Annotated in this window: 50 protein-coding genes and 3 pseudogenes (1 of these 53 running past the window's edge); 28 read left to right on the forward strand and 25 right to left on the reverse strand. The window is 67.7% G+C overall.

The features are described 5' to 3' along the window. Positions 1-168 precede the first annotated feature (168 nt). Complete coding sequence (locus IMZ29_RS11470) at positions 169-1173, reverse strand: LLM class flavin-dependent oxidoreductase (protein WP_216183845.1); 1005 nt, start codon at positions 1171-1173, stop codon at positions 169-171. Positions 1174-1270: 97 nt separating this feature from the next. Between IMZ29_RS11470 and rsmD the strand changes: the two genes are divergently transcribed. The 3 genes from rsmD to IMZ29_RS11485 all read left to right on the forward strand — a co-directional run bounded on the left by rsmD (position 1271) and on the right by IMZ29_RS11485 (position 2810). Continuing rightward, positions 1271-1858: a 16S rRNA (guanine(966)-N(2))-methyltransferase RsmD gene (rsmD, locus tag IMZ29_RS11475; protein ID WP_216184003.1), complete on the forward strand. Its 588-nt coding sequence runs from the start codon at positions 1271-1273 to the stop codon at positions 1856-1858. Positions 1859-1996: 138 nt separating this feature from the next. After that, positions 1997-2500, forward strand: a complete 504-nt coding sequence (gene coaD / locus IMZ29_RS11480; protein ID WP_216183847.1) for a pantetheine-phosphate adenylyltransferase — start codon at positions 1997-1999, stop codon at positions 2498-2500. Positions 2501-2561: 61 nt separating this feature from the next. Then, the gene (locus IMZ29_RS11485) at positions 2562-2810 is read left to right on the forward strand and encodes a YfhL family 4Fe-4S dicluster ferredoxin (RefSeq protein ID WP_216183849.1); all 249 of its coding nucleotides are present in this window, start codon (positions 2562-2564) and stop codon (positions 2808-2810) included. On the opposite strand, the gene IMZ29_RS11490 is transcribed toward IMZ29_RS11485, so the two are convergent. Further along, positions 2782-3270, reverse strand: coding sequence for a MarR family winged helix-turn-helix transcriptional regulator (locus IMZ29_RS11490; protein ID WP_216183851.1), 489 nt, complete (start codon positions 3268-3270; stop codon positions 2782-2784). The genes IMZ29_RS11485 and IMZ29_RS11490 overlap by 29 nt on opposite strands. An 89-nt stretch (positions 3271-3359) precedes the next feature. Here IMZ29_RS11490 and IMZ29_RS11495 point away from each other — a divergent pair, with 89 nt between their 5' ends. The 3 genes from IMZ29_RS11495 to IMZ29_RS11505 are packed head-to-tail and all read left to right on the forward strand — an operon-like array spanning position 3360 to position 6456. Beyond that, positions 3360-4367 (forward strand): Bug family tripartite tricarboxylate transporter substrate binding protein, encoded by a 1008-nt coding sequence (locus IMZ29_RS11495; protein ID WP_216183853.1) that lies wholly within the window; start codon positions 3360-3362, stop codon positions 4365-4367. Then, the gene (locus tag IMZ29_RS11500) at positions 4364-5617 is read left to right on the forward strand and encodes a CaiB/BaiF CoA transferase family protein (RefSeq protein ID WP_216183855.1); all 1254 of its coding nucleotides are present in this window, start codon (positions 4364-4366) and stop codon (positions 5615-5617) included. Before IMZ29_RS11495 ends, IMZ29_RS11500 begins: the two co-directional genes overlap by 4 nt. Then, positions 5608-6456, forward strand: a complete 849-nt coding sequence (locus IMZ29_RS11505; protein ID WP_216183856.1) for an HpcH/HpaI aldolase/citrate lyase family protein — start codon at positions 5608-5610, stop codon at positions 6454-6456. Before IMZ29_RS11500 ends, IMZ29_RS11505 begins: the two co-directional genes overlap by 10 nt. Before the next feature lie 13 nt (positions 6457-6469). Here the strand turns inward: IMZ29_RS11505 and IMZ29_RS11510 are convergent, their stop codons facing one another. After that, positions 6470-7756: a DUF445 domain-containing protein gene (locus IMZ29_RS11510; protein WP_216183858.1), complete on the reverse strand. Its 1287-nt coding sequence runs from the start codon at positions 7754-7756 to the stop codon at positions 6470-6472. A 131-nt stretch (positions 7757-7887) separates the two neighbouring features. On the opposite strand from IMZ29_RS11510, the gene IMZ29_RS11515 reads away from it, so the two are divergent. Then, on the forward strand, positions 7888-8184 hold the full coding sequence (locus IMZ29_RS11515; RefSeq protein WP_216183860.1) for a hypothetical protein: 297 nt from the start codon (positions 7888-7890) through the stop codon (positions 8182-8184). A gap of 175 nt (positions 8185-8359) precedes the next feature. Then, complete coding sequence (locus tag IMZ29_RS11520; RefSeq protein WP_216183862.1) at positions 8360-9436, forward strand: Rpn family recombination-promoting nuclease/putative transposase; 1077 nt, start codon at positions 8360-8362, stop codon at positions 9434-9436. Between the two features lie 37 nt (positions 9437-9473). Here IMZ29_RS11520 and exaC read toward each other — a convergent pair whose 3' ends face one another. Next, positions 9474-11000, reverse strand: coding sequence for an acetaldehyde dehydrogenase ExaC (exaC, locus tag IMZ29_RS11525; protein ID WP_216183864.1), 1527 nt, complete (start codon positions 10998-11000; stop codon positions 9474-9476). Between the two features lie 212 nt (positions 11001-11212). On the opposite strand from exaC, the gene IMZ29_RS22775 reads away from it, so the two are divergent. The 6 genes and pseudogenes from IMZ29_RS22775 to IMZ29_RS11545 all read left to right on the forward strand — a co-directional run bounded on the left by IMZ29_RS22775 (position 11213) and on the right by IMZ29_RS11545 (position 16692). Further along, on the forward strand, positions 11213-11872 hold the full coding sequence (locus IMZ29_RS22775; protein WP_253207056.1) for a GAF domain-containing protein: 660 nt from the start codon (positions 11213-11215) through the stop codon (positions 11870-11872). 335 nt (positions 11873-12207) lie between these two features. Further along, positions 12208-12578, forward strand: a pseudogene (locus IMZ29_RS22780) (sigma 54-interacting transcriptional regulator); the annotation flags it as partial. A gap of 3 nt (positions 12579-12581) precedes the next feature. Beyond that, a complete protein-coding gene (locus tag IMZ29_RS22785; protein WP_253207062.1) occupies positions 12582-13115 on the forward strand; it encodes an AAA-type ATPase lid domain-containing protein in 534 nt (177 codons plus the stop codon). Between the two features lie 141 nt (positions 13116-13256). Next, a complete protein-coding gene (locus IMZ29_RS11535) occupies positions 13257-14360 on the forward strand; it encodes an AraC family transcriptional regulator (protein WP_216183866.1) in 1104 nt (367 codons plus the stop codon). 148 nt (positions 14361-14508) lie between these two features. Continuing rightward, on the forward strand, positions 14509-15672 hold the full coding sequence (locus IMZ29_RS11540) for an acyl-CoA dehydrogenase family protein (RefSeq protein ID WP_216183868.1): 1164 nt from the start codon (positions 14509-14511) through the stop codon (positions 15670-15672). 39 nt (positions 15673-15711) lie between these two features. Beyond that, complete coding sequence (locus tag IMZ29_RS11545) at positions 15712-16692, forward strand: Bug family tripartite tricarboxylate transporter substrate binding protein (protein ID WP_216183871.1); 981 nt, start codon at positions 15712-15714, stop codon at positions 16690-16692. On the opposite strand, the gene IMZ29_RS11550 is transcribed toward IMZ29_RS11545, so the two are convergent. Next, positions 16685-17374, reverse strand: a complete 690-nt coding sequence (locus tag IMZ29_RS11550) for a hypothetical protein (protein WP_216183873.1) — start codon at positions 17372-17374, stop codon at positions 16685-16687. The two genes, IMZ29_RS11545 and IMZ29_RS11550, sit on opposite strands and share 8 nt — an antisense overlap. Positions 17375-17546: 172 nt before the next feature. Here IMZ29_RS11550 and IMZ29_RS11555 point away from each other — a divergent pair, with 172 nt between their 5' ends. The 5 genes from IMZ29_RS11555 (at position 17547) to IMZ29_RS11575 (ending at position 23409) form a co-directional block, all read left to right on the forward strand. After that, positions 17547-18761 (forward strand): CaiB/BaiF CoA transferase family protein, encoded by a 1215-nt coding sequence (locus IMZ29_RS11555; RefSeq protein WP_216183876.1) that lies wholly within the window; start codon positions 17547-17549, stop codon positions 18759-18761. Between the two features lie 170 nt (positions 18762-18931). Continuing rightward, complete coding sequence (locus tag IMZ29_RS11560; protein ID WP_216183878.1) at positions 18932-19699, forward strand: enoyl-CoA hydratase/isomerase family protein; 768 nt, start codon at positions 18932-18934, stop codon at positions 19697-19699. Between the two features lie 24 nt (positions 19700-19723). Further along, on the forward strand, positions 19724-21526 hold the full coding sequence (locus IMZ29_RS11565; RefSeq protein WP_216183880.1) for an acyclic terpene utilization AtuA family protein: 1803 nt from the start codon (positions 19724-19726) through the stop codon (positions 21524-21526). Beyond that, on the forward strand, positions 21523-22320 hold the full coding sequence (locus tag IMZ29_RS11570; protein WP_216183882.1) for a GntR family transcriptional regulator: 798 nt from the start codon (positions 21523-21525) through the stop codon (positions 22318-22320). Before IMZ29_RS11565 ends, IMZ29_RS11570 begins: the two co-directional genes overlap by 4 nt. A 72-nt stretch (positions 22321-22392) precedes the next feature. Continuing rightward, positions 22393-23409 carry a Bug family tripartite tricarboxylate transporter substrate binding protein gene (locus IMZ29_RS11575; RefSeq protein WP_216183884.1) on the forward strand — a complete coding sequence of 339 codons (1017 nt, stop codon included), beginning with the start codon at positions 22393-22395 and terminating at the stop codon, positions 23407-23409. 12 nt (positions 23410-23421) lie between these two features. Here the strand turns inward: IMZ29_RS11575 and IMZ29_RS11580 are convergent, their stop codons facing one another. The 5 genes from IMZ29_RS11580 to IMZ29_RS11600 all read right to left on the reverse strand — a co-directional run bounded on the left by IMZ29_RS11580 (position 23422) and on the right by IMZ29_RS11600 (position 30980). Next, the gene (locus IMZ29_RS11580; RefSeq protein WP_216183886.1) at positions 23422-24582 is read right to left on the reverse strand and encodes a pyridoxal phosphate-dependent aminotransferase; all 1161 of its coding nucleotides are present in this window, start codon (positions 24580-24582) and stop codon (positions 23422-23424) included. Between the two features lie 62 nt (positions 24583-24644). Beyond that, positions 24645-26723: a UvrD-helicase domain-containing protein gene (locus IMZ29_RS11585; RefSeq protein WP_216183888.1), complete on the reverse strand. Its 2079-nt coding sequence runs from the start codon at positions 26721-26723 to the stop codon at positions 24645-24647. Then, a complete protein-coding gene (locus IMZ29_RS11590; RefSeq protein ID WP_216183890.1) occupies positions 26723-28795 on the reverse strand; it encodes a primosomal protein N' in 2073 nt (690 codons plus the stop codon). The genes IMZ29_RS11585 and IMZ29_RS11590 overlap by 1 nt, the downstream gene beginning before the upstream one ends. 298 nt (positions 28796-29093) lie before the next feature. Further along, positions 29094-30173 carry a uroporphyrinogen decarboxylase gene (gene hemE / locus IMZ29_RS11595; RefSeq protein ID WP_216183892.1) on the reverse strand — a complete coding sequence of 360 codons (1080 nt, stop codon included), beginning with the start codon at positions 30171-30173 and terminating at the stop codon, positions 29094-29096. A 33-nt stretch (positions 30174-30206) separates the two neighbouring features. Further along, positions 30207-30980 (reverse strand): hypothetical protein, encoded by a 774-nt coding sequence (locus IMZ29_RS11600; protein WP_216183894.1) that lies wholly within the window; start codon positions 30978-30980, stop codon positions 30207-30209. Between the two features lie 181 nt (positions 30981-31161). Between IMZ29_RS11600 and IMZ29_RS11605 the strand changes: the two genes are divergently transcribed. From IMZ29_RS11605 to IMZ29_RS11630, 6 genes are read left to right on the forward strand one after another with little or no spacing between them, the layout of a single operon-like run. Beyond that, positions 31162-32043 (forward strand): decaprenyl-phosphate phosphoribosyltransferase, encoded by an 882-nt coding sequence (locus IMZ29_RS11605; RefSeq protein WP_216183895.1) that lies wholly within the window; start codon positions 31162-31164, stop codon positions 32041-32043. 44 nt (positions 32044-32087) lie between these two features. Beyond that, a complete protein-coding gene (locus IMZ29_RS11610) occupies positions 32088-32507 on the forward strand; it encodes a divergent PAP2 family protein (RefSeq protein ID WP_216183897.1) in 420 nt (139 codons plus the stop codon). Beyond that, the gene (locus IMZ29_RS11615) at positions 32504-32947 is read left to right on the forward strand and encodes a GtrA family protein (protein ID WP_216183899.1); all 444 of its coding nucleotides are present in this window, start codon (positions 32504-32506) and stop codon (positions 32945-32947) included. Before IMZ29_RS11610 ends, IMZ29_RS11615 begins: the two co-directional genes overlap by 4 nt. Beyond that, entirely contained in the window at positions 32941-34242 is a 1302-nt protein-coding gene (locus IMZ29_RS11620; RefSeq protein ID WP_216183900.1) for an FAD-binding oxidoreductase, read from the forward strand. The genes IMZ29_RS11615 and IMZ29_RS11620 overlap by 7 nt, the downstream gene beginning before the upstream one ends. A gap of 32 nt (positions 34243-34274) precedes the next feature. Next, positions 34275-36218 carry a hypothetical protein gene (locus IMZ29_RS11625; RefSeq protein ID WP_216183902.1) on the forward strand — a complete coding sequence of 648 codons (1944 nt, stop codon included), beginning with the start codon at positions 34275-34277 and terminating at the stop codon, positions 36216-36218. 27 nt (positions 36219-36245) lie between these two features. Continuing rightward, positions 36246-36983, forward strand: a complete 738-nt coding sequence (locus IMZ29_RS11630) for an SDR family oxidoreductase (RefSeq protein ID WP_216183904.1) — start codon at positions 36246-36248, stop codon at positions 36981-36983. A 44-nt stretch (positions 36984-37027) separates the two neighbouring features. Here the strand turns inward: IMZ29_RS11630 and IMZ29_RS11635 are convergent, their stop codons facing one another. From IMZ29_RS11635 to IMZ29_RS11655, 5 genes are all read right to left on the reverse strand, one after another. Beyond that, the gene (locus IMZ29_RS11635; protein ID WP_216183906.1) at positions 37028-39376 is read right to left on the reverse strand and encodes an FdhF/YdeP family oxidoreductase; all 2349 of its coding nucleotides are present in this window, start codon (positions 39374-39376) and stop codon (positions 37028-37030) included. A gap of 66 nt (positions 39377-39442) precedes the next feature. Further along, a complete protein-coding gene (locus tag IMZ29_RS11640) occupies positions 39443-41530 on the reverse strand; it encodes an alpha/beta hydrolase domain-containing protein (RefSeq protein ID WP_216183908.1) in 2088 nt (695 codons plus the stop codon). Positions 41531-41685: 155 nt separating this feature from the next. Next, positions 41686-42654: a Bug family tripartite tricarboxylate transporter substrate binding protein gene (locus IMZ29_RS11645; RefSeq protein ID WP_216183910.1), complete on the reverse strand. Its 969-nt coding sequence runs from the start codon at positions 42652-42654 to the stop codon at positions 41686-41688. A gap of 52 nt (positions 42655-42706) precedes the next feature. Continuing rightward, a complete protein-coding gene (locus tag IMZ29_RS11650) occupies positions 42707-43084 on the reverse strand; it encodes an AtuA-related protein (RefSeq protein ID WP_216183912.1) in 378 nt (125 codons plus the stop codon). Beyond that, on the reverse strand, positions 43081-44463 hold the full coding sequence (locus IMZ29_RS11655; protein ID WP_216183914.1) for an acyclic terpene utilization AtuA family protein: 1383 nt from the start codon (positions 44461-44463) through the stop codon (positions 43081-43083). The genes IMZ29_RS11650 and IMZ29_RS11655 overlap by 4 nt, the downstream gene beginning before the upstream one ends. 69 nt (positions 44464-44532) lie before the next feature. Here IMZ29_RS11655 and IMZ29_RS11660 point away from each other — a divergent pair, with 69 nt between their 5' ends. After that, on the forward strand, positions 44533-45426 hold the full coding sequence (locus IMZ29_RS11660; RefSeq protein ID WP_216183916.1) for a LysR family transcriptional regulator: 894 nt from the start codon (positions 44533-44535) through the stop codon (positions 45424-45426). A gap of 3 nt (positions 45427-45429) precedes the next feature. Here the strand turns inward: IMZ29_RS11660 and IMZ29_RS11665 are convergent, their stop codons facing one another. Then, positions 45430-46020 (reverse strand): helix-turn-helix domain-containing protein, encoded by a 591-nt coding sequence (locus IMZ29_RS11665; RefSeq protein WP_216183917.1) that lies wholly within the window; start codon positions 46018-46020, stop codon positions 45430-45432. Between the two features lie 125 nt (positions 46021-46145). Between IMZ29_RS11665 and IMZ29_RS11670 the strand changes: the two genes are divergently transcribed. Both IMZ29_RS11670 and IMZ29_RS11675 read left to right on the forward strand, forming a co-directional pair. Beyond that, a complete protein-coding gene (locus IMZ29_RS11670; RefSeq protein WP_216183919.1) occupies positions 46146-46919 on the forward strand; it encodes an aldolase in 774 nt (257 codons plus the stop codon). 34 nt (positions 46920-46953) lie between these two features. After that, positions 46954-48038: pseudogene (locus tag IMZ29_RS11675) on the forward strand (TRAP transporter substrate-binding protein). Between the two features lie 33 nt (positions 48039-48071). Here the strand turns inward: IMZ29_RS11675 and IMZ29_RS11680 are convergent. From IMZ29_RS11680 to atpB, 9 genes and pseudogenes are all read right to left on the reverse strand, one after another. Continuing rightward, positions 48072-48446, reverse strand: a complete 375-nt coding sequence (locus IMZ29_RS11680; RefSeq protein WP_216183921.1) for a S8 family serine peptidase — start codon at positions 48444-48446, stop codon at positions 48072-48074. Between the two features lie 193 nt (positions 48447-48639). Further along, positions 48640-49053 carry a F0F1 ATP synthase subunit epsilon gene (locus IMZ29_RS11685; protein WP_216183923.1) on the reverse strand — a complete coding sequence of 138 codons (414 nt, stop codon included), beginning with the start codon at positions 49051-49053 and terminating at the stop codon, positions 48640-48642. A gap of 103 nt (positions 49054-49156) precedes the next feature. Next, positions 49157-50578, reverse strand: a complete 1422-nt coding sequence (atpD, locus tag IMZ29_RS11690) for a F0F1 ATP synthase subunit beta (RefSeq protein WP_216183925.1) — start codon at positions 50576-50578, stop codon at positions 49157-49159. Between the two features lie 80 nt (positions 50579-50658). Continuing rightward, entirely contained in the window at positions 50659-51537 is an 879-nt protein-coding gene (atpG, locus tag IMZ29_RS11695) for a F0F1 ATP synthase subunit gamma (RefSeq protein ID WP_216183927.1), read from the reverse strand. Positions 51538-51587: 50 nt separating this feature from the next. Further along, positions 51588-53128, reverse strand: a pseudogene (atpA, locus tag IMZ29_RS11700) (F0F1 ATP synthase subunit alpha). Between the two features lie 35 nt (positions 53129-53163). Continuing rightward, positions 53164-53706, reverse strand: coding sequence for a F0F1 ATP synthase subunit delta (locus IMZ29_RS11705; RefSeq protein ID WP_216183929.1), 543 nt, complete (start codon positions 53704-53706; stop codon positions 53164-53166). A gap of 17 nt (positions 53707-53723) precedes the next feature. Next, the gene (locus IMZ29_RS11710) at positions 53724-54194 is read right to left on the reverse strand and encodes a F0F1 ATP synthase subunit B (protein ID WP_216183931.1); all 471 of its coding nucleotides are present in this window, start codon (positions 54192-54194) and stop codon (positions 53724-53726) included. 99 nt (positions 54195-54293) lie between these two features. Continuing rightward, positions 54294-54536, reverse strand: coding sequence for a F0F1 ATP synthase subunit C (gene atpE / locus IMZ29_RS11715; protein ID WP_216183933.1), 243 nt, complete (start codon positions 54534-54536; stop codon positions 54294-54296). Positions 54537-54725: 189 nt separating this feature from the next. Beyond that, positions 54726-55517: the 3' portion of a F0F1 ATP synthase subunit A gene (gene atpB, locus IMZ29_RS11720; protein WP_216183935.1), read on the reverse strand. 72 nt of this gene lie beyond the right edge of the window; only the last 792 of its 864 coding nucleotides appear in the window; its start codon lies beyond the right edge, outside the window; it ends in the stop codon at positions 54726-54728.

Raw genomic sequence — 55517 nt, forward strand, 5'->3', positions numbered from 1 at the left:
GGCAGGCGGGGTGGGCTCGACGTGCCGGCCCCAGCCGCCGGCGTCGGGCACCGCGGGTGGCGCGGGCTCGACGGGCTTGGTTTCGGGCGGGGGTGTCGGCTGCTTCTTGCGGAAAAACTTGAACATGGCGAGGAGGGATGACCCAGGGATGGCCCGATGATAGACGGTTTAGCCGCCCTCGCCCGCCCAGAGGTCCGCCAGCATGTCGTAGGATCGCAGTCGGAGGTCCGGGTCAAAGACACTCGTCACCGCCATGATCTCCTGCGCGCCGGTGCGCTCGGCCGCCTCGAGCAGGCCCGCACGCACGGTCTCGGGGTTGCCGATGATGGCCGCGCCCAGCATGCGATTGACCGCAGCCGCCTCGCCCGGTCCGAAGTCGATATGCTCGACGGGCGGGGGAATCTGACCAGCGGGATTGCCACGCGCCAGGTTCAGGACCTGCAGCTGTTGCGTGGTCGACAGGAGCTGCGCTTCCTCATCCGTGGGCGCGACAATCACCTGCAGGGCCAGGATCGCGTAGGGTTTGTCGAGCACACCGCGGCGGAACGACTGCCGATAGAGCTGCAACGCCGCATCGATGTTGGCCGGCGAGAAATGACCGGCGAACGCGAAGGGCAGGCCCAGGTGCCCCGCCAGCTGGGCGCTGTAGCCGCTGGAGCCGAGCAGCCAGATCGGCACCGCCATGCCCTCGCCAGGCACCGCGCGCACCCGCCAGCCCGGCATGTCCGGCCCGGGTCGGAAGTAGCCACGCAACTCTTCGAGCAGCGGCACGAAGTCATCGTCCGCGGCCGTGTTCGCGCGCCGCAGGGCACGCATGGTCGCCTGATCGGTGCCCGGCGCCCGCCCGAGGCCCAGGTCGATCCGGTCGGGATACAGCGACGCGAGCGTGCCGAATTGCTCGGCAATCACGAGCGGCGCATGATTCGGCAGCATGATGCCCCCGGAACCCACGCGGATGCGCTCGGTAGCGCCGGCGACGTGCCCGATCAGCACGGCCGTCGCGGCGCTGGCAATGCCCGGCATGGCGTGGTGCTCGGCCAGCCAGTAGCGCGTGTAGCCGCGAGCATCGGCCAGGCGCGCGAGCGCTGTCGTCTGGGCGAACGCCTCCGCGGGCGTGCCACCCTGGACGATGGGGGCGAGATCGAGGACGGAAAGCGGAAGAGGAAAGGCCATGCACACAGGATGAGGGCGGCGTGGCGTTTCTCAACCCAGGCGGCCGGGTTACGATGCGCGCGTTGCCCGTTGCCCCTTCCCGACGCCGGAGTCCACCATCAAGAAGAAGCCCCCGCCCCAACAGGTCCGCATCATCGGCGGCGAGTATCGCCGCACGCCGCTCGCCGTCCTGGAAGCGCCCGGTCTGCGGCCTACGCCGGATCGCGTGCGCGAGACCTTGTTCAACTGGCTTGCCCACCTCTGGGGCCAGGACTTCACTGGGCGTCGCGTGCTGGATCTGTTCGCTGGCACGGGCGCGCTCGGCATGGAGGCCGCCTCGCGGGGCGTCGCGCACGCCACGCTGGTGGAAAGCCATGCAGCCGCCGTGCAGGGGCTGCGCGCGACGGTCACGCGCCTGAAGGCCGCGCACGTGGACGTCATCCAAGCCGACGCCCTGGCTTACCTGGGCACCGCGCCCGGCGGCTGGGATCTGGTGCTGCTCGACCCGCCGTTCGGCCAGGAGTGGCTTGCCCGTCTATGGCCGCGCCTGCCCAGGCTCCTTGCCCCAGGCAGTCTGGTCTACGTGGAAGACGACCAGCCGGTGGAGCCACCTGCGGATTTTGCGATGCTGCGTGCCGCGCGCGCTGGCGCCGTGCATTACCATGTACTGCAATACCGGCCCGGTGACGCGTCATCGCCAACCTGAGACGCTCGCCGGCGTCATCGCATTTGCTGCGATGCAAAATCCGGTAAATAATTCGGCCAGGAGACGCGGCACCAGACGCCGCATACCACCCGCCGCAGGCGGCACCGCTTCCCGGTGCTGCGCACAAGGAGAAGCTCGATGATTGTTGCCGTGTATCCCGGCACGTTCGACCCGCTCACACGGGGCCATGAGGATCTGGTCCGCCGTGCTGCCACGTTGTTCGACAAGGTGGTCGTGGGCGTGGCCCACAGCCAGGCCAAGAAGCCTTTCTTCACGGTGGCCGAGCGGCTGGACATCGCACGTGAAGTGCTGGGCCACTACCCCAACGTCGCGGTCGAAAGCTTCGGCGGCCTGCTCAAGGATTTCGTGCGTGCGCAAAATGCCCGCGTCATCCTGCGCGGCCTGCGCGCCGTCTCCGATTTCGAATACGAGTTCCAGATGGCGGGCATGAACCGATATCTGCTGCCCGATGTCGAAACCCTGTTCCTCACGCCGTCCGACCAGTACCAGTTCATCTCGGGCACGATCGTGCGCGAAATCGCCCTCATGGGCGGTGACGTCGGCAAGTTCGTATTCCCCTCGGTGGAGCGCTGGCTGCAGTCGAAAGTCCAGCAGATGGGCGGACCGCTGAAAGGGGATTGATCCCTACCGCGCGCGAGGCCGCCTACCCGGCGTGCCAGCGCGCACACTTCAGGCTGTTGCCATGGCTTTGCTCATTACCGATGAGTGCATCAACTGCGACGTTTGCGAGCCCGAGTGTCCGAACGACGCCATTTCCATGGGCGCGGAATACTACGAGATCGCCGCGTCACGTTGCACCGAGTGCGTCGGCCACCACGACGAGCCCCAATGCAAGGTCGTCTGTCCGGTCGAGTGCATCCTCGTCAATCCGGACGTCGTCGAAACGCGCCAAGAGCTCTTCATCAAGTTCGAGCGTCTGACCCGCGGCTAGCCTTGGCCTGCGCCAGCAGCGCATCGGCAGCTTCGGTGAGCTGGCCCAGCGCCCGCTCGAACACCACATAGTCTGCATCGCTCAGTGCCGCGCGCAGGAATGCCTGGCGCGATTCGGAACCTGCCAGCCCCTCACTCACCATCTCGCGCCCCGCGGCCGTCAGCGACAGCACGATGCGGCGGCGATCGCGCGCATCGCCTGCGTGGTGAATCAGTCCACGCGGCTCAAGCTCCTGGACCACACGGCTCACCTGGCTCTTGTCCAGGTTCGAGAACTGCACGATCTCGCTCGCCGTCACCGCGCCCAACCGATTCAGGCTCACCAACACCCGCCATTGCCGACTGCTCAGCCCCATCTCGACGCTCACGGCGCTCTCGACTGCGCGGGCCAGCCGTTGGGACAGCAGGGAGACCCGGAACGTAATCAGGGCTTCGGTAGGCGTGTAGACGGGCTGGGTCATGGCTTATAAGTTGCTAAAACAACTGTTGCTAGTTCAACAAATTCGGTAAACTCATTGCTATCAGACCACACAAACGTCCGGAGACAATCATGCGCGCCCTTTCCTTCATGAAGCGGGTAGGCTTAACCGGACGTCGTCACGTCCTCTCGGCTGCCGCGGCCACGCTGCTTGTCCTGCCGATGAGCACGGTGTTGGCAGCCGCCGGTTCGGGCCAACCGGTGACGATCGTCCTGGGCCAGGGTCCTGGCTCCGGCAGTGATGTGCTGATGCGCCTGCTCTCGGGTCCGCTTGCCGAGGCGCTCGGCCAGCCCGTCGTCATCGAGAATCGCACCGGGGGCGGCGGCATCGTCGCGCACGAGTCCATCCTGCGTGATCCGCTGGACGGCCACCACTTCATCTACAGTTCGACAGCCAGTCTCTTCGTCGTGCCCCACATCAATTCGGCTGCCAAGTACCGCTACACGGACTTCCTGCCGGTCGCCCCGGTCAATGAGTCGCCGTTCGCCGTGCTGGTGCCCAACCAGCCTCAGTCGCCACGCACACTCGCAGAACTCGTTGTGCGACTGGGCTCGGGACAGGCGGCCTATGCGTCTGCCGGCACCGGGACCATGACGCACCTGGGCAGCGAACTGCTGCTGCAACAGGCCCGGGTCGACGCCACGCACGTTCCCTACCGGGGCAGCGGGCAGGCGCTGACGGATCTCGCCGGCGGCCAAGTGGCCTTCGCGACGGATTCCCTGACCGCGGCCCTGCCCTTCATTCAGGGCGGGCAGCTGCGCGCGCTGGCAGTCAGCGCGCCCGCCCGGCTGCCGGCCGTGGCCGACGTGCCGACCATGGCCGAAGCCGGCTTCCCGGCGCTGAAGGTGGCGGTGATCGGCGGACTGTTCGCTCCCCGCCAGATCCCGCCCGCCGCTGCCCAACGCATGGCCGCCGCCGTGGACAGCGTCCTGCGCCGGCCCGACATCCAGCAGCGCCTTCTGGACATGAATGCCAAGGCGCTACTCATGTCACCCACCGCATTCGCCGAGCGCCTGGCGCAGGAGGCCGCCGTCTGGGAGCCCATCGCACGGTCGATCGACACCACCGGCAAGGAATGAGCGTGGCCGATCTTCCGATGCAGGCCTTCACGCCAGACGCCACGGGCGCCCTGTCTGGCGTGCGGGTGATCGACATGAGTCGCCTCGTGGCTGGCAACATGCTGTCGCTCCAGCTGGCGGACTTCGGGGCGGACGTCGTGAAGATCGAGCCTGCCGGCAAAGGCGACACGTTGCGCCACTGGACGGAACCCGTGCCGGGCGAGCCCGCCGGATTTGACGGTTGGTGGCAGGCCTACGGACGCAACAAGCGCAGTCTGGCGATGAACCTGCGCAGCGCGCAAGCCCAGGCCATCCTGCGGCTGCTGATCCGCTCGGCCGATGTGCTGATCGAGAGTTTTCGTCCCGGCACGCTCGAGGCCATGGGGCTGGATCCTGCCGATCTGCTGGCCGATACCCCCGGACTCGTCATCGTGCGCCTGTCCGGGTGGGGGCAAAGCGGACCCTATCGGGAACTGCCCGGTTTCGGCAGCCTGATCGAGGGGTTCTCGGGGTATGCAGCGCGCCATGCGGATGCCGACGGCAAGCCCGTCCTGCCGAACCTGGCGCTCGCCGACATGATCACGGGCCTGTCGGGCTCGTTCGCGGTGCTCGCCGCCTTGCGCGCCGTCAGTCATGGCGCCGGCCGCGGTCAGGTCATCGATCTGTCGCTGCTTGAGCCCATGCTGAGCGTGATGGGGCCGCAGGTGACCCTGGCCGCACGACGCGGCAGGCACGCTCCCCAGCCCTCTGCCAAGATTGCCTCGCCACGTGGGGTGTACCGCTGCCGCGACGGGGGCTGGGTAGCACTTTCGGGCTCGACGGACACCATGGCACGGCGGGTGTTCGACGCCCTGGGCCGCCCAAGCCTCGCCGAGGACCCACGCTTTTCCACGCACACCGCACGCCTCGCGCACGATGCCGAACTCGACGCCCTGCTCCAGGACGCGATCGGGGCGCTCGATCGCGCCGACTGCCTGGCCCGGTTTCGTGCGGCAGGCGTGACTGTCGGCCCCGTGAACGATGCCCACGACCTGCTGGAGGACACCCACGTGCAGGCACGCGGCGTCTTCGTGCAAACGCCCGTTCCCGGCCGAGACGAGCCGTTGATCACCCACGCCATCACCCCGCGACTGTCCGGTACGCCCGGACAGTGGCGCCGGCCCGCCCCCCGATGCGGCGAGCACAGTGAGGAGATCCTGGCCGAACTCGGCTTGTCGGCCTCGCGCATCGAGGCCTTGCTCGCCGAAGGACACATTGCCACATGTCCATGACCTTGCCGCGCAGTCTGCTCTTCGTGCCCGCCACTGGCCGGGGCTTCATCGACAAGGCTCACTTGCGCGGGGCAGACGCGATCGTGCTCGACCTGGAGGACGCCATTGCGCCCGAGCACAAGCCCGCGGCGCGCGCGGCGATCACACCGGCGGTGCGGGTGCTCGCGCGTCACGGCATGACCGTGTTCGTCCGGGTCAATGCCGAGGCACAGACCTGGGCCGCGGACCTGGCCAGCCTGCCGTCGGACGGCGTGCATGGCGTCATGCTGCCCAAGGCGGAGACGGCCGCGCAGGTGGCCCGATTTGCCGAGGCGTTGGCGGCGCACGAGACCGGCGCTGGCTGGCGCACGACGCTGCTTCTCGCGGCTGTCATCGAGACCCCGCTCGGCGTCCTCCACGCAGCCGAGATCGCAGCAAGCACACCGCGGTTGAGCGCACTCGGGTTTGGCATGGAAGATTTTTCGGCGTGCCTGGGCGTGGTGCCCACGCCCGACACCCTGCGCGGCCCGGCCCAGTGGGTGGCATTGGCGGCTCGGGCGCATGGGTTGGGTTGCTGGGGCCTGGGCGACACCATCGCAGCCGTCACCGAGCTGGACCGGTTGCGCACGGCCGTCGACCAGGCACGAGCCCTGGGCTTTACCGGCAGCATTGCGGTGCACCCCGGGCAGTTGCCCATCATCAACGCGGGCTTTGGTCCGTCGCTTGCCGACAAGGCCTGGGCTCACCGCGTGGTGGCCGCGGCGGCCGAGGCGCGCGCGCGCGGCGAGGGCGTCATCCAGGTCGACGGCCAGATGGTGGATGCGCCAATCCTGCGCAGAGCCCAGGATTGGCTGCGTTGACGCAACGTGCGGCTCAGCCCGTGAAGAGCAGTACTGCGGCATGCAGGATCACGCCGATGATGCCGCCCACGAGCGTGCCGTTGAAGCGGATGTACTGCAGATCCCGGCCCACGCTCAGCTCCAGTTCCTCGACTAGCTGACGTTCGTCCCAGGCCTTGACGGTCTGGGCGATGTGCTCGGTGACCCCGGCACGCAGCCGCCCCGCGAGGCTTTGCGCGCCATCCAGCACGTGCCGGTTGATGGCCTCGCGCAACGCCGGGTCTTCGCCCAGGGCCCGCCCCATGGCCAGCAGGCTGCGCTCCACGTGCCCACCCAGCGCCGAGTCCTCGCGGGCGAGATCGCGCGCCAGCGCGTCGCGCACTTCGGTCCATACCTGTTGCAGATAGCGGGCGAGGTCGGGATGATCGAGCAGTCGTGCCTTGATCGCTGACACCTGCTCGGCGAGCGCCGGGTCAGAGCGCAGCCGTTCCAGGTAATCCTGCAGCCAGGCGGCGTAATCGGCGCGCACCGGGTGGGTCGGGTCGGCCAGCATGGACTGCAGTTCGCTCATGAGTGCCTTGGCAAGCCGCTCGGCCAGCTTGTCGCCCAGACGATCGACGGATTTCACCCGATCGATCGCACCCACCATGCGCGGCCATTCACGACGCGCGTACGCCACCATGACATCCGACACGCGGGCCTTGACGGCTTCGTTGTCCAGCGCGCGGGCCAGCTGCTGCAGGCCTTGGTCGAGCAACGCCTGATGGCGGCCATCCCGGGTGAGGAGGGCAAGCACCTCACCGGCCGTGCGGGCGGCATCCCAGCCCTGCAGACGGGCCACCACGAAGCGCTGCAAGGCGTCGCGCACCGCGCGTTCGTCCACGAGACGCAAGGCCTCCAGGACCCAGCTGCGCGCCATGTCCGCCGCGCGGCGGGCCTGCCGCGGCTCGGCCAGCCACGCACCGAGCCGGGCTGCGGGGTCGAACACTCTCAGGCGCTCCAGCAGCTGCGGCGGATCCAGGAAGTGGTCGCGCACGAAGACGGCCAGGTTGTCCGCGATACGCGCCTTGTTGGCCGGGATGATGGCCGTGTGCGGTATCGGCAGCCCCAACGGATGGCGAAACAGCGCCACCACCGCGAACCAGTCCGCCAGCGCGCCCACCGTGGCGGCTTCGCAGAAGGCGCGCACCCAGGCCCAGATGCCGGTGTTGCCCATGGCGTGGGCCAGGATGAAGCCACTCACCATGGCGGCAAGCATGGCGAGGGCAATGGCTTTGAGGCGGCGCAGCTGGGCGCGGCGAGGGTCGGGCAGCGAGCTCATGCAGAGAGTATGCCTCGCGTGTGCGCATCGTCGGCGCGTGATCTGCTCTGCTAGACTCGCTGCGCGAATCCGGGTGGGCCAGGGCCGGGCCGACCCGCCGGGCCCAGCTCGGCTCTGACCACAGGAAACCCATGTCCGGTACGATGGTAGTGCTAGGCGTCGTCTTTCAGATCGTTCTCGGCGGCGTCAGTGCCATGATGGCGATCTTCGCCGGCGCCGGGCTTGCCAATTCGCGTGACCTGCCCGCCTGGGTGCTGGACGCGATGATGCAGTTCGTGTGGATCCTGCCGCTGCTCAGCTTTGCCACCGCAGGCCTGCTGATCTACTTCTATACGGCCAAGTCGCCGCTGCTGTCCTACTACTGGCACGCCATCCCCGTTGGGGTGTTCGCCATCGACTTCCTCATCATGGCCCGGCTCTGGTCCTGAACAGGCCCGGTCGCGACGGCGAAGCAGAAATACCCTCTGGCGTTGCCGCTGACAATGGGGATATGCCGGCCTAAGCCGGTGCGTCGAAACGCACGCACCGGTCGTTCTTGCAGGCGTGCCCCACCGTATAACGGGGCAGGCCCGCCGCCGGCGGGCACTTGCCGGATGCCCTCGTATGTCCCTGCCGCATGACAGCGGTTACCGCGGCCTCTTTGGCCACCCCGTCATGGTTGAACACCTGCTGCGCGGCTTCGTGCCCGAGGCCTGGGTAGGCGAACTGGACTTCACCACGCTCGAGCCGCGCGGCGGGCACTACGTGACGGACGATCTCGCCGAGCGCCGTACCGATCTCGTCTGGCGCGTGCGCCTGGGTGGCGAGCGCTGGCTGTACGTCTACCTGCTGCTGGAATTCCAGAGCCGGGACGACGCCTGGATGGCGCTGCGCATGCTGGCCTACGTCAGTCTGCTGTACCAGGATCTGGTCAAGACGGGCGAGGTCGGCCGCGCTGGCGAGTTGCCGCCCGTCTTTCCGTTGGTGGTGCACCACGGCAGCCGTCCGTGGCGGGCCGCGCGTGAGATGCGGGGCCTGTTTGCCGCCGCGCCCGATGCACTTGCGGCGTACCAGCCCAGCCTGCGCTACTTCGTGCTGGACGAGCACCGGGCCGGGCTGCCCGGCACGGACGACAACCTCGTCGCGCACCTGATTGCGCTGGAGAAGAGCCCCTCACCGCAGGCCACGCGCCGCAGTATCATGCAATTGCACCGCTACCTGAAGGCGCCGCGCCACGATTCGCTGCGCCGCGCCTTCACGGTCTACATCCAGCGCGTGCTGCTTGCCCGGCTCGTGCCAGGCGAGACGATTCCCGAAGTCAACGATCTCCAGGAGATGGATGCCATGCTCGCCGAACGCGTAGTCGAGTGGACCGAGAAGTGGAAGCAGGATGGATTACAGGCCGGGCTCGAACAGGGCCTGCGCGAAGGGCGCGAACGGGGCCTGGTGGAGGGGCGCGAGCGTGGCTTGGCGGAGGGCCGTGAAGTGGGCCTTCAAGAAGGACGCCAGGAAGGACGTCAAGAAGGTATCGACGAAGGCCTGCGTCTCGCACTGCGTACGCTGCTGCAAGCGCGGTTCGGCCCTTTGCCCGATTGGGCAGAGCCGCGCCTGATGGCAGCTGATACGAGCACGCTGGACGCGTGGGCGCGCGCTGTTCTGACGGCAGCATCGCTGCAGGCGATCCTCGGGCCAGCGCCGTGAGCACCGCTACAGATGCCCACGGTCGCTGCCCCTCTGATCAGAAGAACCCCAACGCGTTGGCGCTGTAGCTCACCAGCAGGCACTTCGTCTGCTGGTAGTTCGACAAGGCCATCTTGTGGGTTTCGCGGCCGATACCGGATTGCTTGTATCCCCCAAAGGCGGCATGTGCCGGATACAGGTGATAGCAGTTGGTCCACACCCGGCCCGCCTCGATAGCGCGGCCCATGCGGTAGGCCCGCGTGCCATCCCGGCTCCATACCCCGGCACCCAGACCGTAGAAGGTGTCGTTGGCCAAGGCAATCGCTTCTTCTTCGTCCTTGAACGTCGTCACAGACGCCACCGGCCCGAAGATTTCCTCCTGGAACACACGCATGTCGTTCTTGCCCAGCAGCATCGTCGGGCTGACGTAATACCCCTGGTCCAGGCCTTGCCCCGGCGCACTGCGACTGCCGCCGGTCAGGCACTCGGCGCCCTCGTTGCGGCCCAGGTCGATGTAACCCAGGATCTTGTCGAGCTGCGCCTGTGACACCTGGGCGCCCACCATCGTGGACTTGTCCAACGGGTGACCCGTCTTGATCGCCTGCACGCGCTTGACCGCCTTCTCCATGAAGCGGTCGTAGATCGACTCCTGCACGAGGATGCGCGAGGGGCACGTGCACACCTCGCCCTGATTGAGCGCGAACATCGACAGCCCTTCGAGCGCCTTGTCGAGGAAGGCGTCGTCCTGTGCCATTACATCGTCAAAGAAAATGTTGGGGCTTTTCCCGCCCAGCTCCACCGTGGCCGGGATCAGAGTGTCCGCGGCGGCCTTCAGGATCTGCTTGCCCACGGGCGTGGATCCCGTGAAGGCGATCTTGGCGATGCGCGTGCTGCTGGCCAGCGCATGGCCGGCTTCCTTGCCATAGCCATTGACCACGTTGACCACCCCTTTGGGCAGCAGATCGCCGATCAACTCCATCAGCACCATGATCGATGCCGGGGTCTGCTCGGCCGGCTTGAGCACCACCGGGCAGCCGGCGGCCAGCGCGGGCGCGAGTTTCCAGGCGGCCATCAGCAGCGGAAAATTCCACGGGATGATCTGGCCCACGACGCCGATGGGCTCATGGAAGTGATAGGCCACGGTGGTGGCGTCGATCTCCGAGATCGCGCCTTCCTGGGCGCGCAGGCAGCCGGCAAAGTAGCGGAAGTGATCGACGGCGAGCGGCAGATCGGCTGCCATCGTCTCGCGCAGCGGCTTGCCGTTGTCGATCGACTCGGCCACCGCCAGACGCTCCAGGTTCTGCTCGATGCGATCGGCGATGCGCAACAGAATCGCACTGCGCTCGGCCGGCGCCGTGTCCGCCCAACCACGGCGCGCGGCGTGCGCGGCGTCCAGCGCCTGGTCGATGTCCTCGGCACTGGAGCGCGCCACCTTGCAGAAGGCCTGACCGGTGATCGGCGAGACGTTCTCGAAGTACTCGCCCTTGGCCGGCGCCACCCAGCGCCCGCCGATGTAGTTCTCATACTGCTTCTTGAAGGGAAAATCCAGGCTCAGGCCGAATTGCTTGAGGTCCGACATGTCCATGATGTGTCTCCGTTGGGTTCTTTTGGGCCCGACCGAGGGCGCGGCTCGGGTGGTTCCTGTCCATGCAATGGCCATGCCAGTTGCGCGCCAGCCGCGGTCGCGTTCTGCGGCATAATGGCCTGCACACCAGAAGACAGCGCGCCTGTCGCATCGTGCGACACGGCAGACGTTGCAGCCGGCGACACTGTCGCCGATCGCGACAGGAGACAGCCATGAGCATCGGATCCGTCCGGGGTGAGTCGTTGGCGCCACCCGCGCGCCGACCCATCCTGCGGTCGTGGGAGCGCTGTGCGGGCATGTCGAGCGATGCCGCCGACGATCCGCAAGGCCTGCGTCGCGGCGAGCTGCAGGATCGCATGGCCCTGCATCACGACCTCCTGCAGGCGGCCGCGCCGGAGATCGACACACTCGCCAATCTCGTGGCGAGCGCGAGCAGCCTGGTGCTGCTGGCCGACGCGGGCGGTGTCATCCTGCAGTGCAGCGGCAACACGAGCTTCCTGCAACGCGCCGATCAAGTCGCGCTGCGCCCAGGCGTGAGCTGGGCCGAAGGCGAGCGCGGCACCAACGCCATCGGTACCGTGCTCGTCGAGGCGAGCCCGCTGCGCGTGCATGGTCGTGAGCACTTTCTCGCGCGCAACCAGATCCTGAGCTGCCATGCCGCGCCGATCCATGCTCCGCGCGGCGACCTGCTCGGTGTGCTGGACATTTCCGGGGATGCCCAGCACCTGCATCCCTACGCGCTCGGCCTCGCCACCCTGGGTGCACGGCAGGTGGCCAATCGTCTGCTCGTGCCGGCCAGCGCGCGGCAGACACAGCTCGTCTTTCATCGGCATGCGCCCTGCTCGATTCCGCCGAGCGCGGCATTCTCGTGATCGAGGACGAGCACATCGTGGGCGCCAATGCGGCGGCCGTGACCCTGCTGGGTACGGACTGGAAGCGCCTCATCGATCAGCCCGTCCGCGATTGGCTGGGCGCCTGGGAGCAGCTCACCGACCAGTCCCGCGCCGTGCGCAGCGCCGGCGGCGAGTCCTTTCACGCCGCGTTGCAGCAGCCCGTGCGCCGACGCCCTGTGTCGAGCCCGGCTGCGCGCGCGGCGGCGCCTGCCGTATCGCCGCCGTCAGGCGTGACGGTGCGTGCTCCCCAGCCAGCCGCCGACGTGCAGCCGTTACTGGCGAGCGCCGTGCGCGCGCTCGATGCCGGGCTCGGCGTGCTGCTGCAGGGAGAAACCGGCGCCGGCAAGGAAGTGTTCGCGCGCGCCCTGCACGGCGCCAGTCAGTGGCGGGGTGGCCCCTTCGTCGCCGTGAACTGCGGGGCCCTGCCCGAATCCCTCATCGAGGCCGAGCTGTTCGGCTATGCACCGGGGGCCTACACGGGCGCCGACGCGACGGCTCGCGCGGGCTGCTGCGCGAAGCCGACGGCGGCCTGCTCTTTCTGGACGAGATCGGCGACATGCCGCTGTCGCTGCAGACACGCTTGCTGCGCGCGTTGCAGGAGCGGCAGGTACAACCCCTGGGCGGCGGCAAGCCCGTGGCGGTGTCGTTCGGGCTGGTCAGCGCCACCCACCGCGATCTGCCTCGCCTCATGGCGGACGGCAGCTTCCGGGCGGATCTGTTCTATCGGCTCCAGGATCTGGCCGTGAGCCTGCCTGCGTTGCGGGCGCGCTCCGACCTGTCTGCGTTCGTCGCGGCCGAATTGACCGCTTTGACACCGCCGGGTGCCCCCGCGCTGCATCTCGATCCCGACGCCCTCGCGCAGCTGACCGCCTACGACTGGCCTGGCAACTACCGCCAGCTGCACAGCGTGCTGCGCACCCTGGCCGTGTTCCACCCCGACGGCGGCGTCGTCACGGCGGCCGCCCTCCCCTCGCTGAGCTCACAAGGCCATGCGCCGCTGACCGTCCCCGCATCCCGCGCAGCGCCCTCGGCGGCACCGTTGCAGGCGAGTCTGCGCAGCGTGTCGGATCTGCACATCGCCGAGGCCATTGCCCGGCACCGCGGCAGTCTGTCCGCCGCCGCCCGCGAACTCGGGGTGCACCGCAGCACGCTGTATCGGTGGAACACGCGCCAGCGGCCAAGACCGGACGGCGCGGGCCAGCACCGTGCCGAACCGCACTGACGGAGCGCGTGGCGATCGGCGAGCGTCATGCCTGAGTGGCATCCCTGCGGAAGGGGCCGACGCTGCGCTCGCGCCCCGCACCGACGGGCAGACGGTGCCAGGGCTACGATGAGCGTCTTGCGAGTTTCGTCCTCCCTTGCCATGGCTTCCTCCTTCTGTCCGCCCGCCAGGGGGCGCGCCTCCCCCATCGCGCCTGGCGCGTCGACCACCGCGTCCGGCGAGGACAACGTGCGCGTGCAGCGACACACGGTGGGCATCGCGCACGTCCACAGCATCCTGCAGGGCGCGCGGGCGCGTGGCCTGGACATCCCCGCGATCCTTCGGCGGGCCGGCATCGCCCCCGCGCTGTTGACCTCGCCGCACGCCCGGGTGGCCGCCATGCAGTTCGCGGCGCTCAACCGTACCTTGCGGCGCGTGTTGCGCGACGAGCTCTGGGGGCTGTGTGAACGCCCGCTGCCGCCCGGTACGTTCGCCGCGCTCGCAGGCTCGCTGCTGTCCTGCCGGGACGCGCGCGAAGCGCTCCAGGAGGGCCTGCATCGGGCGCGGCTGGTGCTCTCGGACGTGGCGCCACGGTTGCTGCCGGACGCCGATGGGCAAGCCCGCATCGTCCTCGGCCGCAGCCGTCCCCGACGCTATGATCCGGACTTCGTCGGCGCAGGCGTCATGTTCTATATCGTGCGCGTCGCCTCGTGGCTCGTCGATGCGCCGATGCCCGTGCGTGCCATCCATTTCGATTACGCCGCCCCGGCCCGCGTGCGCGATACCGACCGGCTCTTCAACGCGCCCGTGCACTACGCGCAACCCTGGCTGGGACTGACGCTTTCCGAAGACTGGCTCGACCGGCCCGTGGTGCGCACACAGGACGACTGGCGGGCGTTCCGCCAGGGCATGCCTTCCAACCTGGTGCTGCGCTACCGCAACCCGGATTCGCTCGCCGAGCGCATCCGCCACCTGCTGCGGGCCGCGCCAGCGCAACCGCCTTCGCTGAGCGAACTGGCCATCGCACTGGAGGTAAGCCCCGCCACCGTGCGTCGCCATCTGCTGCGCCAAGGCAGTGGCTATCGTCAGGTGCTGGACAGTGTGCGGCGCGATCTCGCCATCGACATGCTCGCCCGACGGCAGATCGACATCGCCCAGACCGCGGCAGCGCTCGGCTTTTCCGAGACAAGTACGTTCCAGCGCGCCTTCAAGCGCTGGACCGGGGTACCTGCGGGCGAGTACCGTCGGCGCAGGCGCGACGCCTGACATGCGCGCGGGGTGACGTTTTCGGCCATTCCCGCTGCGCCGTTGCCGCCATTGCCCCGGGGGGAGCCGGGTTCTTATAGTGAATCCAGGGCTTGCAGATGGCCGCGCGTCACACGACGCGGCCAGTGACGAGCCAAGGAGACAGCGCATGGAGACCGGTTTCGACCAGGCACCCTGGGTGGACGAGGACGTTGCTGCTTTCGGCGATGCGATGCGGCGCGTGATCGAACGCGAGTTCGTGCCCCACGAGGCCCGCTGGGCCGCGCAGCAACACGTGGATCGCGACGTGTGGCGTACGGCGGGCCACGTCGGCATGCTGTGCGCGAGCATCCCGCAGGCCTATGGCGGCGGTGGCGGCACCTTCGCGCACGAGGCCATCCTGACGGCCGAATGCTCCCGCCACCTGGTGAGCGGCTTTGGCAACGGCGTGCACAGCGGCATCGTCGCGCACTACCTGCTGCACTACGGCACCGAGGACCAGAAGCAACGCTGGCTGCCCCGCATGGCCACGGGCGAGCTGGTGGCGGCCATCGCGATGTCCGAACCCGGCGCGGGCTCGGATCTGCGCGCCATCCGCACGCGCGCCCGCCGTCAGGGCGACACCTATGTCGTGGACGGCGCCAAGACCTTCATCACCAACGGCTGGCTCGCCAACCTCGTCTGCGTGGTCGTCAAGACGGATCCGGACGCGGGCTCGCGCGGGATCTCGCTGCTGATGATCGAGACGGATGACGCCCCGGGCTTTCGCCGCGGACGCCTCCTCGAAAAACTCGGTCAGAAGGGGCAGGACACCGCCGAACTCTTCTTCGATGGCGTGCAGGTGCCTGCCGAAAACCTGCTGGGCGGCATCGAAGGCAAAGGGCTCGGCCAGCTCATGCAACAACTCCCGCAGGAACGACTCATCATCGCCGTGGGTGCCGTGGCGAGCATGTTCAAGGCGGTCGAACTCACCCAGGCCTACACCGCGCAGCGTGACGTGTTCGGCCAGCCGCTGCTCAGCCTGCAGAACACCCGCTTCACGCTGGCCGAGTGCCTGACCAAGGCGCATCTCGCGCGCACCTTCGTGAACGAGTGCGTCGTCGACCTGCTCGCCGGCCGGCTCGATCCAGCGCGGGCCGCGATGGCCAAGTGGTGGAGCACCCAGGCCCAGTGCGAGGTCATCGACGCCTGCCTGCAACTGCATGGCGGCTACGGCTACATGATGGAATACCCCATCGCCCGGATGTATGCCAACGCCCGGGTGAGCCGCATCTACGGCGGCTCCAACGAAATCATGAAAGAACTGATCGCCCGCACGCTGCAACCCAGCTGAGCGGACACGATCGGCAACGATCAACCCGAAGGAGACAGCATGACCCGAACGCCTCTCACCGCCATCGGCCTGGCCGCCGTCCTCGCCCTGGGCTCGACCGGCACTGCGCTGGCCACCGAGGCCTGGCCCACGCGGCCCCTCCAGCTCATCGTGGGCGACGCGCCGGGCGGCAGCATCGACACGGTGGCCCGTCTGGTGAGCGAAGGCGTGGCCGCCCGTCTGGGCCAGCCTGTCGTCGTGGAGAACCGTCCCGGCGCGAGCGGCATGATCGCCAGCAGTCAGGTGATGCGCGCCAAGCCGGATGGCTACACCGCGCTCTTTTCCGTGACCGGGCTCGTGATGAACCCGATCCTGTTCCCTCAACAGGCCACCTACGACGTCCAGAGGGATTTCAAGCCCGTGGCCATCGCCACGGAGTCGCCCATGCTCTTGGTGGTGAACGACCAGGTCAAGGCCGAATCGCTCGACAAGCTCATCGCCGAGGCCAAGGCCAACCCCGGCAAGCTGTCCTACGGATCGATCGGCCAGGGCTCGCCCACCCACATCTACAGTGCCATCTTCGGTCGCGATGCGGACATGGACTGGCTGCACGTGCCCTATCAGGGCGGCGGGCCGGTCATGCAGGCCTTGCTGGGCAACCAGGTGCAGGCGGCCTTCCTCACCTACGGCATCACGCGCCCGCACATCGAATCGGGCCGGCTGCGCGCCATGGCGGTCACAGGGCCGGATCGTCTGGTGAGCAACGATCGCATTCCGACCTTCGTCGAGAGCGGCTTTCCGTCCTTCAAGCACAGCGGGTGGATGGGCTACTTCATGCCGGCGGGCACGCCGGACGACCGCGTGGAAGCCTTCGCCCGCGCCGTGCATGAGGCCGTGCAGGAGCCCAAGCTGCGCGATCAGCTGCGCCAGATGGGGCTGGAGGGTGATGGCAGCGGCCCGCAGGCCCTGGCCGAGACGGTGGCCCGCGACAAGGTGCGCTGGGGTGACTGGATCGCCAACCTCGGCATTCCCATCAACTGACGCTGTCCACGGCGGCCGCCTTGCGCGGCCTGCCCACCGGGCGAGGCTGCACGGGGCGGCTCGCGGCCGCCGCCACATGCGCCAGGAACGCGGGCCCGCCCAGGGCCCATTGGCCCTTGACGGCTGCAGCGATGTTCGAGACTTGCGTGCTCGACAATCCCTCGTGCATCCATTGGCGATACCGTGCCTGACGATCGAAAGGCGTGTTGCCGCAGGCCCAGTAATCCGGATGCACACTCAACCAGCCCAGCCCGCTCGCGCCGACGTGCGCGCGCGCGGATGACCAGCGCCAGTGCTCCGCGTCGCTCGCGAGCCCATAGCGCACCGGCAGCGCCTCCAGCCACAGCAGCGCCGGGATGACCCAGGCGCCCGGCTCGATGAGCGCGCTGCGATAGCGTCCAGAAAAGACCTGTCCACCCCCGCGCTGGGCGGCGATGCGGCGCCCCAGCCCCTGAGTGAGACCGCGCAGGCCGTCGGCGTCGGCCGGCGTGACCAGGGCGAGCACCTCCATCGGCGTCATGGCCCAGCCATGGATGGCCACGCGCAGCCGCGCCGCCTCTTCGGCAAGCCAGCCCGCGCGCGCGTCCAGTGTCTGAACCGATGGCGAAACGGCCTCGGGCAGCAGGTGGATCTGCAGCAGGTGCGGGGTGTTGGGACAGTACAGGCGGCGCTGGCGAGCCATGACGGAATACGGAAGAGGGACAACCGGCAAGGTATAGCACATCGCCCTGGCGGCTCATGGTGGGGGCACGCGCATCCCGTCAGCGACGGCTGACTTGCGCTCAGGGAAAGTCCGGATGCGTCCGTCGCAAATAAACCTAACAATAGGTTTATAGATTCAATGCGAGGTGCTCATGGCTGGCGCACTGGACGGTGTACGCGTGGTGGACATCACCAACGTCTTCATGGGGCCATCGGCCACCCAGATGCTGGCGGACCTCGGCGCGGATGTCATCAAGGTCGAATCGCCGGACGGCGACGTCGTGCGCAGCATCGGCCCGCAAGGCGAGCAGAAGATGGGGCCGCTGTACCTGGGCCTGAATCGCAACAAGCGCAGCGTGGTGCTCGACCTGAAGCAGGCGGCCGGACGCGAAGCGCTGCTGCGGCTGGCCGAGACGGCCGACGTGCTCACCTACAACGTGCGGCCTGCGGCCATGCAGCGCCTGCGTTTGGCCTACGAGGACCTCGTCGCCGTCAATCCGCGCCTGATCTATGTCGGCATGTTCGGTTTCTCGCAGCGGGGTCGCTACGCGCCGCAGGCCGCGTTCGACGATCTCATCCAGGCGGCATGCGCCCTGCCGCAGGCTGTCGCCCTGGGCAGTGGCGACATCCCGCGTTACCTGCCCATCACCATCGCGGATCGCAGCGTGGGCCTCTACGCCTTCGGCGTGATCTGCGCGGCCCTGTATGCCCGCGAACGCACGGGCCAAGGCCAACGTGTGGACGTCCCCATGTTCGAGACCCTGTTGCCGAGCATTCTGGGCGATCATTTGTACGGTCAAACTTTCGTGCCGCCACAGGGCGACTTCGGTTACCCACGCCTGCTGTCTGCCGAGCGCCGGCCCTACCAGACCCGCGACGGCTACGTCTGCTGTCTGATCTACACCGATGCGCACTGGAAGACCTTCCTGCGGGTGATCGGTAAGCCTGAGCTCTTCGACACCGATCCGCGCTTTGCCAGCATCACGACACGCACGGCGCACATCACCGAGCTCTACGGCATGGTGGCCGACGAACTGCGCCAGCGCACGACAGCGCAATGGCAGGCCTTGCTGCGCGAGGCAGACATTCCCGTGTTCCCCATGCATACCTTCGACAGTCTGCTCGAGGATCCGCATCTGGCAGACATTGGCTTCTTCTCGGAGCAGGCCCATCCCGCAGTGGGCACCATCCGAAGCATGGCCGTACCCAGCGAATGGCATGGCACGCCGCCCGCGCCGCCGACGCCAGCCCCACAACTGGGCGAGCACAGCCGCGAGGTGCTGGCCGAAGCGGGCTACGACCCCGCGGCCATCGACGCCTTGTTCGCCAGCGGTGCTTCGGCCTGCCCTGCACGCAGACGTGCGTGAGCGCGTCGTGGTGTGGATCCATCGCTATCCAGCACACTGCCCGCCATGCTGGAATACGAGGCAGCAGCGCAGGGCGTGGCGTTCGCAAGCGAGGAGCACCGGGAGGCGGTGCGCCGCTTTGCCGCACGTCGCGCAGCCGCTGCCGCCCCCTCTCAACCGGAGACTTCTACATGAGCCAAGAACTGCTGACCGACGTTCGCGACAACCTGATGTGGGTGACGATCAACCGCCCGGAGCGGCGCAATGCCGTGAGCCCGGACGTGTTGCAAGGCATCTCGCGCGCCATTGATCAAGCCAACGCCGATCGCAGCGTGCGCGCCATCATCCTCACGGGGACGGGTGACGCGGCATTCTGCGCCGGCGCGGATCTGCAGACGGGCAAGTCCTTCGTCTTCGACTACTCGGAACCGCGCTCGGGCTTCGCCAATCTCTTTCGCAAGGCGCGTCAGAGCACCGTGCCGCTGATCGCGCGCGTGAACGGTGCCTGCATGGCGGGCGGCATGGGCATCATGTCCATGTGCGATCTGGCCGTGAGCGCCGCGCACGCCCGCTTCGGCCTGCCGGAAGTCAAGGTGGGCGTCTTCCCGGCTCAGGTGCTCACGGTGCTCCAGCACCTCATCGGCCGGCGCAAGCTCACCGAGCTCTGCATCACGGGCGAGCCCATCGATGCGCGCGAAGCCCTGCAGATCGGGCTCGTGAACGCTGTCCACGAGGACGTCGACCAGGCGCTGGACGCCCTGGTGGCGCGCCTCCTGGACAAGTCGCCGGCCGCGATCCGACGGGGCCTCTATCTCATGAAGACCATTGATGAGATGGCGTTCGAGGAATCGATGGCGTTCACGGAAAGCCAGATCGCGTTGTTCGCCCTTACCGAAGACGCCAAGGAAGGCCAACTGGCCTTTCGCGAGAAGCGCAAACCGGTGTGGACCGGTCGCTGAGACCCTCCAGGGAGCCCCACCATCATGGCCGCAACCTCCATCCGCATCGGCGGCGCCTCAGGGTTCTGGGGAGACAGCAGCGTCGGCGCGCCGCAACTGGTGCGCGAAGGTCGGATCGACTTTCTCGTCTTCGATTATCTGGCCGAACTCACCATGTCGCTGCTCGCCGGCGCGCGTCGGCGCAATCCGGCGTTGGGCTACGCCACGGATTTCGTGGATGTCGCCATGCGCAGCGTGCTGTCCGAGGTAGCCGCCCAGGGCATCCGTGTCATCAGCAACGCGGGTGGCGTGAACCCGCAAGCGTGTGCCCAGGCCTTGCGTGCGCTGGCCGACGAAGCCGGGATCAGCCTGCGCATCGCGGTGGTGGAAGGCGATGATGTGCTCGCGGCGTTGCCCGCCCTGCGCGACGAGGGCGTGCGCAACGTGCAGACCGGGGGCGATCTGCCGGCCGACGTGCTCACTGCCAACGCCTATCTGGGCGCGTTGCCGATCCGCGCTGCGCTCGATGCCGGGGCCCAGGTGGTCATCACAGGGCGCTGCGTGGACAGCGCCGTGACGCTGGGCGCGTTGATGCATGCCTTCGACTGGACGGCCACAGACTACGACCGTCTGGCGCAGGGCAGCCTTGCCGGCCACATCCTCGAGTGCGGGTGCCAAGCCACGGGCGGACTCTTCACCGACTGGCGCAGCGTGCCCGGCTGGGACAACATCGGGTATCCGATCGTCGAGTGCACCGCGGACGGCAGTTTCGTCGTCACCAAGCCCGAGGGCACGGGCGGGCTCGTGAGCCCGGCCACGGTGGGCGAACAGATCCTCTATGAGATCGGGGATCCGGCGCGCTATCTTCTGCCGGACGTGATCTGCGACTTCACGGACGTGACCCTGACCCAGGCTGGGCAGGATCAGGTCCGCGTGAGCGGTGCGCGTGGCCTGGCGCCCACGGCGAGCTACAAGGTCAGTGCCACGTATCTGGACGGCTTTCGCGCCAATGCACGCCTGTCCATCGTCGGCATGGAGGCCGCCGACAAGGCGCGGCGCACGGCCGACGCCATCCTCGCCCGCGTCCGGCGGCTCTTTGCCGAACAGGGCTTCGAGGACTTCACCGATACGCACGTCGAGATCCTCGGCACCGAGGCCGCCTACGGGCCTCACGCCACGCCCTGCGCGCTGCGCGACGCCACGCTGCACCTGGCGGTGACGCACCCGCAGAAGGCCGCGCTTGCCTGCTTCTCGCGCGAGATCGCACCCGCCGGCACGTCCTGGGCGCCCGGCACGACCGGCGTGGGTGGCCGCCCGCAGGTGTCGCCCTCGATCCGCCAGGCGGCCTTCCTGATCGACAAGGCGCGCGTCCATCCGCACGTGCACCTGGACGGCGTCGCCGTGCCCATGCCTGCCGAAGCCATGCACACCCCCGCCAGCGCCCAGGTGACAGGCCCCTCGGGGGCGGACACGCCGGCCGCGGACATTGCCGCGCGCCTGGACGACGCGGCCGGCCTGGTCGAGGTGCCCCTCATCCGCATCGCGCACGGGCGCAGTGGGGACAAGGGCGACATCTCCAATGTCGGCCTGATCGCCCGCACCCCGGCGCTGCTGCCGTGGCTGCGGGCGCAGGCCACGCCGCCAGCGGTGGGCGAGTGGCTTGCCCATCTCGTCCAGGGGCCCATCACCCGCTACGATCTGCCGGGCCTGCACGCCATCAATCTCGTCTGCGAGCGTGCCCTGGGCGGCGGCGGCATGGCCTCGCTGCGCAACGATCCTCTCGGCAAAGGCATGGCGCAAGTCGTCCTCGCAATGCCCGTGCGCGTGCCGGCGGCGCTGCTGCCATGACAGCGGCCGATACGACCAGCCTCATCCCGCCCGGCGCGCCGGGCGTGGCAAGGTATCACCAGCTCGCCGGGCTGCTGCGCCACCAGATCACCACCGGCACGTGGCCGCCGGGACATCGCCTGCCGACCGTGGAGCGCCTGGCCGACGAACTCGGCGTGGCCCGGATCACCGTTCGCCAGGCCTACGCGCAACTCGCGCAGGAAGACCTCATCACCTCCGAGCGGGGCCGTGGAACGTACGTCACCGACAGCCCCGTCGGCCCGAGCCCCGGCCTGCATGCGGCCATCAACGACCCGATCCAGCACCCCGAGGGGCTGGAGATCCGGCTGATTGCGCTCACGCGCGATCAACACCTGCCGGCCGAACTCCGGGTGGGGGAGGTCGTGCCTCAGGAGCCGTATGTGCGGCTGGACAAGATCCATCGGCACGCGGACGAGCCGTTCTGCCTGATCCAGCTCTTCATCGCGCAGACGGAATTCGACCGGTTTCCCGCGGGTGCGGAGCGCACCGCCAAGGTGGCCCGGCTGCTGCGCGAGCACACGCAGGTGCCGCTCGGCCAGCTGCATCAGACGATGACGGTGGCGCCCGCCGACGCCACGCAGGCCAAGGCCCTCGAATACGTGTTTGCCGGACCGATCGCGCGCGTGGTGCGCCGCATGACCGACACGGACGGCCGCGTCGTCTATGCGGGCGTCTTCTCGTATCGGGGTGACCGCTTCATCCTGGACGTGACCCTGCCCGCCGATCTCATGTACCGCTACCCGTTCGCCGTCGTTCCCGCGGCAAGGCCGTAGCGCTCACCGCCCATAGCTTCCCGCAGCACCCATGCCGCCCCGAACACGGGCAACCTTCAGGAGACTGTCGTGATGCGCGCCCCTACCCTGTCACGGTCCCATGCCGGCCTGCGCCGGCGCATGGGCGCGGCCCTTGCCAGCGCTCTGGCTGCTGCCCTGCTCGGCCTTCCAGACGTCACCTTGGCGGCCGACGCCTACCCCAGCCACCCCATCCGCGTCATCGTGCCCTTCGCGGCGGGCAGCGGCACGGACAACGGCGTCAGAATGTCCACACAATACGTGGCACAGAAACAAGGCTGGAACCTGATCGTCGACAATCGTCCGGGCGGCAATGGCATCATCGGCGTGCAGGAATTCCTGCATGGGTCGCCGGACGGCTATACCCTCATTTCCACGGGCAACACCACGCATGCGGGCAATCCGGTGCTCTTCAAGCAGCTGCCCTATGACCCGATCCGCGATTTCACGCCGATCCACCGCAGCCTGGTGGCTCCGCTCGCGCTCTTCGTGGCGCCCAAGCACAACATCCAGGACGTGCAGGGGCTCATCGCCTACATCCGCAGCCAGCCGCCCAACACCGTGACTTACGCCGCCGGCAGCGCCTCGCACCGCGCCACGGCCGAGCTCTTCAACCAGCGCGCGGGCCTGAAAACCACGCATGTGCCCTACAAGAGCAGCCCACAGGCCCTCACCGATCTCATCGGCGGGCACGTGGACTTCATGTTCGTGGATACGGGTGCGGTGCTCGGACAGATCCAGGGCGGCACCCTCAAGCCGCTGGCGGTCACGTCGGCGCAGCGCGTGGAGGTGCTGCCGCAAGTGCCCACCATGATCGAATCGGGACTGCCCGATTTCGTGATGACGGGCTGGAGCGTGCTCTTTGCCCCACGCGGCACGCCTGAACCCGTGGTGCAACGCCTGCGCGAAGCCTTTCGCGACTACTCGCACTCGGAGACCGGCACCAAGTACCGTCGGGATCTGGGCGCCTTCTACGAGGACCAGACCCCTGAGCAGCTGCAGGCCTTCATCCAGCGCGAGCTCAAGCTCTACCAGGACATCTACAGCAAAGCCGGTATCCAGCCCGAGTGAGCCTCCAAGGGATCAACGCCCGAAGAATTGCCCCATGCGCGCCACGGCCTCCTGCAGCCGCTCGAGGCTGTTGGCATACGAGAAGCGCAGGTAACGCTCGGGCGCGGCATGGCCGAAGTCCATGCCGGGCACCGCGCACACGCCAGCCTGCTCCAGCAGGCGATACGCGAGCTTGTTGCTATCCGGCGCATGCTGGCTCACGTCGGCGTAGATGTAGAAGGCGCCATCGGGTTTGACGGGCACATGCAGGCCCAGCCGCTCGAACTCGGGCAAGAGGTAGTCGCGCCGTGCGCGAAAGGCCTCGCGGCGCGCTTCGAACTCGGCCTGGGCTTCGGGCGTGAAGCAGGCGAGCGCCGCATGCTGGGCGATGGCAGACGGGCAGATGACCAGATTCTGCGCGAGCTTCTCGAACGCCGACACCAGCGCCGGCGGCACCACCAGCCAGCCCAGACGCCAGCCCGTCATGTGGAAGTACTTGGAGAAGCTGTTGACGAGGATGACGTCCTCGCCGAGCGCGGCGGCCGAGCGGCGCGGGCTGTCGTAGGACAGCCCGAGATAGATCTCGTCGACGATGGCAAAACCGTCACGCCGGCGCACCTCGCGCACCAGATCGGCCAGGGCCTCGGGCGCGATGGAGGTGCCTGTGGGGTTGCTCGGCGAGGCCACGATGACACCGGCCGTGCGCGCGCTCCAGTGTTCACACACCTGCTCGGCGGTCAGCTGAAAGCGGTCTTCGGGCGAGGTGGGCACCAGGGTGGCCATGCCGCCGGCAGCCGTCACGAAATGCCGATTGCAGGGGTAAGCCGGGTCTGCCATCAGCACTTCCGCACCCGGGTCCAGCAAGGCGGTGCAGGCAAGCTGCAAGGCACCAGAGGCCCCTGCAGTGACGATGATGCGCGCCGGATCCACCGCGACGCCGAATCGTTGCGACTGGAAGGCCGCGATGGCCTCGCGCAGCATCGGAATGCCCACGGCCGGCGTATAGCGCGACTTGCCGGCGCGCAACGCGGCTTCGGCCGCGGCCTGCACCGGCGCGATGGCGGTGAAGTCAGGCTCGCCGATGCTCATGTGCACGATGTCCTGGCCCTGGGCCTCCAGCGCGGCAGCACGCTTGACCAGCTCCATCACGTAGAACGGCGAGATGCGGTCGAGTTTGGCGGCAAGGCGGGGCATGGCGGGACACGGTCGGAGAAGCGATCCGGCCAGTGTAGCGTGCCGCTACGGAGCCTCCCGGCTCAGGCCGCAGGGCGCGTCAGCAAGGCCTTCAACGCGCCCAGCCGCTCCTTGGGGCTCATCCCCGCATTCGCATCCGGCACCGCGCCAGCATCCAGCCCCATCTCCTTGATGAAGCGCGAGGGCTCGCGCACCACGTCCTCGCGTGCGCGCCGCCGGCGCTTGCACCACGACAGGTGCAGGCTGCGCTGCGCGCGGGTGATGCCCACGTACATGAGCCGGCGCTCTTCCTGGATGCGCGTGGCGAGCGATTCGGCCGCGCGTTCCGGGTCGCCCTCCTCGTCGTCCTTGCCCTGGTGCGGCAGCAAGCCTTCCTCCACACCGGCCAGGTAGACGTGGGGATATTCCAGGCCCTTGGACGCATGCAGGGTGGAGAGCTTCACCGCATCGGGCTCTTCGTCCTCGCCGCGCTCGAGCATGGTGATGAGCGCCACGTGCTGCACCAGCGCCATCAACGTCATGCCGTCCTCGTCGGCCTTGCGCTTCAACCAGTCCATGAGATCGATCACGTTCTGCCAGCGCGCCTGCGCCGCCCGCTCGTCGAAGGTGTCGTACAGATAGCGCTCGTAGTTGATGGCCTTGATGAGGTCGTCCAGGATCTCGCCCGCGGGCTCGTTGCTCGCGGCTTCCTGGGCATCGGCGGTACCTCGGCCGGCGCGCCACTGCATGCGCTGGATGAAGTTGGCGAACTCGCGCAGAAACCGCAGGTTGCGCTCGGGCAGGGCCTGCTCCATGCCCTGCTCGAACACGGCGGCGTAGAGCGACACGTGCCGGTTGCCGGCATACGTGCCCAGGGCGTGCAGCGTGCCCTGGCCGATGCCGCGCTTGGGTGTGGTTGCCGCGCGGATGAAGGCCGGATCATCGTCATCGTTGGCGATGAGGCGCAGGTACGCGAGGATGTCGCGCACCTCGGCCTTGTCGAAGAAGCTTTGCCCGCCCGAGATCGTGTACGGGATCTTGAGCGTGCGCAGCGCCTGCTCCAGCACACGCGACTGGTGATTGCTGCGATACAGGATGGCGAAGTCGCGCCAGTTGCAGCGGCGCTCGAAGCGCGCGGCCGAGATCCGCATGCCGATGTTCTCGGCCTCCGCCTCGTCGCTGTCCTGGGCCAGCACGGCAATCGGTTCGCCCACACCCAGGTCCGACCACAGCTTCTTGTCGAAGAGCTTGGGATTGTTCGAGATGACGTTGTTGGCCGCCTCGAGGATGCGCTGCACCGAGCGGTAATTCTGCTCGAGCTTGATGACCTTCAGACTGGGGTAATCGGTGGTGAGCTTGGCGAGGTTCTCCACCGTCGCGCCGCGCCACGCATAAATGGCCTGGTCGTCGTCGCCCACCGCCGTGAACATCGCGCGCGGCCCCGTGAGCAGGCGCACCAGGCGGTACTGGCACACGTTGGTGTCCTGGTACTCGTCCACGAGCAGATAGCGCACGCGCGATTGCCAGCGCTCGCGCGCCTCGGCGTTGTCCTCCAGAAGCCGCGCCGGCAGGCGGATGAGATCGTCGAAATCCACTGCCTGGTAGGCGATCAGCGTGTCCCGATAGCTGCGATACACGCGCGCGGCGTCGCGCTCGGCAGCGCTGGCGGCGATGCGTTCGGCTTCCTCCGGTTCGATGAGACCGTTCTTCCAGAGCGAGATCGTGCTTTGCACGCTGCGCAGCAAGGCCTTGTCGGTGGTGGCGAGCAGATCCTGGATGATCGCCAGGGCATCGTCGGCATCCAGAATGGAGAACTGGGGCTTGAGCCCGACGTGGCGCGCTTCCTCGCGCAAGAGGCGCACGCCCAGCGAGTGGAAGGTGCTGATCGTGAGTGCCTTGCCGGATTTGCCGGGCAGCACGCCCTGCACCCGGTGCTGCATTTCGCTCGCGGCCTTGTTGGTGAAGGTGAGCGCCACGATGTTGCGCGCAGCGTAACCACACTCGCGCACCAGATAGGCGATCTTCTGGGTGATGACGCGCGTCTTGCCGCTGCCGGCGCCAGCCAGCACCAGGCACGGGCCGTCCAGGTAGAGCACGGCGTCGCGCTGGGCGGCATTGAGCCCGGCCGTGAGCGAGCCATCGGGAGCGAAGGGGGCGGACATCAGATTTCCAGGGGATCGACTTCGAGCTGCCAGCGCACGCCGCGTGCGGCGGGCAGCTCGGCAATGCGCGCGAGCCAGGTGCGCAGAAAGGCCTGCAGGGCGGGCCGGCTGCCGCTTTCGACGAGGAGCTGGGCGCGCTCGACGTTGTTCACGCGCACCACGCGCAGCGGGACCGGATCGTAGAGAGTAACCGCCGCGTCGGGCGGTGAACAAGCCTCGCCGATGTCGCGCGCGGCGCCGAGGAACCCGACCGTGGCGGCCAGATCGCCCGCCTCGGCGGTAAGCAGCGCCTGGTGCGCGAAGGGCGGCAACCCGGCCGAGCGGCGCTCCGCGAGGCCGTGCGCGGCGAACCCGGCGTAGTCGTGCCGCACCAGCGCCTGGTAGACCGCCTGCTCCGGGTAGCCCGTCTGAATGATGACTTCGCTGCCGCCCGTGTGGCGCCCGGCCCGTCCTGCCACTTGCATCAGTTGCGCGAAAAGGCGCTCGGGCGCACGGAAATCCTGCGAGAAGAGCATGGCATCGGCGTTCAGCACGCCCACGAGGCCCAGATTGCGAAAATCGTGCCCCTTGGCCACCATCTGCGTACCGATGAGGATGTCCACCTCGCCCGCATGCACCTGGGCAAAGAGCCGCTCGGCGCTACCCTTCAGACGCGTGCTGTCGGCATCGATGCGCGCCACACGCGCCTCCGGGAAGCGTTCCGCGAGCACTTCCTCCACCCGCTGGGTGCCGCGGCCCATGGGCTGCAGATCCTGATTGCCGCAATCGGGGCAGGAACGCGGCACGCGCTCGTGGGCGCCGCAGTGGTGGCAGCGCAGCACAGAGCCCACGCGCGCGCGGTGCAGCACCAGGTAGGCCGAGCAGTGCTGGCACCCGCTGACCCACCCGCATGCCGTGCAATTCAGCACCGGGGCATAGCCCCGGCGATTCAGGAACACCAGCACCTGCTGCCGCTGGGCGAGACGGGCCTCGATGGCATCGAGCAGGGCCGGCGCCATCCCTTCCTGCAGTCTGACGTTACGGGTGTCGAGCAGGCGCATGTCGGGCGGGGTCGCCGCCACCGCGCGTGCCGGCAGGGCGAGCCGCAGGTAGTGGCCGCGCTCGGCGTTGTGCCAGGTCTCCAGCGACGGCGTGGCCGAGCCCAGCACCACCGGCACCCCGATGTCGCGCGCGCGCCACACGGCCAGGTCGCGGGCCGAATAGCGCAGGCCTTCCTGCTGCTTGTAGGAGGTGTCGTGCTCTTCGTCGACGACGATGAGGCCGAGCTCGGGCACCGGGGTGAGGAGCGACAGCCGGGTGCCGAGAACGACGCGGGCCTCGCCACGCACCACCGCGAGCCAAGCCGCCAGGCGTTCGCCCTCGGCCAGCCCGCTGTGCAGCACCGCCACGCCGTGAGGCCCGGCGATGGCCTGCAACCGCCCCACCAGCGCCTGCTGCAGCTGCGGCGTCAGGTTGATCTCGGGCACGAGCAGTAGCGCCTGCCGGCCGCGGGCCAGCGCCTGGGCCACGGCGTGCAGGTAGACCTCGGTCTTGCCGCTGCCCGTGACGCCGTGGAGCAGGATGGCCGCGAATCCGGTCTGGGCACCGATGGCCGCCACGGCGGCCTGCTGGGCCGGATTGAGCACGGGGGCGTCGGCCGCCTGGCTGGGCGGCCCGTCGGTGGCAGCCTCGGCCGCCTTGCGTCGGCGCCGGGCAAGTCGGTCCACCGGCCCACCCGCAGAGCGCTTGCCCAGATAGGCCGACGGCTTGCGCAGCGGACCGGGCAACGCCGGAAGCATGACTTCCCCCAGGGGCCGGTGATAGTAGGACGCGGCGAAGGTGGCCAGTCGCAGCCAGTCCGGCGGCAGAGGCGGGACGTCCTCCAGAACCTGGACGATGTCGCGGACCAGGCTCTCATCGATGCCAGGCTCTGCCACGGTGCCGGTGACCATGCCCACGAGTTGACGCCGGCCGAACGGCACGATCACGCGCAGGCCTGCAGCGACGGGCGCGGGGGCCCGGTAGGCGAACGGCCCGGCCAGCGGAACGTCCAGCGCAACGTGAATCCAGCAGGGAACGTCGGCAGCTGACATGCGGACTTAAAGTGATTTCTGGATTGCGCGGCTAACTGTCATGAACGTTCCTGCGATTTCCCCATGATTCCTCACAGCCTGTGGATAACTTTGGGGAAAAGGCGCGGGAATCGTGCGAAAAGGGTCATAGCACATTTACCCGCCCCGTTGGAAGCCTCTATGACCGTGAAAAAATACCCATAAAATTCAATGGGTTAATACGTAACATCGTTTTCTCCGCCACGACCCTAGGGAGAACCCCTATACCACATTCTGCTGTGCACAATTCCGTGCATAGGGTGCGCCGCGGAACGTGGCGCTACGTGCGATGCAATAGTGCGCTGTGACTGTGCACAGCCTCGACGAGCGCGGAGACGGACTCCGGCGGGGTGAATTGCGAGATGCCATGGCCCAGATTGAAGACGTGCCCGTACCCGGCGGTAACCGGCCCGAAGCGGTCGAGTACCCGACGGGCGAGCTCGGCCACCTGCTCAGGTTGGGCGAACAACATCATGGGATCGAGGTTGCCCTGCAGAGCCACACGCTGGCCGACCTGCGCGCGCGCGCGGGCCAGATCCACCGTCCAGTCGACGCCCACCGCATCGCTGCCGGCATCGGCAATCTCGTCCAGCCAGAGCCCGCCGCCCTTGGTGAAGACGATGGACGGCACGCGCCGGCCTTCGTGCTCGCGGGTCAGCCCGGCCAGCACACGGCGCGTGTAGGCCAGTGAGAAGGCCTGGAAATCGCCGTCGGCCAGCACGCCACCCCAGCTGTCGAAGATCATGACCGCCTGGGCGCCGGCGGCGATCTGGGCGTTCAGGTATTGCGTGACGGCGTCCGCGTTCACTTCGAGAATGCGATGCATCAGATCGGGGCGCCGGTACAGGAGCGATTTCACCTGCCGATAATCGCTCGAGCCGCCGCCCTCAACCATGTAACAGGCGAGCGTCCATGGACTGCCCGAGAACCCGATAAGCGGCACCTGCCCATCCAGGGCGCGTCGGATCTCGCTCACGGCATCGAAGACGTAGCGCAGCGAATCCATGTCCGGCACCGCCAAACGCGCCACGGCCGCCTCGTCACGCACGGTGTGGGCAAACTTCGGCCCTTCGCCCGCCTCGAACGACAGACCGAGCCCCATGGCGTCGGGCACGGTGAGGATGTCCGAGAAGAGGATGGCTGCATCCAGCGGGAAGCGCGCGAGCGGCTGCAGCGTGACCTCGGTGGCGTAGGCCGGATTCTTGGCCAGGCCGAGGAACGAGCCGGCGCGCGCACGCGTAGCGTTGTACTCGGGGAGGTAACGGCCGGCCTGGCGCATCAGCCAGATCGGGGTGTATTCGACGGGTTCACGCAAGAGCGCGCGCAGAAAGACGTCGTTGCGCAAGACGGGAGGGGACACGGGGACGGCCTTCGCAAGATAAACCGGTCGATTTTACCGGTTCGCTCCGGCGCCCATGGCGTCGTCCCGATCGGCGCGCCGAAAGTCCGCCGACAGCACGCCGTACTTGCGCATCAACTGCCAGAACGCCCGCCGGTCCTGGTTGCCTGCCCGGGCCGCGTGCGTGACGTTGCCGCGAAAGCGCAGCAACATGCCCGTCACGTAGTCTCGCTCGAAGCGGGCGAGCACGTCGGCCCGGCTCGCGCGGTAGTTGGTGGGCGAATCCGCGGCCTGGGCCAGCGCCCGCACCGCAGGGCCGACATCGATGGCGGCATGGCCAGGCAGCGGGTCGGGCAGGCGTGCGGGCCGTTCAGGGACGATCCCCGGCACCGGTCGCCGGGCGGCCCAGTGGGTGAGCCGGGCCTTGAGCTCCTCCAGGCGCGCCGCGTGCGCAATGAAATCGGTGGCGCCCAGCGCCAGGAGATCGCCGGTCGCGCGGGCGGCCACCTGGCGCACGAGCAGCAGGACGGGTACCGGCAGACTGCCCATGGCGGCCGCGAGTGCCACCCGCGTCCAGGCCAGCGTGTCCGGGGACACCGGCAGCACGCACACGTCGAAGCGGGCGAGCGCGGGCGCCTGTCGCGCCAGCGCTTCGCTCGCGCAGACCGGATAGCGCGTCTGCGGCGCGGTATCGCCGTCCCATCCGCCCTCGGCCAGGCTCAGGCGGTGCAAGTGGATGGCGCCCAGGGCAGGCGCCTGCCAGACCGGCCCGAGCCAGTCCTCCAGGGCGGGGAGCGCCAGCACGGCGCAGTCGATTCGGCGGGTCATTGCGGGGTCTCTGGAATGTCGGAGAGGCGAGTGTGCGCAAGGGCGGCCGTCTCGCCTATCCGTGCCAGACGCAATGGGGCCACCACGGATACGGTCTGCACGTACGTGCGACAAAAGACGTTACGATACCCAGCCAGGCCGGTGCTGCGCCGCCGGCGCCTGTCTTCCTGTCTCTGGCTGCATGTCTGATCCGCCCTCCCCTGCGCCCGCCCCGCTCGCCCGCGTGCCCGCCTTGTTCGCCCTGTTGCGCCCGCGACAGTGGATCAAGAACGGCTTCGTGCTCGCGCCGTTGCTGTTCTCGGGGGAATTCCTGGATCGCTCGGCCATCGGCCCCGCCGTGCTCGCGGCCCTCCTCTTCTGCCTGGGCGCCTCGGCCGTCTACATCGTCAACGACTGGCGCGACATCGCGCGCGATCAGCTTCATCCGACCAAGCGCTTCACCCGCCCGCTCGCCTCCGGCGCCATCACCAAGTCGGCGGCCGGCCTGATCCTGCTGTTCCTCTATGCTTTGCTGACCGCCGCGGCGTGGGTGCTGCCGGGCGTGGTCGCCACCATCGGCGTCTATCTCCTGGTCAATATCGCCTACTCCTTCGGCCTGAAGAACGTCCCTGTCGTCGACATCTTCCTCATCGCGAGCGGCTTCGTGCTGCGTGTGTACGCCGGCGCACTCGCCCTGGCCCTTCCGGTCTCGGAATGGATGTTCGTGACGACGCTGTGCCTCGCCCTCTACCTGGCCGCCGTCAAGCGCCGACAGGAGCTGGCGCGCGCGGGCACCGAAGGGCGCGAAGTGCTCGGCCGCTATTCGATCCGGCTCATCGACCGCTATGCGGAGACAGCGGCCACGGGAACGCTGGTGTTCTACAGTCTCTTCGTGATGGCCTCACGTCCCGAGCTCATCATCACGATTCCGCTGGTGCTTTTCGGACTCTTTCGCTACTGGTACGTGGTGGAGACGCTGGGTGGCGGAGAATCCCCTACCGACGCCCTGCTTGCCGATGTTCCCCTCATCGCCGTCATCGGGCTCTGGGTTGCCGCCTGTCTGTGGGCCCTGTGGCCCGCCTGAGGACTCGCGATGATCCTGCCCGCCCCTCTTCGCTGATGCCCGCCATGGAATTCGCCTACCTCGTCACTCCCTTTGCTGCCTGGCTCACGGCGGGATCGCTGAAGTTCGCCATCAATTCGCTGCGGGCGGGACGCGGCGCGGTCGGGCTGATCGGCTATGGCGGCATGCCCAGCAACCACAGCGCCATCGTCACCAGCATGACGGTATTGATCGCCCTGCGCGAGGGCATCGCCCACCCGGCCTTCGGCGTCGCGCTCACCGTGGCCTTCATCGTGATGATGGACGCGGCCAGCCTGCGCCGGCAGGTCGGCATCCATGCACGTGCCCTGAACCGGCTTGGGTCGCGCCGTCTGGACGGCTCAGCCTTGCGCGAGCGCATCGGCCACAGCCGGGCCGAGATCGCGGGCGGGATCCTCACGGGCGCGGCAGTCGGCCTCGGCATGGGCTGGACGAGCGTGTCATGACCCCTGGCGCCCACCGCCTGCCGTTGGGGCCATGGCAGCTCGCCCTCGCCTACGCGGCGTTCGCGGGGCTGGCCACCCTCGCCAATCTGCTCGCGCAGGAAGGGGTGCTCGCCCTGCTTCGCGGCGCGCTCGCCCTCTACCCGGCCATGGTCGTGGGCACGGGCGTGGGCCTGGTCGTGAAGTACCTTCTGGACAAACGCTACATCTTTGCCTTCTATGCGCGCGATGCCGCCCATGAGCGCGAGACATTCCTGCGGTATGCCGTCACGGGGCTGATCACCACAGTCATCTTCTGGGGCGCGGAGATCGCCTTTCACCTTGCCTTCGGCACCACGCAGGCGCGGCACGCCGGCGCCGTTCTCGGGCTGGCGGTGGGCTACGTCATCAAGTACCGACTGGACAAGCGTCACGTGTTCCGGCGGCCCGCCGTGCCATGCTGAGCCACGGCTGGGGCCGCTGGCCTGTCATCCGGGGCGATCTGCTGCCCGTCACCTCGCCCGCCGCCGCAGCCCGGCTGGTGTCGGCCGGCCCTGCCATTGCGCGCGGCCTGGGTCGCAGCTATGGTGACAGCGCGCTCGCGGCCCACATGCTGGACATGCGTCCCTACGATTGGCTCATCGACTTCGATCCCGACACGGGACGCCTGCAATGCGCAGCGGGCACGACGATGGACGACATCGTGAGCGTGTTCCTGCCACGCGGGTGGTTTCCTGCCATCACGCCTGGCACGCGCTTCGTCACCGTGGGCGGCGCGATCGCGAGCGATGTCCACGGCAAGAATCATCATCATCACGGGTGCTTCAGCACGCACGTGGACAGCATCGACATCATGCTGGGCGACGGCAGCGTGCTGACGTGCTCGCGCGATGCCTATCCCGATCTCTTTCACGCCACCTGCGGGGGCATGGGGCTGACCGGCGTGGTGTTGCGGGCCACCCTGCGGCTGGTGCGCGTGCCCGGCAGCCACATCGCGCAAACGACGCGCAAGGCACGCAATCTGGCCCATGCCCTGGAGATCTTCCAGGCCGTGCGCGGCGCCACGTACAGCGTGGCGTGGCTGGATTGCCTGGCCCGGGGCGAGCTTCTGGGCCGGGCGCTCGTCACCACGGGCGAACACGTGGCTGGGCCACGCATGGCCGTCCCGCCGCGCGCGCTGCCGGTGCCGTTCGATCTGCCCGGCGTCGTCCTCAACCGGCACACGGTGGGCGCCTTCAATCGCCTCTACTACGCGCGCGAGCGCAGCGCGCGCGCCGAACGCACGGTGGGCTATGCGCCCTTCTTCTACCCGCTGGACGGCCTGCGTGACTGGAACCGGCTCTACGGCCGGGCTGGCTTCACGCAATACCAGTGCGTCATCCCGCACGAGGGGGCGATGGCAGGGCTCACCGCCGTGCTCGAACGCATCGCCGACAGCGGCAAGGGCTCGTTCCTGGCCGTGCTCAAGGAACTGGGCGCAGCCAATGCCAACCCCCTGTCCTTTCCCCTCGCGGGGTACACACTGGCCCTGGATTTCCGCATCGAGCCCGATCTGGCGCCCCTGCTGGAGGCCCTGGACGCCATCGTGCTGGCCCACGGCGGGCGGGTGTACCTCGCCAAGGACGCGCGCATGTCGGCCGACACCTTCCGGCGCGGCTACCCGGCCTGGGAGCGGTTCCAGGCCGTGCGCGAGCGCTACGGTGCGCACGGCCGTTTCGCGTCTGTGCAATCCCACCGCCTCGGGCTGGAAGCCTGGTGAGCGGTGCCTCGTCGCTTGACAGGTCAGGCAGGATGACATCGCTGCCGCGCCCTCTCCTCGGTCTGATCGCGATCTACCTCGTGCTCTCGGCACTCACGCTGGGCGTCTGGGAGCAGCGCCAGACGTATCGCGTCAACGGTGATGAACCCTGGTACCTGCTGATCGCCAGCGGCATCACCCGGTTCGGCACGCTCGAGCAGAGCCTGCCGCACGACACGGAGGTGGCCGAGCGCCGCATGGCGCGCGCCATTCCGGCCTATGATGCGGCCAACCCGGGTTTCACGCACATGGTCGCAGGCCCGAACGGGCGCTACAGCGTGCACAACCTGGGCCTGCCCGTGCTCATTGCGCCGGGCTTCGCGCTCGCCGGCGTGCTGGGCGCGCGGCTCACCCTGATCCTGGTCGGCGTGTGGGTGCTCGTGAGCGTGTGGCGCGTCGCGGGGCTTGCCGCGCCATCGACGGTCATGCGCACCTGGGCCACGGCCGGCACTGCCCTCGCCCTGCCCTTGCTGGGCGGCGCCGGCCAGATCTATCCGGACATCGTCGCGGGCGCCATCTGCCTGCATCTCCTGGCAACGCTGCTGTGCCGCGCGCCTGCCACCGCCGCGAGCTGGACGAGCGGACTGCTGCTCGCGGCGCTGCCCTGGCTGCAGATCCGCTATGCCGCGCCCACCCTGGTGCTGGCCATCGCGCTGCTCTGGGGCCTGCGCGCCGTGTCGCGCCAGGCGCGCTGGGCCGCCGCGGGGCGTCTGCTGCTGCCCGGCGTCGTGGCGGCCGCCCTGCTGGGTGCCTATCACCTATGGGCCTTCGGCCAGCTCGCCGGGCCCTACAGCGACGGTGCCCTGCGCCCGGGACTCACCGCCCTGCTCGTGCTGCTGGGGCTGCATGTGGACCAGAACCAGGGCCTGCTCGTGCAGAACCCGATGCTCTGGCTCGGCGTGGCCGGCATGGGTGCGCTGATCGTGCGTCATCCGCGCGTCGGCATCGCCACGCTCGGCGTCTATCTCGTCACCCTCGTGCCCAATGCCCTGCATCCGAACTGGTATGGTGGCTGGTCATTCTCCGGCCGATTCGGCTGGACAGCCGCCCTGGTGCTGGCCGTGCCCGCCGTGATCGCGTTCGGTCGCATCGCCACCGCCCGGCCACGCTGGGCGCTCGGGATCGCGCTTGCAGCCCTTGCCTGGCAAGGCGCTGCCTACGTGGGCTACACGTTCACCCTGGGCGCCGACGCCTGGTACAACCGCGCCGTCGGCTATCTCCCCACGCCCGGCCTCGCGGCCTATGGCCTCTTCGGCGGCAAGCTCTGGCCCTGGCTGCCGACCGTGTACGGCGGCGCCGATGACACCACCTGGCATTGGGCCCTCTGGCACCGGCCGAACATCGCCTGCATGGTGGTGCTCGCGGGGATGCTGGGGGTTGGATTCTGGCGTGCGCGAGCACCGGATGCGCGCTTCACGCGCGCCGTGCTGACCGTGGCCATCGCGGGCGTCGTGCTCATCGTGCTGGCGGGTACGCGAGGCCCCCGGCCCGTGCCCCTGCCGACGGGCCACGAACAGGGTCAACGCTGGATGCCGTGCACGGATGAACACACGGCGCAGCCTGTCTGCGTTGGCCGCTTGCGCGGTACCACCGGGCAACCTGAAGACGGCATGCGGATCGCCCGGGCCGGTCGCGACGCCCCCGGACTGCTCGTGTTTGGTGCCTTGCAGTGGCTCGAGCGTGGCAGTTACCGGCTGAAGATTACCTATGCCAGTCCGGCAGACGAGGGTGTCGAGGCAGGCCTCGCCGAGTTCACACCTATCGAATCGGGTGCGCCTGCTGCACGATTGGCGCTGCCGGGCACGGCAGGTGCGACCCGCACGGCCGCTGTCGCGTTCCACGTACGGGACGCGATGCGCACCTACGAAACCGTGGTGAGCTGGCGTGGCACCGATGATCTCGTCCTGCGCGCGATCCAGGTGCAGCCTACGCCCTGAGCCGGCTTGCTGGACTACACTCGACCCATGAAGAAAATCATCATCTTCGGCGCAACGTCGGCCATCGCCCAGGCAACGGCAAGACGATATGCGCAGCGCGGCGCACGCTTTTATCTGCTCGCTCGCGATCCGGACAAGCTCGCCTTGCTGGCGGCCGATTTGCGTGCGCGCGGTGCACAGGCCACACATACCGCGGTCTTCGAGGCCAACGACATCGAAGCACAGACCGGGGTCATCGACACCGCGATCGATACTCTCGACGGCTTTGACATTGCACTTATCGCGTATGGCACGCTGGGCGATCAGCGGCAATGCGAAACCAGCGTGGCGCTCACGCTGCAAGAGCTCGGCACCAACGCCTTCAGCCCTATCGCCCTGCTCACCCGGCTCGCGAATTACTGCGAGATTCAGCGCTACGGCACGCTTGCCGTGATCGGCTCGGTGGCGGGCGATCGGGGTCGCCAATCGAACTATGTCTATGGCACGGCCAAGGGCGCGCTGGCGATCTTCCTCCAGGGGCTGCGCAATCGCCTGGCCCATAGCGGCGTGCATGTGCTCACCATCAAGCCCGGCTTCATCGACACGCCGATGACGGCAGATTTCCCCAAAGGCAAGCTCTGGCGTTCACCCGAGACGGCGGCAAAGGGCATCGAGCGGGCGATCACCGCCCGGCGCAACGTGGTCTACGTCCCCGGCTGGTGGCAGGTCATCATGGGCGTCATCCAGAGCATTCCCGAGGCGATCTTCAAGCATCTCAGGCTGTAGCCACCGCCCCCGGCGCACCGCATGGCGCCCGGGGGGGTCGCGCTTCAGATCCTCGCCGAGCGCACGTGCACGTCGCCACCCCGGCTCACAGCGGCATCGCGAGGTGCGCCGTCGCGTTTCAGGCGTACGGGGATGGCCTTGGCCGCCGGCACATGGCTGTCCTTGGCCACGTGCCACAGCGGCAGCAAGGCATTGCACTCGGGATAGTAGGCCGCGCAGTTGCCATCGGGGATGTCGTAGGCCGTGACGCGCATGCCGTGCACCTCGCGCACCACACCGTCGTCCACCGCCGTCGACAACGTCACCTCCTCGCCTTCGCGCAGGTCGAGACGATCGATGTCGTTGCGGCTCATGAGCACCACGTGGCGCGTGCCCTGGATGCCGCGGAAGCGGTCATCGTAGCCATACACCGTGGTGTTGAACTGATCGTTGCTGCGCAAAGTCATGAGCCGCAGCACGTCATGCGGCACGGGCTCGACGTCCTTGTCCGACTCCAGGCTCGAGGGCGTCATGAAGTTCGCCTTGCCGTTCTTCGTCTGCCAGCGCCGCTCGCGGGCCGCATTCGGACGCGGAAAGCCGCCCGGCGTGTCCATGCGAGCGTCGAAGTCGTGAAAGGTCTCCGGCCAGGTTTCAGCCATCGCTTGGCGCACCGTGGCGTAATCGGCCATCCAGGTGTCCCAGGGCACCTGCCCGACGTCCGGCACGGTGGCCTTGGCCAGGCGGCCCACGATGACCGGCTCGGACAGCAGATGATCGCTGGCCGGGCTGTGCGTCCCTCGTGATCCGTGGATCATCGCCGTGCTGTCTTCCATCGTGACCACCTGTTCGCTGCCATCCACATGGCGCTCGGTGCGCCCCAGACAGGGCAGCAGATAGGCGACTTCGCCGTGGATCAGGTGACTGCGATTGAGCTTGGTGGCGATCTGCACCGTCAGACGCAGGCGTTGCCAGGCCGGTTCGATCCGTGAGGTATCGGGCACGGCGCGCACGAAATTCCCGCCCAGGCCGAGAAAGGCCTTCACCCGCCCGTTGATCACGCCCTCGCACACCTTGACCGTCGTCATGCCCTCGTGCCGCGGCGGTTCGAACGCAAATTGCTGGGCCAGCTTGTCCAGGGGCACCAGTTCCGGCTTCTCGCTGATGCCCACCGTACGCTGGCCCTGCACGTTGGAATGCCCCCGAACCGGGCACACACCCGCGCCCGGGCGGCCGATGTTGCCGCGCAGCAGCAGCAGATTGGTGACCATGTGCACATTCTCCACGCCGGCCTCATGCTGGGTGAGCCCCATGCCATAGATGCCGAGCGTGGCCCTGGATTGCACGTACACCTGGGCGGCGGCCTCCATGGCGCCACGCGTGATGCCCGAGCGACGCTCCAGGGCCTCCCAGTCTGCCGCGCGTGCGCTGTCGGCAAATGCCTCGAACCCGCTGGTGTGCTCCGCGATGAAGGCCGCGTCCACCACCCGTGGCGTGCCCTGCGCGATCGCGGCATCGTCCAGCGCGATCACGGCCTTGCAGATGCCCTGGATCGCCGCGATGTCGCCACCGATGTTGACCTGGTGATATTGGCTCGCGATGCGCGTGGATCGGGGCGAGAGCATCTCGCTCGGCGACTGTGGATTCTTGAAGGCTTCCAGTCCGCGCTCGCGCAGCGGATTGAACACCACGATGGGCACGCCGCGCTCACTGGCGGCCTGCAGGTCATGCAGCATGCGCGGGCTGTTGGTGGCCACATTCTGTCCGAAGAAGAAGATGGCCTCGGCCAGCGCGAAGTCGTCCAGGCGCACCGTGCCGACCGGCACGCCGATCGTCTGCGGCAACGCCACCGAGGTGCTTTCATGACACATGTTGGAGCTGTCGGGCAGATTGTTCGTCCCGTACAGGCGCGCAAAGAGCTGGTACATGTAGGACGTCTCGAGCGAAGCTCGTCCCGATGCGTAGAAGACGACGGCGTCGGGATCCGGCCGCAAGGTCTTGAGCTCCTGTCCGATGTGCGCGAAGGCTTCGTCCCAGCTCACGGGCACATAGCGGTCGCTCGCGGCGTCCCAGCGCAAGGGGTGGGTCAACCGGCCCGCGTTCTCCAGATCGAAGTCGCTCCAGGTGAGCAGTTCGCTCACGGGGTGGCGCGCAAAGAAGTCTGGCTCGGCTTTCAGCGGCGTGGCTTCCCACGCCGTGGCCTTGGCGCCGTTCTCACAGAATTCGAAGGGATGCGAGTCCTTGGGCTTGGCCCAGGCGCAGCTCACACAGGCAAAGCCGCCGGTCTTGTTCTGCTTGGCGAGCAGCGGCAGCGCACCCGCTGCACGCTGCCGCGTGAGGATGTTGACAACCGAGTAGGCAGAGCCCCATCCGCCTGCGGGGCCCTCGTAGGGTTCGAAATTCTCCTTGTGCGTCATGCCAGCCTCCGGTCGCCGTTCGCGCAAACCCGGCGGGCCCGCACGAATCATGCCGGTGGCGGGCCGTCAGCGCAGGACGTTCGCCGCTCGTGCCTCGGCGACGCGACGCTCGCCATCGGCGGGGAGCAACAGGCGACGGGCCACGAGATCGTCGACGGCGCGCTGGACGGCCGCTACATAACCCGCATGATCGCCGTAGCGCTCCTCGAGCGAAGGTCGGCTGTCGCCTGCGGCCAGGCGCGCGGCCCGGGTCGTGTGAAAGGGCAGGAAGCTCCCCGACAACCCAAGCAGATCCTCCCAGGGACGACCGACCACTTCGTTGTAGCCCAGGCTCGTGCCCGTGGGAACGGCCGCACCGACATCTCGAATGCCCGCAATGTCCAGCCCATCAGCATCGAGCTGCGGGACAAGGATGGCGTAGTGCTGGCCGGTCTGGCGCGGCGGCAGCTGGGTCGCGATGCCGGACTCGTCCGCATGGCGATACTGGGGGCCGTAATCGAGCCGTTCGAAGTCGTTGTGCAACCCGCGATAGACGACATCCGGGATCTGCCGGCCGTCGGACCAGCGCAGGCCGCGGATCTGCGGCATCTGCAGGTCTGCCGGGCGCACCAGGCTGCCGTCCGCCAGGCGCGGCACCGCATTGGCCGGCGGGGCGACATCACGCACCACCCAATCCTCCAGGGCCACCCACAGCGCCCGGAAGGTGTCGCCAAAGCGGGCCTCGGTGCCGGTCGGGTACCGCCCCTGGGCGGGATTGAACGCCACATTGCCATCACCGTGCTGCGTGCTGGCGTAGTAGTAGATGCGCGCGGTGTCAGGCTGCACGAGATCGGCCAAGCCCTCGGCATCGGTCAGCACCGGCGAGCCCTGCAACACCCAGAATTCGGTGCCGCTCAGGCCCAGGAAGAATCGCGGGCACGTTGACGTCTGGGTGCAGCGGGCGAGAATGCCGCCCGTGCGGCCCGAGATGCTGTCGTGATAATCCGTCGCCAGGCCTCGCGGTGCCGACTGGCCAAAGGCGGTGTGATCCGTGCGCAGCCCGCCCCCGCCGCCGGGTACGGCAAAGCGCGCGTTCACCTGCGTCTGACGTGCAGCCACGTGGGCGAAGATGCCGTCGAACACCCGCCGGCCTTCCAGATCCTGGTTGAAGCCCAGGTGCAGGAAAGTCTTCATGAAATTCCCGCTCTGCGACGTGCCCTGGCCCAGCGCGTGGCGGATGTGGCCCGCCAGCGGGTTGGGCGTGCCGTCCGCATCCCGGCTCGCGTGCCGGAAGAAGGCCACGGTGTCGCGCAAGGCCGCCAGGCCAACACCCATCACCTTCGGGTCGCGCGCCTCGTAGACCAGCTCATAGAGTCCATCCGGATCGAAGCCGCCCGACAGACAGACCCGTGTCGGGTCCGGCGTGCCCGGAAACGGCGTAGCCGCGTCGCAACGCGCGAAGGCCCACTGACTGGCCGGGATGGGCTCGCGGGCGTCGGTCTCGCGCACGCGCCGCGTAAGGCTGTAGCCGGGGCGGGTGTTGTCCAGGCTCACCGGCGCATACGGAATCATGCTGCCGTTGAAGACGCCGCCAGGCAACGGCAGATCCGCGCTGCGCGTCTGGGGCACCAGTTCGGCGCGATAGGGCCCGGTCACGGGATCGCCATTGGCCTGGCGCGCCACGGGCACGTCCAGCGTCAGCCGGGCCGGCGAACTCTTCGGCACGTCGCCCTGCCAGGCGCTGAAAAGCACGCTGTAGCCGCGCTCGAGCAGCATGCGATCCGGCAGGCCACCCGACAATGTCAGCAGATTTCCGCGATTGGGCGCGTCGTAGCGCAGCACGCCGTTGCCAGCTGCCGCATTGGCCGGTGTGAAGAGGACGAACTCGGTCGTGTACTCCACCATGCCGCGCGCGTTTCGCGGCTGGGCCAGATCGAGATCCGTGATGATCGCGTTGGCCGGGGCCGCGGGATCCACCTCGCCCGTCAATCGGCCGTCGATGCGTTGATAGGCCCCAGCTGTGCCCCAGGATCCTGCCACCGGGCTCACCTGGGTCACGGTCAGGTGCATGCGCGGGCCACTCACCTGCGGTGGCGGTGGCGCCGTGTCATCACTGCCCCCGCACCCTGCCAGCCAGGCGAACGCCACCAGCGGCACGAATCGGCCGAATCCCATGTCTGTCTCCTCGGAAAGGCCGGACAGGTGATCCGCCCGGCTGATCGGCAATGCGTGTCGCCGATTCGAATGGCCTGCCGCAGCCCGCCCTCATGGCGAGGCACGGACCGCGGTCAGGCAATGGTCACGTCACGGGCGCGTGCCCGCCCGCACGGTCACTCAGGCTGGATGCCCGCTTCCTGGATGATCTTGCCCCACTTGGCGGATTCGGCCGCCTGGAACTCGGCGAGCTCCTTGGGTGAATTCGTGAAGGGCGTCGTGCCCGTCTGGCTGTAGAAGCTCTGGGCAGCCTTGGCCTTGGTCGCGGCCACGAAGGTGTCGTGCAGGTAGGTCACGACGGGCTGCGGCGTGCCCTTGGGCGCGTAGGCCGCGAACCAGTAACCCATCTCGTAGCCCGGTACCCCGGCTTCATCGATGGTGGGCACCTCCGGCACCAGCACCGAACGCGTCTTGCTCGTCACGCCCAGCGCGCGCACGCGACCACCCTGGATCTGCGGCAGGCCCGTGGCCGAGTCCGTGATCATCATGGAGATCTGGTTGCCCACGAGATCGGTCAGCGCCGGCGGGTTGCTCTTGTATGGCACGTGCAGAATGTCCACGCCGGCCATCTGCTTGAAGAGTTCGCCCGCAATGCGGCTGGACGAGCTGCCACTGCCGAAGCTCAGCTTGCCCGGTTGTTCCTTGGCAAGGGCGATGAGCTCGCCGACCGACTTGACGGGGGATTGCGTGTTGACGACGAGGATCTGGCCCCCCTGGCCCAGCGCGGTGATCGGCTCGTAATCCTTGACCGGATCGTAGGGCAACTGCTTGTAGAGATGCTCGTTGGCGGCGTGCGTGGTGTTGGTGGTGATGAGGACGGTGTAGCCATCGGGCGCTGCACGAGCCACGTCCTGGGCGCCGATCATCGCACTCGCGCCAGGCTTGTTGGTCACCAGCACGGTCTGCCCGGTGCTCTCGGTGATGCTCTGGCCCAGGGCCCGTGCGAGCTGGTCCGTGGCGCTGCCCGCGGCGAAAGGCACCACGAGCGTCATGGGACGGCTGGTATCGATCGGTGCAGCGGCGTGGCCGGGCGCGGCGATCACGAGGGCCAGGACGGACAGTCCGGACGGGATGGTGCGTTTCATGGTGTCTCCTTGTCGTATGGTGTCTTGGGGTCGGGCACGCGTTGCGCGGGCGTCAACCGGGAAAGCCAGGAAGCCCGGCAGCGACGTCTGCCGGAAGAGGGACCGGCATGGCCAGCAGATGAAAGGACAGCGTCTTGCCGTGCGTGTCCAGGTTGAGGGCACCGTTGACGCCGCCATCGAGCACGTCGTCCAGCACCAGGTTGAGCGCATGCAGACGCGGCAATACGTACCGCCGCACCGAGCCGGGCTGACGATCGCCGAACCACGCGGCCACGCGCTCTGGCGTGACCGTGCGCTCGATCCAGGCAAAGAGATCCGGGCGATAGGCAATGACGCTCAGGCAGGAAATGTCGCCTTTGTCACCGGCGCGGCTATGCGCCAGGCGGTACAGCGGCACGAGCTCGGTCGACGTCGCGGGAATGGCGCTCATGCCGTCGTCTCCTCCAGAAAATGCCAACCAGCACGCACGAGCTCGCGCGGGATCGCGCACGTGAGCAATTCGAGACGCTGGCGGATGGCGGTGCGCACACCGCCGCCGCCCGCCGGGCCGCAGGTGTACAGCGCCGTGACTTCGCGCAGAATGCGGCGCGCGACCTCGGCATCGGCATGCTTGCCGGCCACACGCAGACGCACGTCTGTCGCCGCGCCGGGCTGCGCTCGCCCCGCGGCACGACCCTCGTCATCGGCAAGCACACTCATCACGCCGATGAGGTCGATGCGTACGGGCAATGCACCATCGAGACGGCGGCGCACGATATCGCCAGCGAGGCGCGCGCGCGCCTCGGCGTTCGGCCCGGCGTAGGAAATCTCGGCCTCGGCCAGCCAGCCGCCATGGTGATAGGCATTGACCTTGAGCGTGGGCGGACGCGCCGAGCCCGTCACGCCGCGCAGCGCGACACGGTCCGGGCCGACGGCCTCGAGCCAGGCATCGGTGATGTCGGCCACGACGTCCGGCGTGAGATAGCGCCCGGGATCATGGACTTCATAGAGCAATTGTTCCGTGACGGTACGCACGTCCACGCAGCCACCGGTGCCTTGTGCCTTGGTGATGACGCACTCGCCGTCGGCATCGATCTCGGCGATCGGAAAGCCCGGGTCATGTGGCATCGGAACGTCCTTCATGCCGGGATCGCAGAAGTACCCGCCCGTGACTTGTGCGGCACATTCCAGCAGGTGCCCCGCCATCGTGGCCCGGCCCAGTCGCTCCCAATCGTCCCAGCCCCAGCCGTAGTGCGCCACGGCCAGGCCGAGTGTGAGGGCCGGGTCGGCCACGCGGCCGGCGACGACGATGTCCGCGCCTGCCGACAGCGCACCGGCGATCTCCGCGGCCCCCAGGTAGACGTTGGCGCTAACCAGCGTCACGGCGTCCACGGCAGGGCCGATGTTCTCGCGCAGGGCCGCTCGATGCTCGGGCGTATCCACATCGTCTCCTGTGACGATGGCAATGCGCGGCGTGCGCAGGCCCAGCTCGCGCGCCAACGCGGCGATGCGCCGGGCGGCAGCGGGCGGATTGGCCGCGCCGAAATTGCCGACGATGCGAATGCCGTGTGCCAGGCAATCGGCCAGCACGGGGCGCAGCAACTCGACCAGCAGCGGCTCGTAGCCGGCTTCCGGATCCGCGCTGCGCGCCTGCTGCGCCAGTGCCAGCGTGCGCTCGGCGAGCGTCTCGAAGATGAGCGCACAGGCGCCGCCCTCGGCCACGAGCGTGCGCACCACCGGCCCGGCCCCGTCGGTGCGGTCGCCGGAAAAACCCGAGCCGCAGCCCACGCGCAGCAGAAGGGAGGAATCGAAAAAGGCATCGGCAGACATGCGGCCCACTATAGGCAGCACCCAATCATCCGTAAAATCGAAATAAGGATGATTTGATAGGAACGACAAATGAATCTGTCGACCCGACAGCTACGTGCTTTCCTGGCGCTCGTGGATGAGCGTCACTTCACCCGGGCAGCCGAGCGCAGCCATCTGTCGCAGCCTGCCTTCAGCGCGCTGATCCGGGCGGTGGAGTCAGAAGCCGGCACGCGGCTCTTTGACCGCACCACGCGGCACGTGGAGCCAACGCCCGAGGGCCTGATGCTGGCGGCTTCGGCCCGTCGGCTCCTGGCCGACTTCGAAGGTGCATTGGCTGAACTTCACGAGCATCATGCCCTGCGGCGCGGCCGGGCCAGCATCGCCGCCCTGCCCTCGATCGCGGCCGGCTGGCTGCCGCCGCTGCTGGCGCGATTCCATGCCGAACATCCCGGCATCGCCCTGCACGTGCGGGACGCTTTGCTAGAGCCGTGTCTTGCCCTGGTGCGCGAAGGTCAGACGGATTTCGCCATCGCAGCGCAAGGCGCCGACATGGCGGGCCTGGCCACCGAACTCTTCTGCCGGGACCGCTATCACCTGGTGTGCCGCCATGACCACCCGCTGGCCGAGCGCGCCCGCGTGCGGCTGGCCGACGTGGCAGGCTATCCCCTGGTGCAGATGGCAGGCTCGAGTAGCGTGCGCCAGCGCCTGGACCAACTGGCCAGGGACACCCCGCTGGCCACCGCCTTCGAAGTCGAGCACCTGGCGACGGCCAACGGTCTGGTGCTCGCCGGCCTGGGCGTTGCCCTGGTGCCCGCGCTGACCCTCTTTCAATTCCGCCACGACGAGCTCGTCACCCGCGCACTGCAGGGCCGGGAACTGCAGCGCTCGCTCTACCTGGTGCGGCGCAAAGGGCGCAGCCTCTCCCGCGCAGCCCAGGGGCTGTATGAACGCATACGCGAGGCGCGGCCGCTCGGCACTGATTAGGCCTCAGCCACCATCGATCACCACCAGCGCGCGCGCGGGCGCCTCCCCCACCGCCTTCAGGCTGTGATCCAGGTAACCCGGAAAGCGCACGCTATCGTCACGGGCGAGCAACACCGTGTGCTCGCCAAAGCGCACCTGCACCTGGCCTTCCAGCACGAAGATCGTCTCCTCGCCGGCATGGTGCGCCACCGCACGCTCACCGTGCGAGCCGACCTGCACCAGCATGACGGCAGGACCGCCAGGCCGCGACCCTGGCGAGATCGCGGCATAGCGATGGCCGCCATCGCCGGAATCCAGAGCGTGCTCGGGGCGCTCGTCCGCGCGGACGATCACCACCTCGTGCCGGGGGTCGAATTCGCCCAGCAGCACCGATAGCGGGACATTGAGCACGCCTGCCAGCACGTGCAGCGACCCCACCGACGCCGACTTCTCCCCGCGCTCGACGCGGGACAAAAAGCCCTTGTCCAGCCCCGCCTCCTGGGCGCATTGCGCCAGCGTCATGCGGCGCTCGCGACGCAACGCGCGTAGCCTCAGGCCGATCTGGGCGGGCGTGGGCGGAAGCGAGGATCGGGCAGCGGCCGGGATGCGGGGCATGGGGATGAACAAAGCGGAAACGCTGCATGATGCCACCAAGCCGGCTCCCCCAGGCAAACCCGGGTTGACGTCCTGGACAACCGATTGTAATTTGGACAACTTGTTGCCCATCAGGAACTGTCACTATGCAAGCCTCCGACGCCGATCTGCATCGCCGAGTGGATCGAGAGATCGCCGAGCGCATCACCCTGCCCTCCTGGACGCTCACCGAGCGTCTGACCCTCGCCTGCCGCATGCTCGCCGAACAAGGCCACTGGCACGGCGGGCTCGCCGGACAGATCACGGCCCGCGGCGAGACACCGGACAGCTACTGGACGCTGCGCTTTGGCGTCGGCGCCGACGAGGCGACGCCTGCCGAACTCATCGAGATCGACGGCGATCTGCAGCCGCGTGATGGTCGGTCCATGCCCAATCCGGCGACACGATTTCACATCTGGGTGTATCAGGAGCGCCCGGACGTGAACTGCATCGTGCACACCCACCCGCCCGCGGTCACGGCCTTGTCCATGACCGGCGAGCCGCTCAGCGTCGCGCACATGGACGCCACGCCGTTCCACGGCGACTGCGCCTATCTCGACGATTGGCCAGGCCTGCCCATCGGCAACAGCGAAGGCGAGATCATTGCGAACGCCCTGGGCAGCAAGCGCGCCCTGCTGTTGGCCAACCACGGTCTGCTCACCGCCGGCAAGACGATCGAAGAGGCCGCCGTCATGGCGATCTGGCTGGAACAGGCAGCGCAGGCGCAATTGCGCGCGCGAGCCGTGGGCCCCGTCAAGGCCGTCCCGGCAGAGCGCGCTCAAGGCGCACACGATTTCCTCGTCAAGCCCGAGATCACCGGACTGACGTTCGCCTACTTTGCCCGGCGCGTCCTGCGCCAATCCCCTGACTGCCTGGGCTGAGCCCGCCCGCGCCCTCACTTACGCCGGAGTTGCCATGCAGCGTCGCCGCTTCCTGACCACCGCGTCGCTGGGCTCCGTCGCCCTCGCCGCGCCCGCCATCGCGCAGACTGAACCCACCATCCAGTGGCGCATGCCCAGCAGTTTCCCGCGCTCGCTCGACACGGTGTGGGGCGCGGCCGAACGCATCGCCGAACAGGTGGCGGCGCTCACGGACAACCGCTTCACCATCCGGGCGTTTCCGGCCGGCGAAATCGTGCCTGCGCTGCAGGTGCTGGACGCCGTGCAGACCGGTGCCGTGCCGTGCGGCCATACGGCCGGCTTCTACTACCTGGGCAAACAGCCCGCGCTGGCGTTCGACACCGGCGTACCGTTCGGCCTCACGCCGCGTCAGCAGGATGCGTGGTTGCGCCACGGCGGCGGCGATGCCCTCATGCAGCCGCTGTACGCCCAATTCAACGCGATCGCGATCCCGTGCGGCAACACGGCGCCCAGATGGGTGGCTGGTTTCGCAAGCCGATCGACAAGGTCGAGGATTTGAAGGGGCTGCGCATCCGCACGCCCGGCCTGCTCAGCAAGGTCTACGAAAAGCTGGGGGCGATCCCGCAGCAGATCGCCGGCAGCGACATCTATCCGGCGCTCGAGAAAGGCTCGCTGGATGCCGTCGAGTTTGTCGGACCCTTCGACGACGAGAAGCTGGGTTTCGCCAAGGTGGCGCAGTATTACTACGGCCCTGGCGTGATGGAGCTCGGGGCAAACCTGGCCTTCACCGTCAATCGGGACGCCTGGGCCGGCCTGCCGCCCCGCTACCAGGCCGTGTTGCGTGCGGCCTGCGCTGAAGCCGCGGCCGATCTGCTGGCCAAGTACGATGCCAACAATATCTCGGCATTGCGCCGCCTGATCGCCCAGGGCACGCAACTCAAGAGCTGGCCTGTACCGGTCATGCAGGCCATGCAGGACGCCACGCGTGCCGTGCTGGACGAGTACGCCGCAGCCGACGCGAGCTTCGCCGAGGTGCTGAAATCGTGGCGGACGTTCCGCTCGGATCAGCTCCTGTGGGCGAGCGTGAATGATGGCGCGGCGTCCCAGTTCCTCATGAGTACGCGACAGAAAGGGGTGTGATCGCTCCGGCCGACGCGACGTCGCCCGTCACACTCACCGCCGCGGCACGTGAGGCTGTGCGTTGATGACGTCGGGCTGCTCGCGCAGGCGTCGCGAGGCCTCCTCGGCCGACATGCCCTCAGGCGGGGCCACCAGAGCGCCGTCGATCACGCCCAGCGTCTGCACCATGCGCACACCGACCGCATCGTTGGCCGTCTGTGCACCAAAGGAGCGCGGCCCCTGGCGGTACTGCACGACGACGAGGTTGGTGGTCTCGGCTGCCGGGGGCGAGGCAGGTGCCCGCACGCCACGTTCACCACCCATCCATGTCGGCATCCAGGCACACCCCGACAGCACGGTGGCCGCCAGGCCGCAGAGAACGAGCGGCCGCAGACCGGCCAGACGACGACGAGGGAAAGACGCAGGCATGGGGGAGCACCGGAAAATGGCGAAACCCCAAGCATAGCAATGACGCGCGGTGCCACCGCGCGGCGACGTGACGTGCGGGGTGTAGGCCGCGATCGTGTGCCTCAAAAAACAAAACCCGCCAGCGGCCTTGACGGGCCGGGCGGGTCCAGACGCCACCCACCGGCGCAGACCGGCGGGCGAACATGCCAAGCGATCAGCGACCGCGAAGCTTGCGGATCGCGGCGAGCTGGGCAGCCAGCATCGCGAGTTCGGCTTCGACGACGGCGACTTCGGTCTTGTCCTTGGCTTGGCGCAGCGCTTCCTCGGCCTGCTGGCGTGCAGCCACAGCCTTGGCTTCGTCCAGATCCTGCGAGCGGATCGCGGTATCGGACAGCACCGTGACGGTACCCGGTTGGACTTCGAGCAGACCGCCAGCGACGAAGACGTGCTCTTCGCTGTTGTCGGCACGCACGATCTTGACCGTGCCAGGACGGATGCGCGAGATCAGCGGCGTGTGACCGGGCAGAATGCCGAGTTCGCCGGCTTCGCCCGGCAGGGACACGAACTTCGCCTCGCCGGCGAACAGCGAGTGCTCGGCGCTCACGACATCGACGTGAATGGTTGCCATGGGGCTATTCCTCGTGGAGCATCGCGCAGGCCGAACGACCCGGCCTGGCATTGCAAAGGGTTCCGCAGGGCCGCCCCCAGAGGGCGGCCACTGCGCGAACGGATTACTTCAGGGTCTTGGCCTTCTCGAAGGCTTCATCGATCGTGCCGACCATGTAGAAGGCCTGCTCGGGCAGTGCATCGCACTCGCCTTCGACGATCATCTTGAAGCCACGGATGGTTTCCTTCAGCGGCACGTACTTGCCCGGGGCGCCCGTGAACACTTCGGCCACGTGGAACGGCTGCGACAGGAAGCGCTGGATCTTACGCGCGCGGGCCACGGCCTGCTTGTCTTCCGGCGACAGTTCGTCCATGCCCAGAATCGCGATGATGTCGCGCAGTTCCTTGTAGCGCTGCAGCGTCTGCTGCACGCCACGGGCCACGGCGTAGTGCTCTTCGCCCACGACTTGCGGGTCGAGCTGGCGGCTGGAGGAATCGAGCGGATCGACGGCCGGGTAGATACCCAGGGCGGCGATGTCACGCGACAGCACGACGGTCGAGTCCAAGTGGAGGAAGGTCGTGGCAGGCGACGGGTCGGTCAAGTCATCCGCCGGCACGTACACGGCCTGGATCGAGGTGATCGAGCCAGTCTTCGTGGAGGTGATGCGCTCTTGCAGACGGCCCATTTCCTCGGCCAGCGTCGGCTGGTAGCCCACGGCGGAGGGCATACGCCCCAGCAGTGCGGACACTTCCGTACCGGCCAGGGTGTAGCGATAGATGTTATCGACGAAGAAGAGGATGTCGCGGCCTTCGTCGCGGAACTTCTCGGCCATCGTCAGGCCGGAGAGCGCCACGCGCAGACGGTTGCCGGGGGGCTCGTTCATCTGACCGAACACCATCGCCACCTTGGACTCGGGCAGGTTGTCCATCTTGATGACGCCAGCTTCTGCCATTTCGTGGTAGAAGTCGTTGCCTTCACGCGTACGCTCGCCCACACCGGCGAACACCGACAGACCGCTGTGGGCCTTGGCGATGTTGTTGATGAGTTCCAGCATGTTCACGGTCTTGCCCACGCCGGCGCCGCCGAACAGGCCGACCTTGCCGCCCTTGGCGAACGGGCAGACCAGGTCGATCACCTTGATGCCGGTTTCGAGCAGGTCGACCGAAGGCGACAGCTCGTCGAATGCAGGCGCTTCCTGGTGGATGGCGCGACGCTCGTCGGACAGGATGGGGCCGACTTCATCGATCGGGCGACCCAGCACGTCCATGATGCGGCCCAGGGTGCCCTGACCCACGGGCACCGAGATCGGCGCGCCGGTGCCGGTCACGGCCATGCCGCGACGCAGGCCGTCGGACGAACCCATGGCGATGGTACGCACCACGCCGTCGCCCAGCTGCTGCTGCACTTCGAAGGTCAGACCCTTTTCGGCGTACGCGGAGCTCTCGTCGGCCAGGGTGAGGGCATCATAGACCTTGGGCATCTGGTCGCGGGGGAACTGAATATCCACCACGGCGCCGATGCACTGGACGATGGTTCCGTTGCTCATGTCGATTCCTTGTGTAGTGAGATGCACCGCCATTCGCGTCGCACCCCGCAGTTTCCTGTTCGTGTTCGGATGCGCTCGCCTCAAACGGCGGCGGCACCCCCCACAATTTCCGAAATTTCTTTGGTGATGGCGGCTTGACGGGTCTTGTTGTAGACCAGTTGAAGCTCGCCGATCACCTTCTTGGCATTGTCAGAGGCTGCCTTCATCGCGACCATGCGGGCGGACTGCTCCGAGGCCATGTTCTCGGCCACGGCCTGGTACACCAGAGCTTCCACATAGCGCAGCAGCAGCTCGTCGATCACCGTCTTCGCGTCGGGCTCATAGATGTAGTCCCACGCGTAGCTGCTCTTCTCGGCTTCCGACTGCTGCAGGCGCTCTGCCGACAGGGGCAACAGCTGCTCGAGCACGGGTTCCTGGCGCATCGTGTTAACGAAGCGGTTGTAGGCCAGGTACACGGCATCGATCTTGCCGGCTTCGAAATCGTCGAGTTGCACCTTGATGGCGCCGATCAGACGTTCGAGATGCGGCGTATCGCCCAGCTGCACTTCCTGCGACACCAGGTTCACGCCAAGCCGGGTCAGAAACGCCAACCCCTTGTTGCCGATCGCCGTGACCTGCAGCGCCACGTTGCTCGCGTCGTATTCCTTGATGCGATTGAGCACCGAGCGCAGCACGTTCGTGTTCAGACCCCCGCACAGACCCTTGTCGGTGGTGACCACGATGATGCCCGCGGACTTGATCTCACCCGTTTCCTGCAGGTACGGGTGGACGTAGTCCGGGTCGGCCTGCGACATATGGGCGGCGATGTTGCGCACCTTGTCGGCGTACGGACGAGCCGCGCGCATCCGATCCTGCGCCTTGCGCATCTTGGATGCGGCGACCATCTCCATCGCCTTGGTGATCTTGCGCGTGTTTTGCACGCTCTTGATCTTGGTACGAATTTCCTTGATTCCGGCCATAGCTTAATCCTAGACCCGGGGCAGCCAGTTGCCTGGCCGCCCCTCGGTGTTTAGAACGAACCGTTCTTCTTGAAGTCCTTGATGGCCTCGACCAGCTTGGGCTCATCGTCCTTCGACAGTTCCTTGGTGTCCTCGATGCGGCCGATGAGGTCGGCATGCTTGGACTTGAGGAAGTCCTTCAGGCCCTTCTCGAACGGCAGCACCTTTGCCACGTCCACGTCGTCCAGATAGCCGTTGTTCACGGCGAAGAGCGACACGGCGAGTTCCCACACCTGCAGCGGCTGGTACTGGGGCTGCTTGAGCAGCTCCACCACGCGCTTGCCGCGCTCGAGCTGGCGGCGGGTGGCTTCGTCCAGATCGGAGGCGAACTGCGCGAACGCAGCCAGTTCACGATACTGGGCGAGGTCGGTACGGATACCGCCCGACAGCTTCTTCACGACCTTGGTCTGCGCAGCACCACCGACGCGGGACACGGAGATACCGGCGTTGATGGCCGGGCGCACACCGGCGTTGAAGAGGTCGGTTTCCAGGAAGATCTGGCCGTCGGTGATCGAGATCACGTTGGTGGGCACGAAGGCCGACACGTCACCGGCTTGCGTTTCGATGATCGGCAGCGCCGTCAGCGAACCCGTCTTGCCCTTGACCTCGCCGTTGGTGAACTTCTCGACATACTCTTCGTTCACACGAGCGGCACGCTCGAGCAGACGGGAGTGGAGATAGAACACGTCGCCGGGGTAGGCTTCGCGGCCGGGCGGGCGGCGCAGCAGCAGCGAGACTTGACGGTAGGCCCAGGCCTGCTTGGTCAGGTCGTCATAGATGATGATGGCGTCTTCGCCACGATCGCGGAAGTACTCGCCCATCGTGCAGCCGGAGTAGGCAGCCAGGTATTGCATGGCGGCCGATTCGGCAGCCGGCGCAGCGACGATGATCGTGTATTCAAGGGCGCCGTCTCTTCGAGCTTGCGCACCACGTTGTTGACGGTCGACGCCTTCTGGCCGATCGCCACGTACACGCAGGTGATGCCCTTGCCCTTCTGGCTGATGATCGTGTCGACGGCCACCGCGGTCTTGCCGGTCTGGCGATCGCCAATGATCAGCTCGCGCTGACCGCGGCCGATCGGCACCATGGCGTCGATAGCCTTCAGGCCGGTCTGCACCGGTTGCGAGACGGACTTACGGGCGATCACGCCCGGCGCGACCTTCTCGAGCACGTCGGTCATCTTCGCGTTGATCGGGCCCTTGCCGTCGATCGGCATGCCCAGCGCGTTGACGACACGACCCTTGAGCTCGGGGCCCACCGGCACTTCCAGAATGCGGCCGGTCGTCTTGACCGGATCGCCTTCGGAGATCTGGGTGTACTCACCCAGGATCACGGCGCCGACGGAGTCACGCTCGAGGTTGAGCGCGAGACCGAAGGTGTTGTTCGGGAACTCGAGCATTTCGCCCTGCATCACATCGGACAGACCGTGGATGCGGGTGATGCCGTCAGTGACCGACACCACGGTACCTTGGGTGCGGATATCGGTCGACGCGCCCAGGCCCTGGATACGGCTCTTCAGCAGTTCGCTGATCTCGGACGGATTGAGTTGCATGGATAGACTCCTGGAATCCTGTTGGCCGGCGCCTGTCAGTTGGCGACCAGCGAATCGCGCATGCGCTCGAGCTGCGCACGCACCGAAGCGTCCAGCACCTGGTCGCCCACCGCGACGCGCACGCCGCCGATCAGCGCGGGCTCGACGCGCACGATCGGCTTGAGCTTCAGACCAAATTTCTTCTCGAGCCCGGCGAGCAGGTCGGCCACCTGCGCGCTGGTCAGCTCGTACGCGCTCGCGATGTGCGCGTCGGCAACGCCTTCGTGCCGGTTCTTCAGCTGGCCGAACTGCACCGCGATCTCGGGCAGCAGGTCAAGCCGGTCATTCTCGGCAAGAAGGGAAAGGAAATTCGCGGCCGTCGGGGAGACGGTCGACTTCACCAACGAGCCCAACAGCCCGGCGCGCGCGGGGGCGTCCAGGCGGGGGTCGGCGAGGGCAGCCTGCACCTCGGGGTGCTCAGCGGCCTGCGCCATCTCGTTGACCAGCGCCGCCCAGGCTGCCAGGTCGGCACCGTCGGTGCGCGCGGCGCCGAACAGAGCTTCGGCGTACGGCCGGGCGATGGTAGACAGTTCAGCCATGGTTCGGCATCCGGGGGTTAGAGTTGCGCCTTGAGCTGGCCCAGCAGGTCGGCATGCGCCTGCGCGTTGACTTCACGGCGCAGGATCTGCTCGGCGCCCTTGACGGCCAGATCGGCCACGGCATCGCGCAGCGCCGCACGGGCACGCTGGACTTCCTGTTCGGCTTCCTGCTGAGCTTGTGCCACGATGCGGGCACGCTCGGCTTCCGCCTCGCGGCGAGCCTGCTCGATCAGCGCAGCAGCCTGCTTCTCGGCGTCCGCCACGCGGGCCTGGTTCTCGGCCTTGGCGGAAGACTCCAGCAGACTGACACGGGCTTGCGCCTGTGCGAGATCCGCGCGGCCACGCTCGGCATCGGCCAGCCCGGCAGCGATTTTCTGGCGGCGCTCTTCCATGGCCTTCGTCAGCGGCGGCCACACGAATTTCATCGTGAACCAGCCGAGAATGAAGAACACGAGCATCTGAAAGATGATCGTTGCGTTCAGATTCACGGTCGTTTCCCTATAGCAATGATGCGTCAGTCGTGGCGGCGGCACCTCGGCCCATCGGACCGCCACGCCTTGTTTAGCGCGAGGCTTTCAGCCTGTTGCTTAGGCCACGAACGGGTTCGCGAACGCGAACAGCATGGCGATACCCACACCGATCAGGAACGCGGCGTCGATCAGACCAGCCAGCAGGAACATCTTGGTTTGCAGAGCGTTCATCAGCTCAGGCTGGCGAGCCGAAGCTTCCAGATACTTGCCGCCCATGATGGCGATACCGATGCAAGCACCGATGGCGCCCAGGCCGATGATGAAAGCGCAAGCGAGAGCAACGAAAGCGACGTCGGTCATGACAACTCCTAGGAAATGAAATCAGAAGCGAAAACAAGGTTGGAAATTGGTGAGGTCCCGGAAGAATGGAACCGCACCCTGCACCCGGTATGACCCGGCGTTTTCGGTACATGTCAGCGCCGGCCCGTCCGCCCGTCGGGGCGCCGCCCCGCCGGGTAACGGCGAACGGGCCGGGCCGGATTGCACCATCTAGTGCCCTTCGTGTGCCTGACCGATGTACACGAGGGTGAGCATCATGAAGATGAACCCTTGCAGCAACACGATCATCACGTGGAAGATGGCCCAGATGGAACCCGCCAGCAGGTGCCCGAAACCGAATGCCAGGCTGGAGGCGTTGAAGCCCGTCCAGCCAGCGCCCAAGAGCGCGATCAGCATGAAAATGAGTTCGCCGGCGAACATGTTGCCAAACAACCGCATGCCCAGCGAGACCGTCTTGGCGAGGTACTCGATGACATTCAGGAGGAAGTTGGCAGGTGCCAGCACGACGGCGCCGATGCCATGGGCATGGAACGGCGCGGTAAAGAGTTCCTTCACGAAACCGCCCGGGCTCTTGATCTTGGCGCCGTAGTACAGCGACAGCAGGAGCACACCGAGGGCCATGCCCAGGGGCACGTTCAGATCAGCCGTGGGAAGGATGCGATGGTACGGAATCAGCGCTTCGAGGCCGGTCCATGCCAGGATGCGGGGGATCAGATCGACCGGCACCAGATCGAGTGCGTTCATCAGCACGATCCAGAGGAACACGGTCAGCGCGAGCGGCGAGACGAAACGACGCGATGCCTCGTTCGGAACGATGCTCTTGGACTGCTCTTCGACCATCTCCACGAGCAGTTCGACACCGGCCTGGAAGCGGCCCGGCACACCGGAGGTGACCTTGCGTGCGGCGCGCCAGAGCACGAAGCACACAATCACGCCCATCAGGATCGACCAGAAGAGCGAGTCGTAGTTGACGATGCCAAAGTGTGCAATGTCTTGCTGGGG

The sequence above is a fragment of the Verticiella alkaliphila genome (assembly GCF_018904615.1).
Taxonomy (GTDB): Bacteria; Pseudomonadota; Gammaproteobacteria; order Burkholderiales; family Burkholderiaceae_B; genus Verticiella; species Verticiella alkaliphila.

What these genes read in the sequence shown, in the direction of transcription:
- IMZ29_RS11535 (WP_216183866.1), top strand. Translation starts at nt 13,257, where the DNA reads ATGGCTTCCTCCTTCTGTCCGCCCGCCAGGGGGCGCGCCTCCCCCATC.
- IMZ29_RS22785 (WP_253207062.1), top strand. Translation starts at nt 12,582, where the DNA reads ATGGCGGACGGCAGCTTCCGGGCGGATCTGTTCTATCGGCTCCAGGAT.
- atpG (WP_216183927.1), bottom strand. Translation starts at nt 51,537, where the DNA reads ATGGCCGGAATCAAGGAAATTCGTACCAAGATCAAGAGCGTGCAAAAC.
- IMZ29_RS11495 (WP_216183853.1), top strand. Translation starts at nt 3,360, where the DNA reads ATGCGCGCCCTTTCCTTCATGAAGCGGGTAGGCTTAACCGGACGTCGT.
- IMZ29_RS11645 (WP_216183910.1), bottom strand. Translation starts at nt 42,654, where the DNA reads ATGAAACGCACCATCCCGTCCGGACTGTCCGTCCTGGCCCTCGTGATC.
- IMZ29_RS11545 (WP_216183871.1), top strand. Translation starts at nt 15,712, where the DNA reads ATGACCCGAACGCCTCTCACCGCCATCGGCCTGGCCGCCGTCCTCGCC.
- IMZ29_RS11520 (WP_216183862.1), top strand. Translation starts at nt 8,360, where the DNA reads ATGTCCCTGCCGCATGACAGCGGTTACCGCGGCCTCTTTGGCCACCCC.
- IMZ29_RS11550 (WP_216183873.1), bottom strand. Translation starts at nt 17,374, where the DNA reads ATGGCTCGCCAGCGCCGCCTGTACTGTCCCAACACCCCGCACCTGCTG.
- exaC (WP_216183864.1), bottom strand. Translation starts at nt 11,000, where the DNA reads ATGGACATGTCGGACCTCAAGCAATTCGGCCTGAGCCTGGATTTTCCC.
- IMZ29_RS11510 (WP_216183858.1), bottom strand. Translation starts at nt 7,756, where the DNA reads ATGAGCTCGCTGCCCGACCCTCGCCGCGCCCAGCTGCGCCGCCTCAAA.
- IMZ29_RS11515 (WP_216183860.1), top strand. Translation starts at nt 7,888, where the DNA reads ATGTCCGGTACGATGGTAGTGCTAGGCGTCGTCTTTCAGATCGTTCTC.
- IMZ29_RS11625 (WP_216183902.1), top strand. Translation starts at nt 34,275, where the DNA reads ATGACATCGCTGCCGCGCCCTCTCCTCGGTCTGATCGCGATCTACCTC.
- IMZ29_RS11685 (WP_216183923.1), bottom strand. Translation starts at nt 49,053, where the DNA reads ATGGCAACCATTCACGTCGATGTCGTGAGCGCCGAGCACTCGCTGTTC.
- IMZ29_RS11640 (WP_216183908.1), bottom strand. Translation starts at nt 41,530, where the DNA reads ATGGGATTCGGCCGATTCGTGCCGCTGGTGGCGTTCGCCTGGCTGGCA.
- IMZ29_RS22775 (WP_253207056.1), top strand. Translation starts at nt 11,213, where the DNA reads ATGAGCATCGGATCCGTCCGGGGTGAGTCGTTGGCGCCACCCGCGCGC.
- IMZ29_RS11705 (WP_216183929.1), bottom strand. Translation starts at nt 53,706, where the DNA reads ATGGCTGAACTGTCTACCATCGCCCGGCCGTACGCCGAAGCTCTGTTC.
- IMZ29_RS11590 (WP_216183890.1), bottom strand. Translation starts at nt 28,795, where the DNA reads ATGTCAGCTGCCGACGTTCCCTGCTGGATTCACGTTGCGCTGGACGTT.
- IMZ29_RS11580 (WP_216183886.1), bottom strand. Translation starts at nt 24,582, where the DNA reads ATGCCCCGCCTTGCCGCCAAACTCGACCGCATCTCGCCGTTCTACGTG.
- IMZ29_RS11585 (WP_216183888.1), bottom strand. Translation starts at nt 26,723, where the DNA reads ATGTCCGCCCCCTTCGCTCCCGATGGCTCGCTCACGGCCGGGCTCAAT.
- IMZ29_RS11540 (WP_216183868.1), top strand. Translation starts at nt 14,509, where the DNA reads ATGGAGACCGGTTTCGACCAGGCACCCTGGGTGGACGAGGACGTTGCT.
- IMZ29_RS11485 (WP_216183849.1), top strand. Translation starts at nt 2,562, where the DNA reads ATGGCTTTGCTCATTACCGATGAGTGCATCAACTGCGACGTTTGCGAG.
- IMZ29_RS11575 (WP_216183884.1), top strand. Translation starts at nt 22,393, where the DNA reads ATGCGCGCCCCTACCCTGTCACGGTCCCATGCCGGCCTGCGCCGGCGC.
- IMZ29_RS11500 (WP_216183855.1), top strand. Translation starts at nt 4,364, where the DNA reads ATGAGCGTGGCCGATCTTCCGATGCAGGCCTTCACGCCAGACGCCACG.
- IMZ29_RS11615 (WP_216183899.1), top strand. Translation starts at nt 32,504, where the DNA reads ATGACCCCTGGCGCCCACCGCCTGCCGTTGGGGCCATGGCAGCTCGCC.
- IMZ29_RS11660 (WP_216183916.1), top strand. Translation starts at nt 44,533, where the DNA reads ATGAATCTGTCGACCCGACAGCTACGTGCTTTCCTGGCGCTCGTGGAT.
- IMZ29_RS11635 (WP_216183906.1), bottom strand. Translation starts at nt 39,376, where the DNA reads ATGACGCACAAGGAGAATTTCGAACCCTACGAGGGCCCCGCAGGCGGA.
- IMZ29_RS11680 (WP_216183921.1), bottom strand. Translation starts at nt 48,446, where the DNA reads ATGCCTGCGTCTTTCCCTCGTCGTCGTCTGGCCGGTCTGCGGCCGCTC.
- IMZ29_RS11655 (WP_216183914.1), bottom strand. Translation starts at nt 44,463, where the DNA reads ATGTCTGCCGATGCCTTTTTCGATTCCTCCCTTCTGCTGCGCGTGGGC.
- IMZ29_RS11505 (WP_216183856.1), top strand. Translation starts at nt 5,608, where the DNA reads ATGTCCATGACCTTGCCGCGCAGTCTGCTCTTCGTGCCCGCCACTGGC.
- IMZ29_RS11565 (WP_216183880.1), top strand. Translation starts at nt 19,724, where the DNA reads ATGGCCGCAACCTCCATCCGCATCGGCGGCGCCTCAGGGTTCTGGGGA.
- IMZ29_RS11630 (WP_216183904.1), top strand. Translation starts at nt 36,246, where the DNA reads ATGAAGAAAATCATCATCTTCGGCGCAACGTCGGCCATCGCCCAGGCA.
- IMZ29_RS11605 (WP_216183895.1), top strand. Translation starts at nt 31,162, where the DNA reads ATGTCTGATCCGCCCTCCCCTGCGCCCGCCCCGCTCGCCCGCGTGCCC.
- IMZ29_RS11610 (WP_216183897.1), top strand. Translation starts at nt 32,088, where the DNA reads ATGGAATTCGCCTACCTCGTCACTCCCTTTGCTGCCTGGCTCACGGCG.
- IMZ29_RS11470 (WP_216183845.1), bottom strand. Translation starts at nt 1,173, where the DNA reads ATGGCCTTTCCTCTTCCGCTTTCCGTCCTCGATCTCGCCCCCATCGTC.
- atpD (WP_216183925.1), bottom strand. Translation starts at nt 50,578, where the DNA reads ATGAGCAACGGAACCATCGTCCAGTGCATCGGCGCCGTGGTGGATATT.
- IMZ29_RS11650 (WP_216183912.1), bottom strand. Translation starts at nt 43,084, where the DNA reads ATGAGCGCCATTCCCGCGACGTCGACCGAGCTCGTGCCGCTGTACCGC.
- IMZ29_RS11665 (WP_216183917.1), bottom strand. Translation starts at nt 46,020, where the DNA reads ATGCCCCGCATCCCGGCCGCTGCCCGATCCTCGCTTCCGCCCACGCCC.
- IMZ29_RS11555 (WP_216183876.1), top strand. Translation starts at nt 17,547, where the DNA reads ATGGCTGGCGCACTGGACGGTGTACGCGTGGTGGACATCACCAACGTC.
- IMZ29_RS11570 (WP_216183882.1), top strand. Translation starts at nt 21,523, where the DNA reads ATGACAGCGGCCGATACGACCAGCCTCATCCCGCCCGGCGCGCCGGGC.
- IMZ29_RS11600 (WP_216183894.1), bottom strand. Translation starts at nt 30,980, where the DNA reads ATGACCCGCCGAATCGACTGCGCCGTGCTGGCGCTCCCCGCCCTGGAG.
- IMZ29_RS11490 (WP_216183851.1), bottom strand. Translation starts at nt 3,270, where the DNA reads ATGACCCAGCCCGTCTACACGCCTACCGAAGCCCTGATTACGTTCCGG.
- coaD (WP_216183847.1), top strand. Translation starts at nt 1,997, where the DNA reads ATGATTGTTGCCGTGTATCCCGGCACGTTCGACCCGCTCACACGGGGC.
- IMZ29_RS11620 (WP_216183900.1), top strand. Translation starts at nt 32,941, where the DNA reads ATGCTGAGCCACGGCTGGGGCCGCTGGCCTGTCATCCGGGGCGATCTG.
- atpE (WP_216183933.1), bottom strand. Translation starts at nt 54,536, where the DNA reads ATGACCGACGTCGCTTTCGTTGCTCTCGCTTGCGCTTTCATCATCGGC.
- IMZ29_RS11560 (WP_216183878.1), top strand. Translation starts at nt 18,932, where the DNA reads ATGAGCCAAGAACTGCTGACCGACGTTCGCGACAACCTGATGTGGGTG.
- IMZ29_RS11670 (WP_216183919.1), top strand. Translation starts at nt 46,146, where the DNA reads ATGCAAGCCTCCGACGCCGATCTGCATCGCCGAGTGGATCGAGAGATC.